The sequence below is a fragment of the Paenibacillus sp. FSL H8-0259 genome, assembly GCF_037963255.1.
In the GTDB taxonomy this organism is placed as follows: domain Bacteria; phylum Bacillota; class Bacilli; order Paenibacillales; family Paenibacillaceae; genus Paenibacillus_AQ; species Paenibacillus_AQ phytohabitans.
The window spans coordinates 3229607-3286537 of the sequence record NZ_CP150147.1 but is presented as its reverse complement, the minus strand read 5'-3'; the positions used below and the strand labels follow the sequence as shown (position 1 = coordinate 3286537).

Below are 56931 nucleotides of genomic sequence, written 5' to 3'. Positions count from 1 at the left end.
CGCGGCTGATCAGATAACGCTCCTCCTTGGAGTAGCCCATCCATAATGCAATATAATATGATAGTAAGCCAACCTGTAAAGAATGATGGTATGTATCAATGTCATCCCGGTCCAGCAGAAGCAGCAGGGAGACTACGTCCTTTTGCCCCTCCAATGTTTCCAGAAGCGGTTTCAATGTATCATCGACCATGGACTGTGAGAAGCTCCCCTGGGTCAACGCTTCCAGAAAAATAGATTCATAATTCAGGATAGCGTGATCGAAATCATCATGCAATCCGTGACTTTGCTCTTCTTCACTGCCCGTTTGCTGCATACTGCGCGGCTCAATATCCACATAATGAATTTTGTGCCGGATGAGGATACTAATCTCCTCCCGTTCAACATGCGTCCCCTTGGGGAGAACATGCAGACCTACACCGTTGAAAGTGTCTGTCATAAGACAATCGCCGTGTTTGAGATCCGTGACATGTACTTTCAAGTTTCAGCACTCCTTTAGTTTATAGGAATATTCCGTTATGCTCCACTTGATCATAGTCAATAGACCCCAAAGTAACAATCCGGTGAAAGTCACAATCTGCCCTTAATATAGTTCAAATGAATCCCTGTCTTAAGCCGCCTTTCCATTAAATATTCACATCCACTTCACAAATCTCTTATATTTCAGCTTGATTCCGTTGGCTTCCGTCCAGTTCATCAGTCTTTTCATGTCCTCCTCCCGGTCTTCGATGAACCTGAAGCACAGATTAACCGGGACAATCCTTTTACCTTCGGGCAATATTCCTACTAACGGACCATCTATGTATATTGCCTTAATCTCCTTGCCGGAGTAACTCCGGTTGCGAACTATAAGTGCATCTGTCTCCCATTGGAGACTACTGGCCTTCCGCAAAGCGTTGAATAGAATGAACAGAAAAGCCAGGAGGCTGGCACTCAACCAGAACACCCGGATATAGTAGATATACGGATGCCTATCTGCGTTGGTTATGGGAGTCAGAGCCACGAGCAGCCCCGGGAGAAGGATGCCTATCAATGTCCGAAGGGACATGGGGGCCTTGATTCTGCTGCCGGCGGAGTATTCAGGCATTGTGTTCTCCTTCCATTGAACAAATTTATAGTATAATTCCGTTATGCTTACAAAACGATGCTTATGCTTCCGTAGTCAGTTTTGACGAAGTGATCACAGGGAGCTTATGCTTACAAAACTTTTAGGAGGATCAATTATGTACGAGCATCTGGTAGCTTTCCAATTCAATGAGCATTTCGAACCGGGCAGTGAAGAAGGCCTGATTGCAGCCTTGCTGGGGCTGAAGGATCAGATTCCGGGAATTGTGGAGATTACGGCAGGAGTGAACATGACGGAGGAAACAGAGAATATCCACGGCTATACGCTGGGGCTTCGCGTGACCTTTACAGATCAGGAAGCCCTGCGTCAATACGGGCCGCATCCGGCGCACCGTGCTTTTGTGGCAAGGCTGGAGGGGATTCTGGAGAATGTCGTCGTGGTAGATTACCCGGTTCGCCCGTAGCTTATATCAGAAAAGATTATTCACATCAAACAGCACTTTACCAATCAGTTTGTCTTTGGCTACAAACGGAGTACTCCATAAATGCGCGTCATAGCTGACATTCCGGTTATCGCCAAGGAAGAAATAGTGGTCTGCAGGAACGGTGACTGGTCCGAAGGTGTAGGTCATCGCTTCCTGGAGATACGGCTCGTCAACCGCCTCATTATTACGGTACAGGGTACCGTCCTTAATCTCAATTTCATCTCCCGGCAGCCCAATCAGCCGTTTCACATATCTTTTATGCTCATCTCCGGCTACCGGGGGATAGAACACAACAATGTCGCCATGCTTCAGCGAGGAGTTCCAGAGCATTTTGTCCACAACCAGGCGGTCGTTAATCTCAATGGTCGGAATCATGGAGCCGGTCGGTACTCTCATCGCTTCGGCCACGTAAGTCCGGATAAATAAGGATAGAATAATGCCGATTGCAATACTGGGCACCCATTGTCTCAAGAATTTCTTCATAATATGCCACCTCGAATTAGTATAATTAGGCTTCAAAACGTCCGATAATCCGTGACATTTCCAGCTCTGCATCCACAGCAGAATGTTTAGGCAGATGAATCACAAGCAAACCGCCGAAGATCTGCTCCCATCTCCCCTCGTGCTCCGTAACCCGTTCAGTGAAGCTGCGGATCTCCTGCGAAGCAGCCGCTTCTTTGCTAAGCAGCCAGGCATACCTGACGAACCCGGATTTCTGCACCGTTTCTACATAATAGGCAATGCCCTCTTGTTCTCTCACTCTGATAATGTCTCCAAGAGCAATCCCCGGGTTAAAAATCGGCGTTTCTTCAATCCGGTATTTGTCCGGGGCAACCGGAGTCACATCCAGAACCTCAATCTCACGGCCACGCTCATCAAAGCAAATATGTAATCCTACTGTTCCCGGCAATGCATACACCCCAGTTCTGCTTCTGCAAAGATAAGAAATACAGCTAACAATACTCCTCCAAAAGCGTTATCCACCACTGCTTGTTCACCAGATACTTATAACCGGGCGGCAGCAGAAGATAACCATGGACCGGCTTCACGGGTTCCGTAATACCATAGACCAGATCAATCCTCAGTGTGAAGGTACTGATGTTTCTGCCTGTCTGCACCTCAAACTCGTTAATATAATTGTAGATGTCCGGTGCAGCCTCCCAGAAGCGCATAGCAGTCTGCCCCCCCACCTCCATCTCCCACCATTCTATAAAAGCCGGCCACAGTCCGGCACAGGTCTGCCGCAGTGCCGGATCGGCCACAGTCTCAAACCCCGGAGGCTGATGCAGCAGCGGATGTCTCCCCGCCAGGATGCAATCCGTTTTATAACGCACCAGCTCCAGCCACCACTGTTCATAAGCCAACTTCAGCGAATCGGAGTCCGGAAGACCCGGGTCAGAGCCGGAAGCAGGCCACACATGCTGCCCTCCAGGTCCGCGCAATGCCCCGACTGAACAGCCTACATATGATGCGAAGTTCAACCCGTAATCTCCGCCAATGCTGATATGCCATTGATTAGCTCCATTCAGCTCATGCATGACCATTCTCCTCTGTTCAAGTTCAAAATGTGATCTTCCAGACAATTCCCGGCGTCAGCGCCATAGCTAAACTGTAAGGGAAATTCCGGCAGAACGCAATCCTCATCCTTGGGCTGCGGCTCCCAGCTATTTCAGGTTGTCATTCATTTCATCGCGCGCAATGACCTTGCAATGATGCCCTCCAGTACCTTCCAGGGAAGCAGCATTTTGCCCAGCATGAGGACCCGTGAGCCTTTGCCGACAGGATAGCGCAGTTTGGGTGCACGCTTCTCTGTAATCCGCCCGATCAGCTCAGCAACCTCCTGCGGATCCGGCGCTGTCTCAGCGGTCCGCCGGGAGTAGCGCAGCACCTCCTCCAGCCTGGCCTGGTAAGGAGAGCCTTCGCTGCTATGGATTCCGGCAATGCCTTTTCCCCAGATCGGCGTGCGGAATGAGCCGGGTTCCACCAGTACTACGCGGACGCCAAAAGAAAGCATCTCCTGCCGCAGGCTCTCGCTGAAGCCTTCCACTGCAAACTTGGAGGCGGCATACGGTGCATATCCGGGAAAACCGGTCAGCCCGCTGACACTGCTTACGTTGATAATCAGCCCCGCGCGCTGCATGCGCATGATGGGAAGTACCGCCTTGGTTACTGCTATCAGGCCGAAGAAGTTCGTCTCCATCTGCCGCCGCCACGCCTCCATGCTTACTTCCTCCACATAGCCGCCTACAGCATATCCGGCATTGTTCACCAGCACATCCATTCTTCCGAACAGCTCAGTAACCGCGTGGATTGCTGAAGCAACGGAAGATTCATCCGTCACATCCAGCGTCATCAGATGAATACGCTCCAGAACACCTGCCTGTTCAGCCTGCTGAACAAGCTCATCTTTGCGGCTGAGATCCCGCATGGTTGCGATTACCTTATAGCCTCTGCGCGCCAGTGTAAGTGCAGTCAGCAGCCCGAAACCGCTGGAAGTGCCGGTAATGAGTGCGATTGGATCATGACCATGGGGCAAATTGGAAATAGGTTCCATAAGCAACTCCTTTAGTTAGGTGATTATTAGCGGCCTAGCTGCAATGCCAGATAGTTGTTCTTAATATAGTTATATCCCGAGTATACAGTCATGCCCAAAGCGCCATACATCAGTGTCTGGCCGACCGGAAACGAAGTGAACAGGCTGAACGGAGCATCATTCAACAGGATTGCCGAGATGGCCGCAACCTGCAGCACCATTTTCCACTTGCCATATCTGTCAGCTGATAGAGCCAGTCTTTGCGCTGAAGCAGCGATCCGGATGCCCATCATTACAATTTCCCTGGCCAAGATTATAAAAGCAATCCAAGAAGCGATCAAATGCAGGCTTACCATCAGGATTAACGCAGCGGCAATGAGCAGTTTGTCTGCCAGAGGATCAAGCAATTTCCCGAAATTTGTGATCTGATTATATTTTCTCGCGATATATCCATCCAGCTTGTCTGTGGCAGAAGCCACAATAAAGACCAATGCCGCATAGAAAACCCCATGTATTTCAAGATGCTGCAGGATCACCGATTTGCTGATTAACGCATCAGGATAAATGGGAAAAAGTGCAATGAACACGGGAATCAGTAATATCCGGAATAAGGTGATACGGTTAGCCAGATTCATCTTTTGCCTCCTAATCATTCATTGTTACAGACTACAGCTTCAGCTTCTGAATCAGCGGCATGCCGATCCGCCGGAGCAGCAGCTCCAGAAATGACCAGCCGCAGCGGTTCAGCCAGGAAGTGCCGCGGTCGTATACAGCAGAAAATTCTATAGCGGCCACCGCTCCCCGGTTACGCTTGAACTGGCCTACACCAGAGCTCTCATGCAGCAGTAGACCGCGGCTTCCGGCAAGCCCGATCAGAACGGCAGACAGCATACGGTAGAGTCCGACAGACTGGGGCAGAGCCGTGTCATAGCCGAAGAGCGGCGCTGTCATTGCACCATCCCGCTCATAGAAGCCAAGTACCGCATCCAGCCTTCCTTCCTGTTCATGCCGCAGCCCATAGATCTGCAGCGTCCCCCGCTCCAGTGCCAAGGCAATGAAAGCTTCTGTAAACTGCGGGTTATACGCCGAATACTTGTCAATGTACAGCAGCCTGTACAGCTCCACAATCCGGGAAATATCCTCTGGTGTAATTTCAGCCGGGGATACTTCGGTATACCCGTGTTTGGCCAGCAGACTCCGGTCGCGTTTAACGAGCCATTTGGCTTTGGAGCCGGCGCTGTTCTGGTGCAGCAGGTAAATCTGCCGGCTTGGCACCAGCTTGCAGCCGTACCCGCGCAGACTGCCGATGAGGTCTCCTGAAGTCTCCATGCTGAGCGAGCGGTACATAATTGTATAACCCGGATATGCCTGCCGGAGATATTCCAGCACATCCGTCAGCTGACTGGCGCTGAGCGCAGGATAGAGATTGGTGGACAGCAGCCAGTTATTAACCTGGATTACCCGGTTGAAGCGGCCTTGTCTCAGCAGCCAGCCCATTCCCCCCAGCATGATGGATAATGTGCCTTCAAGCATCCGGTTGTTCAGCAGAGCAAGCTCCTCGCGCGCATAACTGACATAATGTGTATAGGGGGAACACACATATGAATTATCATAATTGCCATCGTTGACCGTAACCGGAACCGGGATCCCGTCCACTGTCAGCACCTTAACGATGGTATGGACGTTGGAGATATAATATTCCGTATCCCGTTCCAGCAGCGGAGTAATATACTCGCGGGCATAACGCCCATATTCTGTATCCGGCCACTCCAGCTGATCCACCGAATGGCGGTCATATTGAATTACTCTGCTGTTCACAGCTTCCAGCCCCTCTCCACCCGGCGCAGCTTCTGCCTGCCGGGAGTGAAGCTGTACGCTCTGAATTTCAGCTGCGGAGGAATACAGGACAGCCGAGCGAACAGACGTGACAGCTCGCCGGCAATCAGCGGCTCCGTATCTTCCGTGCTGCCCGGCCGTGTGCGGTACGAGATCTCCAGCTCAAGCAAGCTATGCTGGATAACGCGGTAATGCTCAATATCTGCAGAGGCTGCCAGTACTGCCCGGGTGATGAAATCCGGAAACACCGTGACCATTTGGCCGTCTGAAACATGCGGCAGATACAGGATATCATCACAACGGCCTTCAATCCGCTCGATCGCTGTAAACAGTGAACCGCAGGGACAAGGCTCAGCCGCTTCGGTCAGAATATCATTCAGCCGGTAGCGGACTATAGGCTGGACGGATCTGGAGAAATCGGTCACGACCGGTATGAACCGCCGGGATGCCTCATCAAGTACTTCCTTTTCAATATGTACGATGTCCTCATTGAGATGCAGTGTCCCATGACTGCAGGTAGCGCCAAGAAAGCCCTCGGTGCATTGATAAGCCTGATGCACCTTCTGTCCGAAAGTACGCTCAATATGCTCCCGGTCCAGCGGGTCCAGCACTTCCGCGACAGCGATGATTCTGCGCGGCTGCAGATTCAGGCTGCCTGACTGCCGTGCTTCGGCTAACAGTCTCAGCATGGAAGGCGGTGCGATCCAGATATCCGGGCGGTACTGCTCCATCCGGGCCATGAGCTGCGGAAGCGGCTCCAGCAGATCGAAGTACTGGAACTGCAGCCGGCCCTGCTCCACGGATTCATACAAATTGCTGTTTGCCCGCAGGAAAAAGGCAATCCGCGCACGTCTCCACAGTCCCCCGGGCAAAAGCTTGGCCAGCACGGTGCCGGTCCAGGCTGCCTGTTCGTCTTCTCCGACGAGGAAGATCCCCCGGCTGCCCGAGGTTCCTGAGGACAAACCAACAGTGACGCCTTGAAGGGTAGGCTTGAAATCCCTGCTGTTCTCCGCTTCATAGGCTTCAGCAAACGCCTGTTCCTTCGTGATACCCGCTGTATTCAGGTCATCGAAATTCCCCATCATCAGTGACTTCTCAATCACAGGAAACTTCCGCCATTCAGCCGCCGGAATGCCTCCCCACAGCTCCCTGTAGAACCGTGAGCTCTCCCTTACCTTGTCCACATGGCGCCGGATGCGCAGCTCCTGCCACTGCTCCAGCTCTGCTCGGTTCTTCCAGCGCCGGCCCCATTTGGTGAGAATATAATGTGTAATGACTAGCCTCATCCGCTTCATTTCACACTTCCCGTTCCCCAGAGCGCAAGCGCCTCGCGGCAATGGCTCGGTACGATCCGGATATCCGGAAACCGCTCATGGATCTGGCGCAGCCGTTCAAAATTCTGTTTGTACTCCGCACGGCTGGACATGATCAGGCCGGCTGACGGATGCGGCTTGCGGTTCTCCCGGAACGCCCGGCTGGACCAGACCGTATCCGCGCAGAGCAGATAATCATGTTCCCCGGTGGAGACGAACAAGCCAATCATGCCGGCGGCATGGCCTGACATCTCCACCGCCAGCAGGCTTCCGTCTCCAAGCAGATCATACGCCTCCGTGAACGGAAGCCCTTCCGGCAGCTGGCGCATAGCCGAATACTCATCTACGGGCAACGAACGGACGTTGAAGTCATCCGGCAGCAGTCCCGGCAGAAATCCTGCCTTCGTTGCCCGGACCGGACCCAGTCTGCTTACGGCATCGTAGGATTTACGCAAATAGATAAACTTCGCCTGCGGGAAATCCTGCACCCCGCCGATATGATCGGCATGGAAATGAGACAGCACAACATAACGAACATCCTCCGGAGCAATCCCGCCTTCCTGGAGCCGCCGCGCAGCACTCTCTTCATCTGTATACACTACTGGCGTGATCCGGCGGTAGAGCGAAGCCGGCATACGCGCTGTTTCCTGAAAGAACCGGGCACTATAGCCCGTATCGAACAGGATTGGGCCATGCTGCGGATGCCGGATCAAGGCATAGCCTGCCGGAAAACGGGCGGGCTTAAGCGAACCTCCCCGCAGTGTCAGCAGTTCAGGATGCAGGCAATATCCCGCAGACAATATAGATAATCCAACCGGTATCTCTGTAATCATTGCTGTTCCCTCCACCATTCTGCGAAGTTACGAAGACCTTCGTCTAAGGTCACGCGCGGGTGATAGCCAAGCTGCTCCCGGGCCTCCGAAATATCCAGTGTCTGGGAGATTCCCAGCGCGGCTGCCGAATAACGGGTGAGCAGCGGTTCTCCCAGGAAAGGCAGCAGCCTGTGGACACCCTCCATCATCCCTGCTGCGGCATAAGCGGCAGCATACGGCAGCCGCCTGGTATGCAGAGGAATATCAAGCAGGGAGAACAAGCTGGTCATCAGGTCCCTGAACATGACCGGCTCACCGTTGGTAATGTTATAGGCCCGCCCGGAGGCAGAGTGCGGGGCTTCACAGCAGAGCAGCATGGCATCGATTACGTTCTCCACACAGGTAAGATCAATTCTTGCCGTTCCGTCGTTCATCAGCGGAACACCCTTGGTCTCATTAGCCGCAAGCAGCCGCGGGAAGAGGGCATTGTCCATCGGGCCGAAGATCGCTCTCGGCCGGAGCATAAATGCTGTAAGCCCGTGCCCTGCTGCCTGCTCCACTACCCGCTCGGCCATAAGCTTCGTCGCGGCATAAGCATTGGCCGGCTTCCCGGGCAGCGGGTCACTCTCCCGGATTCCGAAGCGGTGACGCTGGCTGGAATACACGCTTGGTGTAGAGATATGAATCAGCCGCCCTACACCCTGCCGCTTGCATCCCTCGGCAATATGGCCTGTCGCTTCCACATTGCATGCATAGAAGTCCCGGTATTTCCCCCAAGGCGAAGACAACGCCGCACAGTGGAATACGAAATCCATCCCCTGACAGGCACGGTCTGCCGTTTCAGCATTCCGCAGGTCCCCGGGAAGGAATACCGCTCCTTCCTTCTCAAGCCGTCTCCCAAGCTCAGGATTCCGTCCCTGCCCGTAGACCTCCCAGCCCAGCTTAACCAGTCTGCGTACGGTATGCTGCCCCAGAAAGCCGGTCGCCCCTGTCACCAGTGCTTTTGTCATCCTTCACCATTCCATTCTATATCTTCTGTCAGCGCTTCTGTAATTGAAATCCGGTGCCGCCAGGCAGTCTTCTGTGCGGCATAGACCACACGGAACTGCTCGCGGAAAGGACGCTGGTCATCCTTCCGGCAGATTACATCTTCTGCCCCGCGCAATGCCCGTCGCCAATTGCTCCAGCCCCCGCGCCCCGGCTTCAGTCCGCAGCCGAGCATGGGCAGAGTCAGCATAGCTCTTCGGCCTGAGCGCGGAATCAATACCTCTCCGGTCTGCACAAGCATACCGGGGTTCAGCAGAGCCTCCGTTAGCCCTTCCTCCGGGGTGAACAGATGAATCCCGCTGGTCGCACGCGGATTGCATTCAATCGGATACAGAATTCCATCCTCCGACTCTATAAAATCAAACCCGATCTGGCCGCTGAAGCCAATAACTCCGGCAAACCGCTGCACCCATTCCTGTGCCGCTGGGTGGTCAAGATGCTCGAAATATACACTCGCACCGCTCCGGCCCGTCCGGTACCTGCTGTCATACGCTGCATGCGCTACTACCGAGCCTTCATGCACGATACTGTAAGTACAGACTGCCTTGCCCTTGATATACTGCTGTGCCACCCAGGGTGCAGCAGCGGAAATACCGGACGGAGGGGGGATTTGTCGCTGCTTCTGGCTCCGGGACCCTGCGTCATCACCGTTACCAGGCAGGATCACTTTAGAGGCAAACCGGGAAAAGGCCGGTTTATAGACCTGCTGTTTACCTTCCGCCGCAGCAATCTCTTGGGTCCGGTGCCACTCGGCAGCGCTGCTAATTAGGGTAGTCTCCGGGACGGCAAATCCAAGAGAGCGGACCCAGTCAATGAACTCCCCCTTGTGATGCAGCCGCGCCAGGATCTCACGGCAGGGAGCAAGCACCCGGCAGTCGGTTATATGCTCAAGTCCAGCAGCGATATAGAATATCTCTTCGCAGGTGGGAATCAGACAGTTAATATTCAGTTCCTCCGTTAATCCGGCGAGCCGCTGAATATAAGCCTGTGGCTGATGCCGGGGAGAAGGCACAAGGAAGCTGGCCTCGACAGCGGAGGACACCCGGCACAGATGATACTCTGAGCTTTCCGCAACGAAGACCCGGTGGCCTGCTGCCTTGAACAGCCTTGCCAGCTCCAGCGCTACCGGGGCGCGTCCGCCGGTAATCAGAATATTCTGATCAATAATCAATAATCATGCCTCCCAAAGACAACCCTGCCGCTGTACCAATCAGCATAATCCGGTCTCCGCGGGTAATCCGGCCCTGCCCTATCGCTTCATGCAGTCCCATCGGTATGGATGCCGCAATGGTATTGCCATGTCCTGCTGTATTGTCGAGGAACCGGTCCTCGGCAATTCCCAGCTTCTTGCGCAGCAGCCGCATAGCCATGGCACTGCCCTGATGAGGAATGACCAGACGGAAGTCACTCATCTGATTACCCGTAGCTGTAAGCATTTCACTGATGAAATCCGGAAGCAGCTTCGAAGCCTTGCGGAAGATGGCCTGCCCGTCCATATGGAATAAATAAGGCACCGCATTCTCCGCAGTGAATTTCTGGGCATGCAGCCTTGTGCCGCCCCCGGCGATTTCCGAATAACGCGCGCCGCTGCTGTAGGTTTTGAGTGAAGTATGAAGAATCCCTGAGGCATCACCGGCTTCTGTAGGACCAATAACGACTGCCGCCGCCCCGTCACCAAACAGTGCCGAGCTCTCCTTATCCTCCCAGTTGAGCCCTGCCGATGCTATTTCTGTAGCAACCAGCAGTACATTCCTGTATCTTCCCGCTTCAACCATATATGACATAACATCAAGACCTACCAGAAAACTCAGGCAGGTCGCATCGATATCAAAAGCCGGAACGCCGGAATCTGCCTGTCCCATCGCCTGCTGAATAAATACTGCCGTACTCGGAAGCGGCTGCTCCTTGGTCCCGCTTGTACAGACCAGACAATCGATGTCCTCAAAGCTTAAGCCTGCATCGGCCAATGCTGCTTCCGCAGCTTTTGCCCCCATCATAGAAGCAGTTTCACCTTCACCGGCATAGTGACGGACGCCTACTCCGGTAATTTTATTAACCCAGCCCGCAGGTGTGCCAAGGACAAGATCAAGCTCCGCGTCACTAATCTGGCGTTCCGGCAGATATTTGCCTGTACCTTTTATTTTTACATGTCTAAGTTGCATCCTGCATCCCCTATCCTATGAGTACCTAGATGTCGAACTTTATATATTATTGTAAACTATAGATATATTCTACTAGATTTCCTGGCCAAGTCATATAAAAAGAAGCATATCACAAATAAGAACTAACGTTCTTCATTTTCCTTGACTATCCATTCCTTCAGGGTTATAGTAAATAAACAATAACACACGCTAAGCGGGAGAAGCACCTCGCAGGATCGGCAGTTCATGCCTTTCTTGGAGGTGCTTCTTTGTGTCCTATGGTGTTGTATTGGCAAATTAATGATGACAGGAGCGGAATGGAATGTTGAAATTGAACCGTTTTACCAGCGAGTTTGTAAAGAGAATCACGGTTATGCTGATCCTGCTGACACTTTGGCCTGGTGTTGCCCCTCAGGTTTCTGCTGCTTCAGACTGGGATTCAGCACTTGAAGAGATTCACAATCTTTATTCGGCTTATACGGAACTGCAAGTAGTGTTAAAGTCGGAAATTCAGCGGAATCAGGAGCTGCGCAAGCAGAATAATACGGCGCTCACAGCGGTTAATGCCAAGCTGCAATCCACAGATGCCGCCCAGCTTGCCAAGCTGCGTGCTGCAGCCGAAGCCATGCAGAAGAAGCATGCCTCAGTGCTGGAGCAATACACTTCACTTGGTAAACAGGCGGCAGCTGCGCGCAAGGCCAATAACCTGAAGAGCGCCACGCTCCTTGAGATCAAGCGCAATAAGCTTAAGCCGGCCGCAATTGCAGCGCGGGCTGAGGTAAAGGTCACAACCTCTGCACTAGCAGAAGCCAAGTCGCTTGCTGCTGCAAGAAATAAGCCTGCTAAGGATGCCCTTGCACCCATTGCAAATCTCAAGAAACAGATCACCGCCCAGAACAAGTTGTACTCAGCCATGCAAGCCGAAAGAAGCGAAGCTGACAAACGCTACAAAGCCGCCGTCAAGGCGGGAGATGCCACCAATGCCGCGGCTGCGATGAAGCTGTCTTACAGCAAAATGGGTGAGATCCGGACAATGACCGGACGTATGTACAGCTGGGAACAGCAGATCAGTACAGCACTCCGTTCCGCAGAATTGAAGCTGCCGAAGTAACTTGTCCCGCAGAATCAGAGCAGCTTCACCAGCCAGCAAATGATGTAGGCTCCCGGAACAAGCAGTGCTTGACCCAGCAGTGATCCCAGAAAGCGTGAGCCCATCAGCAGAACATAGATTTTGCCCAGCTGATCACGGTATTCCACATTTTCAGTCGCCTTATGGGTAATGATTCCGAGCTGCGGGTCGATGAACACTGTCAGCAGGATCGTCGCTAACCCGTTTATCAGACCCGAAGCCTGGGATGCAGTTGTGCTTAAGTCAGGCATTAGTTTGGCTGCATACATGGAGGATAACACCCCAACGGTATAGAAGGCCGTAACGAATATATTCATTACAATGAACCGTTTGGGAATACCCAGATAACGGAAGCTGCGCAGCCTTACCTTCGGCCTGCGGATATATTTCCGCGTATTCTTGAGCTGGCCGACGGTTACGCTGGTCAGGAGCTTCGGAATGGAGCCTTCAATCTCAAGCTTGGAGATGATTCTTCCGAACAGCCCTACGAAGGTAGGAAACAAGGCGATGGCTATTAATGTGCCCAGTGAAGAAGCCAGCATAATAATCCGCAGATAGTTGAGCAGCGGAAAGCTGTCATCTATTTTGCCATAGTCTACGAATTTGGCGGTTAAGGGAGCCTGTACCATATTAGCCGTTCTGGAGACCAGCACAATGATACCGGTCAGGGATAAGGCGATGGCAATCTTATTCAGCTTCACTCCGGCAAACCGTACCGAATACGATAACGTCTCAGCAGTGTGAATGATCAAGGTCAGCAGGCATACCACGATTAAACTGTTCGTCATTTGCAGTTACTCATCTCCAAATCAGGCAGCGTTCGGCTGATTACCGGCAGTCTCATTCCAAATTATTACATACCGGCATCGCCTCACTTAATATATATTCTTCCTCCTGTATATTCCAGAATCAATTTTGTAAGATTTGGTCAATTACATAGCAGAACAGAATTCCGGCCGTATACCGGACCAGATCAATCCAGAGGAAGCCCTGGCCCAGAATCAGTCCGCCTGCTGTTGTCGAGCGTACATGTATAATCCATTCTGCCTGATAGAGCTGGCTGAACTCAATCCCGAAGCTGAAGCACAGGCTGAGTATAAGCGACACCTTTAGCGGATACCGGGTCAACAGCACCCGGAAGGCAAGATATATCATCCCTGCCCAGATCGCATCCCCAAAATGTCCGCTGACAAAGCGCGGCAGCTGGTCAGCGTATGCTCTGGTCCCAAGGCCCAGCATAACAGCGAGCATTACTGCGCCGCAGTAGATCAGTTTGGATCTTATTACCGGATTATGCAATGGAATTACTCCTTTGTATTGAAACTGCTGAATCCTATGGGAACAATATCTTCATTTTGCTTAAATGGCAGTGCTCTACTCAAAAATAACTTTCCGTGTATCAGAGGCATCGCTCACAAACAGCTTCGGGGGATACGGGATGGCTAACTCAGGCAGTTCATCTTCCTTGAAGAATTCCAGTTCTTCCGCCTCCCCGTCCACACTTCTCAGATGTCCTTTGACGATGACGCATTCAAACACAATCACCGTGTACTCCACCTGATCACCATTGGAATATTCATACCTGAATTTCTCTCCGCCGAATACTCCGAGGATCTGTTCAGGGGTGACCATCAGGCCGGTCTCTTCGAACACCTCTCTGCGGAGCGCTCTGGATGGTGTTTCTCCAGGCTCGACCGCCCCTGCGGGCAGCCCCCACAGCGTCTCATCTTTCTTGCGGATCAGCAGAATTCTGCCTTGTTCATCCCGCACTACCGCCGCTACTGACGGCATCAGCAGCAGTCCATTGCCGGCCTTCCCGCGCAGCTCCCGGTAATATTCTGACATTGGCATGAAATTCCCTCCTAAGATTGATTTAGCATTTTATTATAACCCTTCATTCCGGCCTAAAGCTCATCCTTGCGAAAAGAAACCGGATTAACCTTGAAGTCTTCCGGCTGATTCTCACAATCAGACAATTCTACCTTGTAGAATTCTTCGACCTCCGTAAGCTGGATCTCCCGGCAGACATATTCGATTTTCCCGTTGTATCCGGCCCAGTCCCGGGTGCTGTCCACCGTCCAGTGCAGCTCTCTGCCGTCATCATAGAAATCATGAATATACGGTCCGCTGTCGGTGCCCCACTCAAGCATGGTAAGATTGTCTCCTTTGCCTTCCTTAAATCTATGTATCATTTCTCTAATTCTGTCCAAATCCAGCTGATCAAAATGCGTAATCAAGTTACGCTGATCCCTGGCCAGAGGGACTGGCTTATTGATTTCCCGTATCCAAAACCCTGCGAGTAAAACTATAATCAGCGCTTCCAGTACGATAATAGCCAGATAGTATTTCTTGAATCTCTTCATATTCCCTCCCGCTCCGGGGTATATTGGGCAACCCGTATACCTCTATATTTGACACGGTTGTAAGATATTCCTTGTCTGTACGTAATCCGAACATACCCGTAACGCAGTCCACTTCCTATATTTTTGGATATAAATATTTCTTAAGTAGAAAGCCTAATGTATAATTGTTATAACAGTTGAATAGTATGATAAGGAGGAATAGAAATGAATAGGGTGATTGAAATGGAACGGAAAGTTACTAAATTCGGTAATAGTCTGGGAATAACCATGACCGAAGCTTTAAAACAAATCGGCCTGGATTTGGGTGATACTGTTCAAATTGATGTACACCCCTCCAGCGGTGAGATTATTATCAGAAAATCAACTAAAGTCACATTGCCTGCCGGAATTAGTGAGGATTTCATGGATTGCCTATCGGATGTTATAAATGAATATGATGAAACTTTAAAAGGACTAAAGGATAGATGAAAGAAATCCGTTATTTGACCATACAGGAAGTTATAGCTATTAATGTTGCAATGATACAGAGATATAGTACTGGAGAGCAGATAGGAGTAAAGAATCCCGGCTTGTTGGAATCTGCAGTTTTTCGTTCTCAATCATCCGCATTCGGTGACGATGCTTATCCTACTATTTTTGAGAAAGCAGCCGCCCTGTTCGAATCGCTTGGTCAAAACCATCCGTTTCATAATGCGAATAAACGCACGGCGTTTACTGCTCTTGTCATTTTTTTACGCTACAATGGCTTGAGCTTCAAGATGGAGCAGAAATTATCTGAAGACTTTACAGTTGATATGGTGAACCATCAATATAGTTTTGATGACCTGGTGTTAATGATTCAAAGGCATTGTGTAAATTAACGCTTAAGCAATCGCAACCCGCTCAATTAACTGAAGGCGGCCTCATAAATGCAGAAAGCAGCGATTCTCCTGTTATAGGAGAATCGCTGCTCTATGTTATTGCTCGTATACGCCAGCTTCAGTTTTTTACTGCTGTGGGACATTCATCCCTCACCAAGCTCCAGCTGCTCCGTAGGATCCAGCTCCCTCAGCCCGCGCCGACGGGTACGGAAAGTCCACAGCAGATCTGCCGAGAATAGCAGCATAGCCAGCGGAATCACCGGTGTCCATACCTGCTCAACATGCAGATACAGGAAATGAACCAGCGGCTGCAAACCATAGATACAGGCAATAGACAACCCCCACCAGTACAGCGAGAATTTCAGGCAGATATGTCCCTGCAGCTGATAGGGCATTCCCGAATAATCCCACCACTGCTTACGAAAAATACCCTTGAGCAGCCAGCCGCTGACAAACTCAACTGCCGACGGAACAATCAGGGCAAGCATCAGGAATACAGGAAGCGGTAGCCCAATACCCTGTCCCGTCAGCAGCAGCAGCGGCGCACAGCCGTACATGGGTTTGAACGGCCCCTTCAAGAAGCCTTCTTTGCGGAAGGTGCCTGCGCTGTAGAGGTTATAACTGCCTTCAAGCACCCAGCCGAGGAAAGAATATACGGTGAAATAGAACAAATACGGACTTACAGCTGCCAGTGCATTATAACTATCTTGCAAGAGTACCGTTGTCATCGTGTTCGCTCCCGCCTCCAGCCCCAGTATTTCACTAATGGAAGCTAGTATGCCTCCGGGAAACGGAGGTTATGACGGTAATTTCTGGCGGTCCTCACAAGAAGAACAAAATCACCCTAACGGGTGAATCAGCCCGAGCTATGCAGCCTTACAGCTAATGTAGATTTTAAGCCATCTCACATTGCTCTATTCTGAATGCTTTGTTTGGGGCAGCCTCCGGTAAAATCAGGGGCACTTTTGCCCCTCATTCCCGCCTGCTGCCCACTTTTGGCGGATTCAGAGGGATTTATCCCTTTAATTTCCTCCTACCGCCCGCTTTCGCCGGAATCAGAGGGATTTATCCCTTTAATTTCCTCCTGCCTCCCACTTTCGCCAGAATCAGAGGGATTTATCCCTTTGATTTTCCAAGCTCCGACTTCCGGGGATTCTGTGGAATTCCAGATACAAGAACACATTCGTCCTTCAGACGGACCTGCTACAATTTCCAGAGAAGCTTATCCACAACTGACGAATATCGTAATTTCCTATACAAAGAAAAAGCTGCAGGGTTCCGGTTAGGAACTGCAGTCTTTTATAGGAGTTAATGATTTAGGGCCGAATAACGACCACACTAGCCTTCAGGGTTCATTCCTTGTGCTGCTGTTCTCTCTGCATCTGCATTAAGGGCGGACCTTCCTCACGCTGGCTTCTCAGCGTTTCCAGCTTCATGTCGCTTCGCACACCGAAGCTCGATCCGTACTTCTTCTCGAGGTTGCCTGTCAGGGCATCACCGCGCTTTTGCCGATACCGGCCGTTCTCGTTCCGACTACGCATACTAGGTTTCCTCCCTGCAATTTGAATTGCCTGAGACCTGTAAACCTGCGATGATCTGGAGAATCAAGACGTGATGAGGTTGTACTTCTCTATAGTATACAGTATTTACTAAACCAAGCTCAATATGCCCATGTACATAAGCGTAAACAATCAAAAACCCGATACCCTCCTCGTAAGGAGAGCGTCCTACCAATGTGAAAAAAGACTGTCCCTTAGGAACAGTCTGCTGCATCCATGCGCAATGTATTTGACGCTCTAATTCTTCGGAAGCGGGTCGGGATGAGCGGATTCTGCCGGTTTGGCAACCCAGTCATCGGCTTCCGGTTCAATGTCCACACCATTTTCCATCTTTTTGCGTTCCGCGAGTGAATCACCGTCTTTATTCTCTTTGTTGCGGATGTCTGCTTCATTCTCGATATGATCTGGCATCTGAACTCCTCCTTATGCAAGCTGTGCAGGTTTTGAACTACTTAGTTATAGTTACCCGTTGACCTGTTTTGCAAACATTTTGGCTGGAGGTTATTTCACACGGCGCTCCCACTGATCCTGCCAGACTGATTGCAGGGACTCATACTGCTGAATCGCTGAGTTCCTGTCTTCTGCCGGATAGCTGAGAATGATGCTGTCATCACCAGGATCATCTTCCCCGTAAATTGCATAGTAGAAGCTGTTACTTGCATAACCGGGAGACTTCTCCCCCTTCTGCAAGGCAAGACTCCATGTCTCACTGCCGGAATCTGCATAAACCTGGCCCAAGGGTTTGATTTCACCCCGCGCTCCCTCCAGCGCACAGATCATGAACCCCAGCTCCGGATTCAACTCACAGTATTCGTACTGAACCCCGTTAACAGCAAGCTTACCGGTGTAGGAGCGGGTTTTTTCGGCATAAGCACCCTTCAGGGTCACAGTCACTGTCTTCGCATAATCCGCATCCTGCAGCTTATAGGCGGTCACCTGCATTTCCCGGTCCAGCCGGATCACCTTGGGTGCACTCAGGAAGCCGTAAGCAATAATTCCTGCCAGAATAAGTACAGCAATACAGCCGTAGAGCAATTGTCTCAAACCGGCACACATCCCCTGTAAAAAGCTTCGCAAAGACCATTATTTAACAATAAATAAGCTCTTTGCGGCGGGCAAGATATTTTATCACTCAGCATACTCTTCATCCATACAGTTTCACTATTCGTAATACACGCGAAAAACAATATCCTGCTCGTAATTCCCGAACCCGCGTCCGAACAAGGTTAAACCGCCCCGCCTTCGGGTGGTGTCTTCTGCAGTTAACCTGAAGCTCCACTGGTCCTGCTGCCAGCCTACTTCATCAATGGTGACTGCAGAAATCTGCTGGCCGTCTATGTAAGTTCCCCCTGCATTAATCCTCAGCACCTTCAGCAACCCATACTGGTTCACATCGGAATTCCACCAGGCCGGAGTCAGCCTTCCGCGCTGCACACCGAAATCACCGGGACTGGTCCATTTGCCAAGCGGAATTCCGTTCATCGTAAACGCAATGTCTGAAGGCCATTTCTCATTGACGTGCGGCGCTTCCGAGCCGACCTCCATCGAAATCTCAATCTCCTGTACCGTCTGGTCCATGAACAGATAGTTCGGCACCTTATATTCGGCGTAGCCTTTGGCGAACCAGAGAATTCCGGCATCGACCCGCTCCGGGTCCAGGAAATAACGCGGATCATCATAATATCCGATTAGCTTCTCGGTGGTGGCAATGCCGCAGGTCGGTGAAGCCTGAAGATCGGTATAATGCCCCACCGGCACGGAGACCTCAACCACCTTCCGGGCAATGCCTTTGGCTCCAGACAATTTAATCTGCAGAAAATTAGCGGAAAGCGAGCAGTATTTATACGTGCCGCCGTCAATCCGCTTCATTTGGGAGCTGACGATGCCTGCCTTCTGGAGCTTGGCTACGTGGGAGCTGACAATGGCGCTGCTTAGATACAGCCGGGCAGCGATTTCCTTGATATGCATCTCCCGCGCGCTGAGCAGATCAATAATCCGCAGCCGCACTTCACTGGCCAATGCTTCATACACCTTCAGCGATTCGGAATCCGTTGTTAAATACATCCTCTAACCTCCGCACTCTTTGAATTAGCATTTTTATTAATCCTAAATATTTTCATTGCTTAGTAGACGCTGTAATTCGTATGATGGAATCATAATTCAGGATACTAGATTAATATTTTCATTAATCGTAATATGACTTCACTACAAAAGGAGCTTAACACAATGAGCATTCAATCCAAGATGATTGTCGACAAGGACTTCAAGCTGGCCGAGGTAGACCCGAGACTGTACGGATCGTTCATCGAGCATCTGGGCCGGGCCGTTTATGGCGGGATTTATGAGCCGGGACATCCTACCGCAGACGCTAACGGTTTTCGGGGTGATGCCCTGCAGGCCATCCGGGCTCTCCGCGTGCCGATCATCCGTTATCCCGGAGGTAACTTTGTCTCGGGTTATAACTGGGAAGACGGCGTAGGTCCCAAGGAGAGTCGTAAGCGCTCTCTTGAATTAGCCTGGTGGACTACAGAGACGAACCAGATGGGTACCAATGAATTTGCCGATTGGGCCAAGCAGGCCGGTTCAGAGGTCATGATGGCGGTCAATCTGGGCACCCGCGGGATCGATGCCGCAAGGAACCTCGTGGAATACTGCAACCACCCTTCCGGTTCCTACTGGAGCGATTTGCGGATCTCCCACGGGTATCAGGCTCCCCACAATTTCCGCACCTGGTGCCTGGGCAACGAAATGGACGGCCCGTGGCAGATCGGAGCCAAAACAGCCGTCGAATACGGCAGACTCGCGAATGAAACCGCCAAAGCCATGCGCTGGGTTGACCCTACCCTGGAGCTTGTCGCCTGCGGCAGCTCGGGCAGCTCCATGAATACTTTTGCCGAATGGGAAGCAACCGTGCTGGATCTCACTTACGATAACGTAGATTTCCTCTCCCTGCATACCTATTACAACAATAATGATGGAGACACGGCCAATTTCCTGGCACGCTCACTCGATATGGACCAGTTCATCGACAGCGTAGCAGCAGTATGTGATTATATCAAGGCTAAGAAGAAAAGCAAGAAAAAGATTTATCTGTCTCTGGACGAATGGAATGTGTGGAAAACGCAGGGGACCAGCCGCGCGCAGCAGCATTGGGAAATTGCCCCGCCGGAGTTCGAGGATGTCTATAACCTTGAGGATGCACTTGTGGTAGGCTGCTGCCTGATCAGCCTGCTGAAGCATGCGGACCGGGTGAAGATGGCCTGCATTGCCCAGCTGATCAATGTCATTGCCCCTATTATGACTGAGAACGGGGGGCCCCTCTGGCTGCAGACCACGTATTATCCTTACATGCACGCATCAATCTATGGCCGGGGAACGGTGCTGCACCCGCTGATTACCAGTCCGAAATATGATTCCCGGGATTTCACCGACGTCCCTTATCTGGAAGCGGTCAGTGTATTTAACGAAGAGGTGAACGAGGTTACCGTCTTTGCTGTCAACCGTCATCTGGGCGAAGGTATGGAGCTGACCGTCGATCTGCGCAGCTTCGGTGCCGTTGAGGTGATTCAGCATACCATCCTTGAGCATGAGGATCTCCAAGCGGCGAACACCCGCTCGAACCCGGCGAATGTGCTCCCGCATAACCGCGGAACGGCGGCCGCTGACGGCGGCCGGGTAAGCGCCCTGCTTCCGGCAGCTTCATGGAATGTTATCCGGCTGCGTGTCAACGGGTAATACCCTGCATTAATGGTACATGATCCAGGCAACGAACGGTCCGGCAATGGAGCCGACAATGGCGCATACCGTCATGGCCACAGAGCTCATGGACACCGACTGCTCACCGTACTCCAGGGCTTTGGCTGTGCCAAGGGCGTGGGAAGCTGTTCCCAGGCCGATGCCGATGCCGGACTCGCCGCGGATTCTGAACAGCTTAATAATATACGGCCCGCCGATGGCCCCTGTGAATCCGGCGATCATTACGAATACGGAGGTAAGCGAGGAATCCCCGCCGAGATTGCTGGAGATCTGGATGGCTACAGCGGTTGTGATTGACTTGGGCAGGATGGAGAGCACATACAGCTTGGAGAAGCCGAGTCCGGCTGCCAGCAGCAGACCGCTGAACATTCCGACGAGCAGTCCGGTCACCGTTCCGCCAAGGACGGCCGGGAGGTTCTTCCACAGTACGTGACGCTGTTTGTACAGCGGATAGGCCAGGGATACAACCGCCGGTCCAAGCAGGCGGTTAATCCAGTCGCCGCCGATCATATAAGTCTCATAAGAGATATGGAAGCCCATGAGCAGCACGACTACAGTGAACGTTGCGGTCAGTGCTGGCAGCAGGACAGGAAGACGGTAGCGTTTGTATAACATGGACATGAAGAGATAGATGAGAACATTCATCAGGACAAACCCAACGGCCAGCAGAATTCTCATGCTTCCTTCCCCTTCCCTTGCAGGCTGTGCGCACGATACGTCCGGCGTTTCAGCCTTTTGGCGCTGCGGCTGGCAATCCACTGGCTGGAATGTGCCGTGACGACCATGGTCAGTACACTGCTGACCACCAGAATGCCAATCAGGAGAAGCCCTCTTCCGCTGAAGATATCCAGATGGTTCATAATGCCTGCGGTTGCCGGGATGAAGAACATGGGCAGATAAGCCAGAATAAAGGATGAGCCGTTCTCGATCAGCTTCACCGGAACAATCTTGAGCAGCAGCAGGACGAATAGCAGCAGCAGCCCTACGATACTGCCCGGAACCGGCAGATGCAGCAGTTTTTGCAAGTAATCTCCGGCCAGGAAGAACATATACAGCAAGCAGACTTCAGCGATAACGCGGATGATTTTCATATTGCAGGAATCCCTTCAATCTTGAAATGGCGGTCACAAGCAGCCTGTTGTTAGTAACAAGCTGACTTATTAAGAGTATCAGAATTTTCAGCAAGTTTTCAAACTTTTTTCGAAGCTTCTATGTATTTTCATAACTCGTCAAAAAAAACAGATGCCGCCCTTATAAGGATGGCATCTGTTTTTAATTGGCTCACACTTCGCCCAAATTGCTGACGCGGCTGCGTTTAGACCCACTGAACCACCTGACCGGCCGTTTGACGGGTTTTGCCGCGCGGCTCATTAACCCGGTAACCAAAGGCCGCCATGCAGGCAATTCCGAAATGTGCCGGGTCCATTATCCCTTCCTCTGTAAGCACCTGCTCGATCTTTGCCTTGTCGAAGCCTTCAATCGGACAGGAGTCGATGCCAATCTGCGCCGCAGCAGTCATCATATTCCCCAGAGCCAGATAGGTCTGCCGTGCACCCCATTCAAATATCGCCCGCTCATTGCCTTCCAGTCCGAAATCGGATTTCAGGAACACATCATAGACCTTCCGCTTACCCTCGGCAACCTCCGGCGGCAGACTCTGCACATCCCGCATTATGCCCTGAATATACTCCGAATCCGCAGCCATATCACGCGGCAGTCTTGCGAGAATCAGCATGAAATGGCTTGCTGTCGGCAGCTGCTTCTGTGCACCCCAGGCATAAGGAAGCAGCTTCTCACGGATGTCCATACTCTGGACAATAACGAATTTCCAGGGCTCGAAGCCGAAGGAGCTCGGTGACAGGCGGCCTGTTTCCAGGATGAACCCGAAATCCTCATCGCTGATCTTTCTGCTGCTGTCGAATACCTTGGTAGCGTGTCTGTATGCATAGGCGGCCAGAATTTCCTGCTTGGTTGTTGCGGTTTCTTTTACTGTAGTATCCATTTCACATACTCCCTTTCAGTGTATCCTTCAGGTTGGAATTGACGTTATCCTGCTCACATGCTTATAGTAGTGGATAGATAACCATTCGTGAAGTACGCACATTTTTGTTATGTAGTATACAAAATGATACTTAAGGAGCGTGTTCGGTTATGCGTGACCGTAAAGGCGGTTTCGGAGCTTGTCCGGACGGCCAGGGCGCCGCTTGTCCTGTTGAATTCACCCTCGACGTCATCGGAGGCAAGTGGAAGGGTGTGCTTTTATACCATATGATGGATTCAACGAAACGCTTCAACGAGTTCCGCCGGATCTGTCCCGGCATCACGCAGCGTATGCTGACACTTCAGCTCCGTGAGCTGGAGGAGGATGGCGTGGTTCACCGCGAGGTGTATCATCAGGTTCCGCCGAAGGTTGAATATTCGCTGACCGAATTTGGCCGGACGCTGATTCCGATCATTAAGCTGATGAGGGATTGGGGCACAGAATACCAGGCGAAACAGCAATCCGCAGACCGCTGCCCTCCTGGAAATGGACATTTAGAGGAAGAAGCATAATGAATCCGGTGCAGCAACCCGCTGCACTTTTTTTGTACCGTTACCTCACGGTTGTTCAAAAAAATTCTCGGCTTTCTGCTTATGCTCCTCCTTCACCTGTCCGGCAATCGCCCGGATGCCTGCGGCAATGACCGCTGCATCATCCGTGAAACCGAGTCCGATCAGCGCATCGGGAATCGCGTCAATTGGAGAGATGAAATAGGCCAGCGCACCGAATGCTATGCCTTTGGCCCATAACGGGGTTTTGGCATCAATGGCGCAGTAATACATGGCAACCGCATCTTTGGTGAACGGGATTTTGCCCGCCGCTTTCCTCGTTTTGCTCCAGAAGCTCTTCTTCACCAGCTGCTCATTCTTCTGGCTGTATTCGAAATTCTCCACGACCAGTTCCGCGGGAAGCTTGTCTCCATCCTTATTCATCTGCCATTCCCTCCCTTTCCTTAGGCTGCCTTCGCATTCTGACAGCTTAGCACCTTCATTATAACCTTTACACCAATCACCCGCCGCTAATCAGCCTTCCGGTAACTAATCTTTTAACCCAGATGCTCCCGGAAAAAGAGCACCGTCTGCCTGCGCTGGTATTCGCTGACCTCATGCCCGGAGAACGGATAATCCATCATCTGCTTGGGTGACCCGATACGGTTATAGGCAGCATAGATGGTCTCCGGCATGCACACAGTATCCTTCCAGCCTGCGGACATCAGAACTGGTACGGTGAACCGGTGCGCCAGATTAACAATATCGAAATAAGCCAGGTTCTGCAGCACCCGCTCCAGATGCTCCGGATAGCGCTTCAGGTAATCGGCAATCTCTGTGAGAGAGCTGGTTGAATTCAGCACTCCGAAGTCCAGGCGGCAGAGATTCGGAATGTCTGCAGCCACTGCAGCAACCCGGCGGCTCAGTGCCCCGGCCAACAGCGCAATCCCGCCTCCCTGGCTTCCCCCGGTAATGGCAATACGCTCGGGATCAACACCCGGCAGCTGCGCTGCGGTCTCAATGGCACGAACCGTATCTATCGCTACAGCCACATAATAGGAACGTTCCTTCTCCAGCAGCCCCTGGGTGATCCAGCCTCTGACTATACCTTCTTCCTGCGGCAGCAGATTGCCGGTCTCTCCCAGTTGTCCACGCACATCCACCGCGAGTACAGCATAGCCAAGCATTAGAAAGTGAGCATACCGTTCCGGATACCCCCGGTCGCCGGTGTAACCGGGAAACGTAACAATACACGGCAGATCTCCCCGCTCACTTGTGTCAGCAGCAGGCCGGATGTACCAGGCATGGATGGTCGTTTCCCCATAACCTGTATAGCTTACTTTGCTAACCTCCATGCCCGGATATGGAGTTTCTTCAGGGATTATTGTAACATCCAGCGGCAGTTCCTCATCTTCGGCGAGCAGATCATTCCAGAATTCGTCAATCGTTTCCGGGTCCAGCGTAGGCTCTGGACGGCAATTCTCAAGCTCCTGTTTGCGTTGCTCAATAGCATTCATTCATCGGTTCCTCCTGTTTCTCATAAACTTCTTTATCATTGCAAGACACTGTAAGCGCATTTAATATTATAAATATAAATCCATAGAATTCCAAAGGAGATGTTATTCATTCGTTACGGAACCTTGGCACATACAGCGGGCTGCCTGCCGCTCAAAGAATTGACCGCCACTCTACAGACCTACGATATTGACTTCGTACAGCTCGCCCTGGCCAAAGCCATTCAGGATATCGATCTGTCTCCCGGCAAGCTGAGCCCCGGCCTGGCCTCCTATATCGGTGAGCAGTTCGACAAAGCCGGCATCCGCATTGGCGTACTTGGCTGCTATATCAACCCCATTCATCCCGATCCTGCCATCCGGCGGGTAGAGATTGACCGTTTCAAGGAGCATTTGCGTTATGCCCGCCAGTTCGGTGCACCTATGGTCGCTACAGAGACCGGCGCATTGACGACTTTTCAGGAATTCGATCCTTACCGGTATGAAGAAATCGGCTGGGACGCCCTCAAGGCAACGGTCGAGGAGCTGGCAGAGGAAGCCGAGAAATGGGGTGTATTCCTGGCGCTTGAAGGAGTCTGCACCCATACGCTGTCCTCTCCGGCCAAAATGCGCCGTATCCTCGACGAGGTTCCTTCCAGCTCCATCGGTGTGGTACTGGACCCTTGCAACCTGATTGGCGAAGAGGTGCATCTGCAGGATGAGATCGTAGACAGTGCATTCAGCCTGTTCGGCGACCGGATCATTCTGGCCCATCTCAAGGATATCTATAAGGACGGAACCCGGATCCGCCATGGCGCTTCAGGGCAAGGGCTGTTCCACACCACAGAGTTCCTGAACAAGCTGGAGGCACACAAGCCGATGATCGACGTTTCGCTGGAAGAAGTAACTGGCATAGATATTAAGGACACTGTTACCCTGCTGCGCAATCTGCGCCACTAATCATAAGCTGCCAGTTCAGGAGACGTGCTTCATCCTCCTGCAGTGACTTTGGCAGCGCTACAATCCGGCCGGTATGTCAGGGGTGATCCCTCTGCTGTACCGGCCAGTATTTTTTATATACTCCAGCTGTAGCCCTCCATTCCTGAGCCTCACTCCATAACCCCCATTTGCTGCAAATACGCCGTATATCCGGTACTTTTCGCTAACTGCTGAATAAAATAGTATACATACCGCAGGTTCGCAAGCGATTCTCGAGCCAGAAAGGAAGGGATCATACATGAGATTCACTTTCCCCATTCTTACCTTATGCCATGGCGGGGCACAACGCATGCTCGTGGAGCTCACGAATGGTCTTACTGCCAGAGGGCATCAGGTGGTGATCCTCATGCCGCTTGGAGGCGATGTTTCTTATGAAGTCCATTCCACTCTGCTGATTACCGATTATACGCTGCTCCGTGAATCCGATTTCCCGGTCAGCGATATTATCGTTTCGAATTTTTATACAACGGTTCCGGTATCACAGGCTGCAAGCCAGAATGGCAAGGGCATCCATATCCGCCTGTCCCTGTGTTACGAACCGCTGTTTCTGCCGCAGAATGAGGTATCCTTTCCCTCCTATCATACCACCGATAAGCTGATTGTTCTGTCCCAGTGGCAGCAGGAGTTAATTGAGCTTGGTCACGGCATTAGCGGAAGCATTGTGCCTGTAGGGATCAGCTCCTCTTTTCAAAATATGCATATCCGCCACAAGCTTCAGGAGCCGCTGAACATTACCGCCATCCTGCGCAAAGTGGAGAACGGCTTCTCCTGGCACCGTGAACAGGATTATCTGGTGAAGCAGCTTGATATCGTGAAGCATAATGTTCCGGGGGTAAATATCAATTTCATCAGTCCGCCGGATGAGTTCTACAGTTCGGATTCACTGCAAAAAATGAAGGCCAGCGGCAAATACCGCTTTTTCACGCCCCTGAATGATGATGAACTCTGCTATCACTATAACGGGGCCGATATTTTTGTCAGCTCCAGTATTTTCGATACCGGATCTTTGCCGGGCCTTGAGGCCATGCGCTGCGGTGCTGCGCTTGTGTCCGTATACTCGGGAGGGAATCTGGAATATGCCCGCCACGAAGAGAACTGCCTGCTGTCCTACCGGTACGAGAACCGGATTGCGGAGGATGTCATCCGGCTGATTCAGGACCCTGCGCTCCGTGTCCGCCTTGCCTCCCGGGGGGAAGCCGATTCCCGGGCCTGGACCTGGGAGAACAGTGTCAGGATTATGGAGCAGACCGCGCTTGGCTTCCTGACTGGAAATCCAATAAACACTCCGCCCAAATCAGCGCTTCTGCAAAGACTAGGCGGCTTCAGATTGCGCAGGAAGTAATCCTGCTCCGGACACGGAAATACAGAAACAGGCCCAACTTGGAAGCACATGAGTTGGACCTCTTCTGTATGTCTGCATCCGCTTAAAGTATGCTTCAATTTCCGAAGATAACATCCTGTTTGTCTAGCCGCGTGTCATTCCACACCGCCGCCAGTGTATCCGGGAAGATCGTTGCCGCAGTAATGTAGTCACCAATCAGCACTGAAGGTATCGGTGAGCTTCCATTCGGATTGGTGGATACATCGGACACTCTACGGTTCGCGAAGGACAAGCCGCTGTTGATGGATTCAGCCACAAACACATCCAGCAGGAAGCCGTTCAGCCGGTTCGTATAATAGATTACACGCACCGTTCCATTGGACGGCGAAACGGTGATCGCAGGCGAGAAGTTCTGCGACCCCGGCGGTGCGCCGGTGATGCTGACCGGCTGCGACCATAGCAGGCCGTCCGGTGAGCGGGAGAAGAATATATCCGCATAGCCCAGCCGGAAATCATTCCACACCGCATATACGAAACCTGCGAAGGGTCCCGGCGAAATATCGGCTCCAAGGGCCAGATTCGTCTGTACCCGGAAGGCATAATTCGGGACAGGCAGCGGACTAGGTACCGGGACTGTATTCGCCAGGAAGGTAGCTCCCCGGGTTACAGGAGGGCTAAACGTAACGCCTCCATCCTGGGAGACCCGGATATAGGCATATTTCGGGCCTGGCCCGAGCTGGATATAGCCCACATATACCTGGCCCGCAAGCCCGACAATCAGAGCTGCCCGTTCCAGGTCGCCCCTTGGATCGGATATGCGCTGCGGCGGCTCCCAGCTCATGCCCTGATCCAGCGAACGCTGGAAGAAGATGGCGGCATTGGTCGCCAAATAATACAGCGGCGTATAGCCCACATAAGCATGACCCCGGTACGGGCTGGAGGGAGAACGGTCGACCGCAAGAAAGGGTTCGTCGTTATGAACGTATAAACCATACCCCCGCTGGACGATCACCGGCGGATTGAAGGTCAGCCCATTGTCAAAGGTGGTATACGTTGCGATTGTCCCGTCATTGAACTCATTAAAGAAGTGGACAGCGACGATAAACGTATTCGGAAACGTATAATCAATTGTCGGTGCCTCCGCGCTCATAAATCCCGGAGCCTGCGGCAGAATTGTCGCTGACCAGGTCGCTCCGCCGTCTATGGAACGGTAGAAGCCGGTCAAAGCTGTACCGGTACTGGAATCTACCGCTACCGCACACATAATATTAGGGTCCAGTTCATTAACCGCGATTGAAGGCTCAATATGATTGCCTGGCAGTCCTGCGGTAATATTGACATTCGCCAATAAATATCACCTCACTTCAAGTAGGAATAATGGACAGCCGGTCAATGTATGTAAGCTCAGGCTGAAGGATTTGCTCGATGATATTTCCGGCAGCATCTAGTGCAAATACATTCACGATTGTGTTGACTGCACTATAAAAGTTGATCTGTGCTTCGTAATAGTTAGCAGCATTCACCGAATACGTCTGCACAACCAGCTGCTGGGGATCCACTTGAAACAAAGCCTCACCCACTGGTACCCGCGTGAAGCTGCTGCCGATGAAATGAAAGATCTGCAGATTAATATTAATGGCTACGATAATGGAATCATTCAGGCAGGAAATTTGAATCCGGTCGATATGTGACGTTCCGGCGGGCGGATTGTATACCGCTCCCGTTGTATAGGGCATAATTCCCGTACTCCTTCCCGGCTTCTGTCAAGCAGAGCATTCATGATTAGCCTTTCTCTTCTCCTCTCTTAACAACAGGCTGCATATCTCTCCATTTCTATGTATATGTAGACCGTTATTTGTCCAATGAGCAAATATATGTAAGAAGGTTGTGATTGGCTAATGAGGAGGACTGAGAAACCCCTATTTGAGCAGATCAGGCGGTTTCACTGCCCAATCGGACCGAGAATCCTTTATAGGTCCCGTTACGCCGCATTTCGGGCTCCAATGAACAATATAAGCGATTCTCAGTCCGCTTCGACGGCAGGGGTGAGTGATCAGCTAATAAAGCCGGGGAACTCCATCCCCGGCTTTATGCTAAGAAACCGACAGCCCCGAGAACACAAGCGGGCCTATAATGGTCGGCGGATTCACGCTGCTAATCGAGGAAGCAATGAGAGCATATCCATAATAACCGGCGGCAATCCCACTGTCGGTGAAGGCTAGATGGATGGCTTCATAATTACTCCCGGTCCAGGAGCTGGACCTTGCAGTGAATATCTGTACTGCATTACGAACAATGGTAATGATCAGATCCGAAGTGCTGGGACTGCTGTTCTGCAGGCCGATCGTTGCCTCCAGCAGTACTAAACCGTTAGCGCCGACAGATACCCCGAATTGTCCCAGGACAGTACTGTTTGGCAGGCTCATTACGGGAAGGGTGGCGGATTGACTGAAGCTCGACGGGACACTTTTGCCGAAATCAATAATGTTCATTATTGCTCACACCAGGGAAAGGCCCGAGAAATCCACGGGACCAATCAGATTAACAGCATTTTGAACAGAGGAGTTCACAAGTGAGACCGTTAAGGTGTAAGCGAAATACCCTGCCGGAAGACTGGCATCCACATAAGAAAGACTGACCAGATCATATTGCCCGGTGCTAAGCGCCGTGGTCCGGAGTGTGAATACGGGCGCCCCTGCACGCAAAATAGTAAATAACAGGTTGGGACTGCCTAACACGGTTTGCACACCTATAGAAGCATTAAGCAGTACGCTCCCGCCTTGAGCAGTCGCAAGCCCGAACTGGGTGAGCGTATTGCTGGCCGGAGCAGCGAGAACCGGTATAGCAATCGTTTGGCTGAAGCTGGTAAGTGAACTTTTGCTGAAATCAATAATTTGGGTCATCCCCTAACCTCCCAGTTACAAATTCAATCTCGTATATAATATGGTGAATTTAACTTACTGATTGGACTAACACCATTCCGGCACATCATCGGCCCGCATGAAACCATGACATCTATGCATAGTCACTGCTCCATGTATGGTTTACACTAAAGCTATATACACTAGGGTTATCGGAGGTGGGACAATGAATTCGCACGAAGAGCAGAAGGAAGCCACGGGGCTTGAATTTAAATACATGGTCAGCGGAGATTCGATCTCCAAGGGTGTTGTCTATGATGAAGCAAGAAGCAGGTATGTCATTCTGGAGGATAACTACGTGTCCCTGCTGCAGGGCAAGCTTAAGGGAGCTATGCGTAATACCGCCAGATTCGGCAATACGCTGATGAAGGGCTTCGGCAATCTGAAACGCGATGTGCTGAAAGACAAACCGGATGTGGTACTGATTGAATACGGAGGCAATGACTGCGACTATCACTGGGAAGAAATTGCAAGCAATCCCGAAGCAGAGCATAACCCCAAAACTGATTTCCCGGCGTTCGAGCGGATGCTGCTGGATATGATTGATTACCTCAAGAATCAGGGGATTACGCCTATTCTGATGAGTCTGCCCCCGCTGAATGCGGACAACTATTTCAAATGGGTCAGCGGCAATAATCCGGACACCGAACTGAACATTCTGAAATTCCTCGGCAGCGTTACCAAGATTTACTGGTGGCAGGAGCGGTACAACTCCGCAATTATCAAGGTCGCCGAGAGCACCAAGACCAAGATCATTGATGTCCGGGGCGCATTCCTGCAGCAGCCGGATTACACCAAGTTTATCTGCCGGGACGGAATCCACCCCAACCGGGAGGGCCACCGGATTATTTATGATAAGGTCATGGATTTCATCCGCACAAGCGAACCGCAGCTTCTGCTGGACAATTCGGCGTTGCCGGGACACTGATTTCCGGACAAGCGGAATATAGGTCTAGCAAAAAACCGAAATATCAGTGCAGCCCCTGCGGGCTCCATACATAAGGGTGTCCCAATCCGCCATTGTCACGCAACGGCGGATTGGGACACCCCTTTTTTATCGTCACAGGCTATGAACGCCTCCGGTACACTCCCGGTGCAACGCCGTACCGCTCCCGGAATACCCGGTGGAAGTAGGTATAGCTGCCGAAGCCGGTCTCCTCAGCAATACGCTCCAGTGTATAGTTGCTGTTGTCCATCAGCCGAAGCGCCATCGCCAGACGGACCTGCACCGCATACTGCATCACCGAATACCCGAATTGTTCCTTGAACAGGTGAACCGCCCGGGTGACGCTGATTCCTGCGTGGCGGGCCACATCCTCCAGCCGGATGGAGGATGTCGCATGCTCTTCCACATAATTCTTGATCTTCAGTCCCTGCAGGAGTGAAGAGGAGGAGGAGGCCGGCGCTTCGGCGATAGCCCGGTCCAGCAGCAGGCACAGGGCCTTGAACAGCGCCTCAAGAATCTCCGGGCTGCCTCCGTCGATCCGCCGCTTTTCCAGAATTAATTGCTGCCAGATGCTATGCAGCTTGCTGTCTTCGGCAATCCTGGACTTCTTAGCCCTCACCTGCTTGTTCCACCACTCATCCACCCATTCACCTGTACACATGACATAGTAGTCTGCGCTGAAGCCCAGCGGACTTTCTTTCTCGCCAATCCGCAGATCGTAGAGCTCGCCGGGACGGAACAGCAGCAGATCACCCGGCATCACCGTGACCATCACCCCGTCAATCAGCGCTTCACATTCCCCTTCTGCCTGGAGCCTGATGATATAGGTATCCAGCCCTTCCCGGAACAAATGCCAGAACGGCTGGATATGCCGGGAAAATGAGCTGAGATGAATGTCTACCCCGGTTGTACCCATCCTGGATCACCCTTCCTTGCTCTTGCCTCATGACCAGATCGTTGAGGTTCTTAACCATATTGTTTCTTCAAAGTGCAGCGGAATACCTTCTATAATGAGACTATTCCTACAAACTTTCAGGAGGTAACATAAGTCCTATGAGCAGCCCTACAGTCCGCGTAATCCAGACAGCCAAAGAAACCGGTGACCGGTTAACAGAATTACAGCCTCTGTCCTTCCGGCCCGATTCCGAAGAGAAGGAAATGGAATTGATTAACGTTTATGAGGATTTGGAATATCAGGAAATTGAAGGCTTCGGCGGTGCGCTGACGGAAGCCTCTGCAGTCACGCTGGCCAAGCTTAGTCCGGAGAAGCAGCAGGAAATAATCGATGCCTACTTCCATCCGGAGCACGGAATCGGCTACACCCTGTGCAGATCACATATCCAGAGCTGTGACTTCTCAACAGGCAACTATGCTTATGTAGATGGCGTTGACCCGGAGCTGGCTACTTTCAATATCTCCAGAGATCAGGAGTCGATACTTCCGTTAATCAAACGCGCGGCTGATGCTGTGGGCGGGAGCTTCCGGCTGTTCTCCTCCCCATGGAGCCCTCCGGCCTTCATGAAGACGAACGGCGAGATGAATAACGGCGGCAAGCTGAAGCCGGAATACCGGGAAGCCTGGGCTAATCTGTTCGTGAAATACATTCAGGCTTACGCTGAAGCCGGCATCGATATCTGGGCGGTCAGTGTGCAGAATGAAGCCAAAGCCAAGCAGATCTGGGATTCCTGCATTTATACTGCTGAAGAAGAGAAGGACTTCGTACGCGATTATCTCGGTCCTGCCCTGGAAGCAGCCGGCTTAGGCCATGTCAAAATCATGATCTGGGATCATAATAAAGAACGGGTCTATGACCGGGCGAAGACCGCTTTTACAGATCAGGAAGCAGCAAAGTATATCTGGGGCATCTGCTTCCACTGGTATTCCGGTGATCATTTCGAAGCCTTGAGCGCTGTACATGAGCGTTTTCCTGACAAAAAGCTGTTCTTCAGCGAAGGCTGCCAGGAGGGCGGCGTACACCTCGGCTCCTGGAACACCGGTGAACGTTACGGCCATGATATCATCGGCAACCTGAACAACTGGATGTCCAGCTGGACGGACTGGAATATCGTCCTTGATGAGCAGGGCGGCCCGAATCATGTAGGCAACTTTTGCGATGCACCGATTATCGGCGATACCCTGAAGGATGAAGTAATCTATGAGAGCTCGTTCTATTACATCGGGCATTTCAGCAAGTATATCCGTCCGGGCGCCGTCCGTGTAGGCACCTCCAGATATACCGACAAATTCGAAACTACGGCGTTCCGCAATACAGACGGCACTTATGCCGTAGTCGTACTTAACCGCACGGACAGCGGGCTTCCATACACCCTGCATTTCCGGGATCAGCTGGCGGAGGGTTCAATTCCGGCCCATGCGATTCAAACCCTGCTGTTCCAATAAAAAACACATAAAGGCGCTCCCAAGCTACGGCTTGAGGAGCGCCTTTATTCATTTGGCCGGTCTGCATTTATTCGCCGCTTCTGTACCGCTGTCAAGTAACCCTGCTATTCCTTCTTCTCCCCGGCGGTCTCCTGCGGCTGAAGCGAAACATATTTGTCCCCCAGGAGCTTCTGGAAGTAGGTCCGGTTATACAGCATACTGGGATGACTGGGAAGGTGACGCAGTGCCGTTTCATTGAACATATTAGCCCGTTCATGCTGGCCCAGCCGGTCGTAGCAGAGCGCAAGCTGCAGATTCGGAATCCAGGTGGCGAAGGCTTCATTCTTCACGCCCATAGACTCTGTCTGCCGCGGCAGCATAACAGCGAGCTCATACCAGTAGATAGCCGGGTGAAGCTTGCCCTGCTCCACATGCCAGGCACCGAGCCGGCAGCAGAACTCGGCACGCGGAGAATCGTACTGGAGCGTCCGGGTAATCGCAGTGAACGCCGCTTCCTTGTCACCCAGCCGCTCCCGGCATTCGGCCAGCCGCAGGCAGGCCTGAATATTATCTTCAATCCAGCCTTGGCCTCCGTTCAGAAACTGCTCGTAATATTGGCTGGCCTCCTCATGGATTCCATGATCGCGCAGCTCATTGGCATAATAATATTGATCGCGCGGAGAGAAGACTTCCCCCTCAGCCACCCGCTTGCGATAGATCCGCAAGTTGCGGTCCGTATACGCTTTGTCTTTCTCATGGGTAATACAGACGTCACTGCTGTAAGAAGGGCCGTATACCTCGAGGTATTCATGCACCGGGCCGATCCATTTGAACCCGCAGGACCGGCGGACCAGCCGGTTGCGCCGCAGGGACGTAACGACCTTCCCCTCCCCGTCAAAAGCAAGATTATACTGCATGTTCACACTGTCCACATTCTCCGGCAGGGCGTGCTTCAGCTCCCTGAGCCGCGCATGATCCTCATCCTTCAGATAATCATCCGCATCCAACCAGAAGATGTATTCCTTGGTCGCCTTACTGAAGGCGAAATTGCGGGCAGCAGAGAAATCTTCGATCCAGGTAAAATCATATATCACCGCTCCGAAGGTTTCCGCAATCTCCTTGGTTCTGTCCGTCGAGCCTGTATCCACAATGATAATCTCATCCGCAATCGCTCCAATGGAAGTAAGGCAGCGGGGCAGGCTCTTCTCTTCATTGCGGACAATCATGCATAAGCTGATTTCTATCATGGCAGCCTCCTAATCGTTATCCTCTTATATAAATATGCAGCCCCCTCCAATTGGAACTCCCGTTCCTACCCAATCTGCCGCCCTTAATGCCCTCTATATAATTTTATTCAGCACAAAAGAAACTTTCCGGAGGATGCAGAGGTCAATACAGTAGAGAGAAAAGGGAGGGACCGTATGTACGGTGCAACGAAGGATTCCAATACTATGAACGCCGCCGCGTTAAAGACACTTATGGAAGACTATGGCGAGGATGTATGGAACTATGCCTACTACCTGGCCCGCAGCAGAAGCGCTGCTGATGATATCTCCCAGGAGACCTTCATCCGGGCTTATAAATACAGGGATACTTTTCGCGGTGAAGCTTCAGTCAGAACCTGGCTACTGCGGATTACCCGCAACCGCTGGCTGTCCTACCGCAGCAGCAGCTTCATCCGGCGGGTAACCTTACAAGCTCACGCTGGCAGATCCGGCTCAAGCCCATCCGCTGAAGAGGTGTTTTTGCAGCAATCCTTGAGCAGTGAGGTGTTTAAGGTAGTCCTGCAGCTGCCTCGTAACGCCAGGGAGGTTCTTATGCTCTATGCCCACTACGGACTCAGCATGGAGGAATTGGCCGGAATGCTGGGGATATCCTTATCTGCAGCCAAATCCAGACTGCACCGCGCAAGGCAGCAAGCCAATGAATACTGGAAAAAGGAAAAGGAGTTGAACAGATCATGAGCAAATTACCGGAGGAATGGGAACAGCAGTTGAAGGAGAAGCCTTTTGAGGGCATGAATTTCACTCCGCAAATGCAGAAGAAGATAGAGCAGCGTCTGGGAGGGTATCAGCCCAAGCGCAAGCGTTATAAGATTCTTGCTTACGCAGCGGTACTGCTGCCGGTCATGGCCATGCTGCTATGGTTCGGTTACAGCGGCCTGGAACCCGGCAAGCTTGCCGGCCGGATAACTCCCCTGGTATCGGAAGCTCCCCCGCCCCGGGAAACCGGAGCTGCGGATTTCTCCCCCGCTCCCACCGGCAATAGCCAAAGCGTTCCAAGCAATGATTATGCGGTTGGCATCCGCAGCATTTATAATGCTGAAGTCCCTTTCCCTTCTGTTGAAGACAAAAGGGCTGAAGTATCGATCCCGCTGACTGCCATCCTTTCAGTTCCCGTTCTGGACGACGGTAACAGTCCTGCACATGTCACTCCGCCCCCGTTGCCCAGAATGACCTTCCCGCTGCCGGCCGGCATGGAAGACAAGCTGCAGGCGGCCCTCATCTTCCAGGGCGATACCGGCAGTGCTTATATCCTGCTGGCCCCTGCCGGCTGGAAAGCTTCGGCCGTTACCGGAGCCAACGGCTCCCTTGGGGCGACATTTGAGGACCCGGAAAATCCGGGGCAAACTTTGCAATATACCGATAATGCCTGGGGCTGTCAGGGCTGTGCAGTCGGCAGCATCGGGACCTATTTCCCCGGAAAGGCAGAATGGGCGGATGAGTATGGATTGACCATTATTCCTCCTGCGTTCACCGAACAGTATATGGCGGGAACCAGAGGAGCGGATGCACGCACTGTACGGTATTCTCTGCCCGCGGAAGCCAGGGGGTATGAAACAGCCGGAACGGCCTACTATGATGAAGGCGAATGGGGGTATCTGTTCCGCAAGCTGGAGATGACCACCTCTTCAGCCTTTGACGGGCAGGATGTGATTGACAGCATCCAGGGATTTTTTGCAGCCAACCATGGCCCGCTCCTCCTTCCTGCAGTGCAGAATCCGGAATCTGCCGCAGGCAGTGCAGAGTATACTACGCAGTCTCTCTACCTGGCGCTGGAACAGCGGGGCATGCAGCTCAGTCTCGTCCCGGATACCACTGAGCTCATGTTCAACAAGCAGCTGGCCGGTGTCTGGCCTGAAGAATTGCTGATCGATAAGACCGATACACCGGCCCGGCCGGACCGGTTGTCCGTCTATACCTATGCTGACAGCCTGGAATGTGCCGAAGGTCTGGCTGCGTTGAAGCTGGAAATTAACCGTACGACAAATGATGGAGGAGCTCGGATATACCCTCATGTCTTCAGGGGAGGGAAATTCCTTGTGGTGTATTGGATGGGCGGGGACAGTGCGGAGCCCTACGTTTATGACAAGGCCATCAAGCTGGCGCTGCGCAGCCTCGAAGGCAGATCCGCCTCTGAAACGGACTGAGATTCCGTTTATTTGCTCCCGCATCACTTATCCCGGCTGCACACATAGGTTATTCTCAATTCTTATCTTTGAAAATAGTACTGTCATGCGGACAGCTAGAGTGTTTTTTGTTATAATGTCGTAGAGCAAGTGGAAACGGCGTTGCCGTCCTTTTAAAGGACGGTACCGTTTCAGCGAGAAATAGAAGGATAAGTTATCGTGTGAAACATATAAACGCTTATATTTTTAAAAAGTTGCACCCAAAACAGGCTCCATACCATCCATATACAAAAAGGGGACGTTACCTTTGTCAAAAATCATCAAAACCTTAACCATTGCCGGCAGTGACTCCAGCGGAGGCGCGGGCATTCAGGCTGACCTCAAAACCTTTGAGGAATACGGCACCTATGGCTTCAGCGCACTGACTACAATCGTTACCATGGACCCCGACCGGGGCTGGCACCATAATGTATATCCGATCGATGCCGCAATCGTCGCAGAGCAGCTCAAAACGATCTTCGCCGGCGGTCCCGTAGACGCGATGAAGACGGGTATGCTGGGCAGCGTGGAGATCGTGCAGGTTACCGAACAGGCGATCAAGGACAATCTGCAGACTAACGTGGTTATTGACCCGGTGATGGTCTGCAAAGGCGAAGATGAGGTACTGAATCCGGAGAGCGCCAATGCGATCCGCGATCTGCTGCTGCCTCTGGCTACTGTAGCGACACCGAACCTGTTCGAAGCAGGTGTCCTCTCCGGACTGGGCAGGCTGACTACTCTTGAAGAGATGAAAGAAGCGGCCCGCCTGATCCATCAGCTCGGCACCAAGAATGTTGTCGTCAAAGGCGGCAAGGCACTGGGCGGCGACATGGCGATCGATATCTTCTTCGACGGCAGCGAATATCTCGTTCTGGAGACGGCCAAGATCGAACCCGCCCACAATCACGGAGCCGGCTGCACCTTCGCTGCCGCTATTACCGGCGGCCTGGCTAACGGTTTGTCGGTGAAGGAAGCCGTAGTGAAAGCGAAGGACTTCGTGTCCGCAGCCATCCGCAACGGTTATGCCTTTAACCAGTATGTCGGCCCTGTATTCCACGGCGGCTACCGTCTGGAGAACTAGGAACAGCCAGTCTGCCGGATAACGGCGCAGCAGCAAAAAACCTCTCTTCGGGAATGGGTGTGAACAACCATTCGAAGAGAGTTTTTTTGTTATTTTCAGAGATGCTGATCTCTGTATTCTATTTACTTCGCGGCTTGTTCCTCCGCAATATGCTTCACAAACTCAATCGTCTTATCCTTATTGTCTTCGCCAAGCACACCGATAATGATCGATTTCACATTGTAGTCAATGGGCAGCGCAGAGATAAACGGAGAGTCCATAATATTCACACCATACAGCTCGCGCTTGCCGGTATCTTCATTCGTTCCCCATCTCATACGTGTATCGTCAGCAGCCAGCTTGCCGTCCGCCGTAATGGGTTCGAGATTCTGGAATCCGGCCTGTCCGCCGATCCACTCGATGGTCGCATCATCCATAATGACGATATCCGGCCGGTTGGCCGCCAGCTCGACCACAGCCTTCTGCATATGGTTCATATCCAGCGTATCAGCACCTTCTCCGGTCTTGGGCAGATACACAATGGTCGCCTCTACCCGCTTCCACTGCGGATAAGCGTCAATGACCGCTTGCTCCAATGCCGCTGTATCCCCGCTGCTGTCCTTGGCCCCGAAATTACCCACGAACATAATGGTCGCATCCACCGGCGGCAGCGAAGCAAGATACTGTCTGTGCTGATAGTTATCGTACAGTGCCTTCCCGCCAAAAATGAGCACAAGCACTGCGACGATGGACAGGATAACATGCGTTTTGTAGAGCCGCATAAAGCGTTCCCATTTGCTTGCAGTCCCGGAGAACCGCCCGTATTTGGCTAGACGCTGGTCTTCAGCTTCCTGAATCTCCTGCTCGTCCCAAGTATCCAGAATAAGCTTGTACGCCTGGAAATCCGCTTCATAGTCCGCTATTTCTTCATCCGTAGAAAGGGTCCGTCTGCGCTTCAGGAGCAAATCGAACCGTTTGTTCAATTCCTCTCTGGTTACGGTTTCAGTTAATCCTAGCCGCGCGTACGCTTGCTTCAAGTTATCGTTCACATTCAGTTCTCCTTTGATATGTATGATGCCATAATTCTATTTTAACAGACTTCGCCCTGTATTCTCCACTCTGGCTATAGATGCTCAGAACAGGCCCGGCGTCTCCATCAGCAGGAACTCCGTTTCGCTGTCCCCATAACGGTTGATGAAGCTCTGCCCGGGCAGGAAACCCGCCTTCTTATACAAGGCAATAGCCCGGAGATTAAAGGCCGCAACCGACAACCGGAACCGCTTCGCGTCATAGGTCCCCTGTGCAAACTTCATACCCGCCTGCAGAAAAACAAGCCCTTTTCCAGCGCCGGTCAGGTCCGGCCTTAATCCCAGTCCGATATCAAGCGCTGTACCATCCAGATAATATCCCAGCTCTACCCCTCTTCCCACCTGGGCATTCCTCCCGTAACAGAAGAATCCGGCCAATTCCCCTTCCGCAGTGCGTACGCCGAAGTAGGAGCCGTCCATCAGCTCTTCGATATCCTCCGTTCCAGCAGAATCATCCAGCATATTGTACAGAGAATATGGCGGTTCGTATTTCCAGTTCAGAATCTCTCTGGCTGCCGGCTCATCCATTAACCGGATCTGATAACCGCTGTATGGTTCGCTGATCATAGTTTAACACCTCCTGTTTCCTGTTTCCTGAATTCTGTGGGCGCAAGCCCGGCATGCTTCTTGAATTGCCTGGAGAAATAGAACAGATCGCCGAAGCCGAGCTGGTCGGCAATCTCGCTGACCGAACCGGAGGTGGCTGCCAGCAGGTCTTTCGCTTTTTCAATCTTTTGCCGGGTGATGTATTGGATGGGGGGCACGCCGATCTGCTGCTTGAACAGGCGTATGAAATAGTTAGGGTGCATATGCGCAATTTCGGCAAGGTCATGAATGGTAATATTGTGTTCGATATTCGCGGCGATGTAATCCAGAACGGCTGTCAGCTTCCGGGCGGAGCCCAGATTCTTATAAGAGATTTCATCCAGCCTGAGGTTCATGATGTAATAGGAGATCAGCTCCAGCAGCTTGCTCTTGGCCAGCAGCGGGGCATATACAGCGTCCGATTGGGCACTCCCGGTAATCCCTTTGAACGCCGCCTCGACAGCAGCAGGATTCTCCGGAATGCATACATGGCTCATCTCCAGGATACGGAACAGATTAATCTCTCCGACCTTGGCGCTGAAATGACACCAGTATTTGAGAAAAGGGCGTTCGCTGATGCATGAGTAGGACTGCTTCACACCCTCAGGCATCAGGATCAGCTCCCCCGGCTGCGGATAATATTCCTTATCCCCGATCTTCAGCCAACCTTCACCGCCGCAGATGTAATAGAACTTGCTGTAGTCCGGAGTGTAGTCCAGATCCCTCCACTGTGTAGTGCACTGGTTATAGTCCGCCATGAGCAGGTCGACCTTCAGATTGGATAAGTAGCTGGTGAGCAATGCGTGATGATCCATCGTTCAGACCGCCTTAAAGGTTATTTTTGTACATCAGAAAGTTAATCCCGTACATTCTTAATCCCCCTGCGGCCCGGTACAATGAAAGCGTTATATTAATCGCGGGAGGATGAGAAACTGACTATGAACATGACTGATTATTTGCACCTTATCGACGAGACCATTAAGAACGGCCCCTATAAGGATGATTGGGATTCGCTAAGTACGTATGAGGTGCCGCAGTGGTACCGCCAGGCCAAATTCGGCATTTTCATTCACTGGGGGCTGTATTCTGTTCCGGCCTTCAGTAATGAGTGGTATTCCCGCAATATGTATATCCAAGGCACGAAGGAATATGAGCATCATCTGGCTGTCTACGGGAACCACAAGGATTTCGGTTATAAGGATTTTATTCCCTTGTTCACGGCGCAGCAGTTCAACCCGGACGAGTGGGCTGCCTTATTCCAAGCCTCCGGCGCCAAGTATGTCATTCCCGTTGCAGAGCATCATGACGGCTTCCAGATGTATAAAAGCGCTGTCTCCCATTATAACACGTACGAGATGGGGCCCGGGCGGGATATTCTCGGCGAGCTGAAGGCCGCCTTCGGGAAGCATGATCTGGAGCTGGGCGTCTCCTCCCACCGTGCAGAGCACTGGTTCTTCATGTCCCACGGCAAAGAGTTCGACTCCGATATCCATGAGCCGCTGGAACGCGGCGATTTCTACTGGCCGTCCATGCCGGAACCTGATCATCACGATCTCTACGGCTCTCCCCCGTCTGAAGAGTATCTGGAAGACTGGCTGATCCGCTGCTGCGAGATGGTCGACCAGTATCAGCCTAAGGTCTTCTATTTCGACTGGTGGATTGAGAATGCTGTATTCAAGCCGTATCTGAAAAAATTCGCCGCCTATTACTACAACCGGGCTGCTCAGCGGGGAACTACGGCTGCCATTAATTACAAACATGATGCCTTCATGTTCGGCACAGCCATTCCCGACGTAGAACGGGGGCAATTCGCTGAGCTGAAGCCGTTCTTCTGGCAGACGGATACAGCAGCCGCACGAAACTCCTGGTGTTATACGGAGAATAATGACTTCAAATCTGCCGGAGAGATCATCCGCGATCTGGTGGATATCGTCAGCAAAAACGGCAATCTCCTGCTGAATGTGGGGCCGCGGGCTGACGGCAGCTTTGCCGATGAAGATAAGGAGATACTGGCTGCTATAGGCGGCTGGCTGGGCACAAATGGTGAAGCCATCTATGAGAGCTCCTTCTGGCGCACATTCGGTGAAGGGCCGACACGCATTGAAGAGGGACAGTTCACCGACGGCAGCGCCAAGGTGTTCACCTCTGAGGACATCCGCTTCACCGTGAAGGGGAGCTGCCTGTATGCAACCGTCCTGGTATTCCCTGAGGATGGCGCTGTGCGCATTACATCACTTAGGGAGAAATCCCCCTATTTCGAGGGTATCATCCAGAAAATTTCCGTGCTCGGTTTCGATGAACAGCCTGCCTGGGAGCGGAATGCAGAAGCGTTAACGATCCGCACCACAGCGGTGGCCAGCGCCCTGCCGGTTGTGTTCAAGCTAGAGCTTGCCTGATCTTTACCTATTACTCTTCACAACGGAAGGAATAACCAGCATGAGCGGATGGACTGAAGCCATGAAGCAGATTATTGAGGAAAAATTGAAGTGGGATATTGCGGATACAACCATTGAATACCAGCAGGATGGCTTGACGAATCAGAATTATATTATTACGAACGGTATCCGTAAGCTGGCGCTGCGCATTAGCGGCGGGAATGCGGACAGGCTTGGCATTAAGCGGGAAGCAGAGCTTGCCGCTATGCAGGCGGCGGCAGACTTAGGGATAGGTGCAGAGGTAGTGTATTTCTCCACGGAGACGGGTCATATGGTCACAGAGTTTATTGATGGCGTGAAATGGAACGACGCAGATGCCGGCACCGATGTGAATATGAAGCGGATCGCCGATACTTTGAGGAAAGTGCATGCCCTGCCGCCGGTTCCCTATGCATTCTCGCCTTATCAGGATATTACAGACCGGATACAATTTGCCGCCCGGCACCAGCTCGGGCTTCCCGGAGATCTGGACGAGTTCCTGGAGAAGCTTGCGGCCATTCAGCAGGCCAGGGCGTCAAACGGACAGCAGCAGCTTGGGCTGTGCCATAATGATCTTTTTACAAACAACTTCCTGGATGACGGAACGGTGCGGCTGATTGACTGGGAATATGCGGGAATGGGCGATATCATGTTTGATCTGGCATGTGTATGCTCGGCGTATTCCCTGCCACAGAAGGAAACCTTCCTTGCCTGCTACTTCGGGCATTATGATGCAGATCTCCTGCATAGCCTTGAACAGATGTCTTACGTGGTCACCTTCTGGAATGCGATGTGGGCGGTACTGCAGACACATGAGTCTAAGCCGGTTGTTGAATCCGCAGCGTCTGCTGAGCCGGCTGCAGATTACCGCCAAATCGCGAATTGGATGTTCGCCCGGCTGAGGGAGAGTCTATGATACAGATTCGAATTCGAATCCGAATCCGAATCCGGAGCCTGGCGGCCCCTAATCCAGACCATGCAGGCGCCTCCACTCTTCGGGCTGCATACCGGTCATCCGTTTGAACACAGCACAGAAGTAACTGACATTCTCGAACCCTGCCCGCTGGGCGATTTCATAGACTCTCTGCCCTCTGCTGCTGAACATGAGCTGTTTGCTCCGGTTCACCCGCTGTTTGTTAATGTAGGCGACCGGCCGCTCGCGGACGGTGCGCTGGAACAGCCGGCACAGATACTGCGGCGACACTTCAGCCACCTCGGCCAGCTCCTTAAGCAGCAGCGGACGGTGCAGGTGGAGCTCTATATATTGCAGCACCGGCTTCATCCGCTCCAGCTCATTATCCTCATTCGAGGCGGGAAGCAGGCTGCGTTTCAGATCCAGAAGCAGCGAGTACAATAACTTCGAACGTTCCAGATTATCCTGAAGCTCATTGCCGTATGAAAGGGTAAGCATCTCCTCCAGCGGTTTCAGGATGGGCTGCTCTCTTAAGCTCCCCATTCCTGACTCGCGTATACCGGCATAGAGCAGCATCTGGGCCGCTTCCCGCCCGTTAAAGGAGATCCAGGCCAGCTCCCATTCCCGGCTCAGCGGTGCATACGAATGGGGAACATCCGGATAGAGAAACATGATATCACCGGGACCTGCAGTATAACGTTTATCCCCGATAGTCAATTCGCCTTTTCCGCCAAGTACCTGGTGCAGCTGGTAATCCGGAAAGCCCGTAGGCCGGAGAGTCTCTTCCTGATGCTCCCAATACCCGATGGTTGTGGCATAGAGCGGCAGCGGAAGCGTTTCTTCCATTTCGCTGAAGATCATTGTACTTCTCACAGGCGTCCCCCTTTCTGTAAAAGCCCAGCGGGTTCTAACCGCCGGTATTCCTGTCCCGCCTCTCCATCATAACGGCCCGCAGTTTCAAATTCCAGTCTATTCTTGTTTCATATTTTGATATATTTGATGAATATCATTATATATACCCCAGACATTCTCCATTCTATAATATGAATATAACAATATAAGGAGATGTTAACTTGCGCCATAAGCTCTCATACCAGCAGCCTGCAAACGGATATCCGGAATGGAATAATAATCCTGAGCTATTTCAATTGAACCGGATAGACGCGCATGCCTCCATGATGTCTTTCCCGGCAGTGGCTGAAGCCCTGCAGGGAACTAAAGAAGCCTCCTCCCGTTATCAATCCTTGAACGGAACCTGGAAATTCACATTCGCCGAAACTGCGGAAGCACGGATCAAGGATTTCTATACTGCCGGTTATGACTCCGGAGACTGGGCGGATATTACCGTACCCTCCCACTGGCAGTTCCAGGGATATGATTATCCGCAATATACCAATGTCCGTTATCCATGGGCCGTGTCCGAGCCGGAGCTGAAGCCGCCTTTTGCCCCGACCGTGTACAATCCGGTAGGCTCTTATATCCGCACCTTCACCGTACCCGAGACTTGGGATGGGCAGCCGGTGTACCTCAGCTTCCAGGGGGTTGAATCCGCTTTCTATGTCTGGGTGAACGGCGAGCTGGCCGGATACTGTGAGGATACCTTCACGCCATCCGAGTTCGATATTACCGCTTATCTGGTACCCGGTGTCAACAAGCTGGCTGTAGAAGTCTACCGATGGTGCGATGCCAGCTGGCTGGAGGATCAGGACTTCTGGCGGCTGAGCGGAATATTCCGCGATGTTTATCTGTGTACTGCACCGCCTGTGCGGGTTGCTGATTTCTACGTCCGCACAGATCTGGATGAGAAGTTTACCGATGCGCAGCTGAATGTAAATCTGACGATTGAGAATTATTTTGACAAGGTGATTGAGTCCCATTCGGTACAGGTCCAGCTCTATGACGGTAAGGAACAGCCCATATGGGCTAAACCTGTCTCCGCCTCTGTCGCTTTCGGTCAGGACGGAGTTCAGCAGCTAGAGCTGTCCGCAGCAGTGACGAACCCGAAGAAGTGGAGCGCCGAGAAGCCTTATCTGTACACACTGGTTATTGCTGTATCGGATGATCAGGGACAAGTGCTGGAAGCGGTCAGCTGCAAGGTAGGCTTCCGTACCTTCGAGATCCAGGATGGTCTGATGAAGATCAACGGCAAACGGATCGTGCTCAAGGGTACCAACCGTCATGAATTCTCCTGTGACACCGGCCGGGCGCTCTCCAGAGAAGATATGATCACCGACATCAAGCTCATGAAATCGCATAATATCAATGCTGTGCGGACTTCCCATTATCCGAATCAGTCCGTATGGTATGAGCTGTGTGACGAATACGGTCTCTATGTCATCGACGAGACGAATCTGGAGACCCATGGCTCCTGGCAATACGGGCAGCAGGAGCTGCATGAGCACAATGTCCCTGCCAGCCGGCCGGAATGGCGCGCCAATGTCATTGACCGCTGCAATTCCATGATGCAAAGAGACAAGAATCATCCGTCGGTCATCATCTGGTCGCTTGGCAACGAGTCCTTCGGCGGCGATAACTTCCTGGCCATGCACGACTATCTGCGGGAAGCCGACCCGACCCGTCCGGTGCATTACGAAGGGATTTTCCATTACAGAGCATCGGAAGCCGCAAGTGATATCGAATCCACCATGTACATCAAACCGGATGATGTTGAGAGATATGCGCTGAACCATCCCAAGAAGCCATACATTCTCTGTGAATACAGCCATGCTATGGGCAACTCCTGCGGCGGTTTGCATCTGTACACCGAGCTGTTTGACAAGTATGACATCATTCAGGGCGCTTTTATCTGGGACTGGGTAGATCAGGCGATCCGCACTACTACAGCTGACGGCACAAGCTATCTGGCCTACGGCGGTGATTTCGGGGAAAATCCGCATGACGGCAACTTCAGCGGCAACGGCCTGCTGTTTGCTGACCGTACGGTTACTCCCAAGCTGCTGGAGGTCAAAAAATGCTATCAGAGCATTGTCCTCACCGCGCTGGACCTGAACACCGGACGTCTGCAGGTTCGCAATAACTTCCTGTTTACGGATCTGGAAGACTATCAGCTGCAATGGAAGCTGGCGCTGGATGGAGAAGCCGTCCAGGAGGGAACGCTGCCTCTGTCCGCAGCACCCGGTGAAACCGCTGAAATTGCCGTTCCGTACGATCACAGCCTGCTTGAAACCGGCAAAGAAGCTGTACTTACGGTCTCGTTCTTCCTGCAGGCCGAAACAGCCTGGGCAGGTGCAGGCCACGAAGTCGCCTGGGAACAGTTCATTCTGTCCCCATATATTCCGGCCGCCACTCCTGTTAATCCAGGGAGTAAGCTGCAGGTCAATGAGCAAGACGGGCTGGTGACATTTGCAGGCAGCAGCTTCGGAATATCGTTCGACACGGCATCCGGCGCCCTGGTTTCTTACCAGTCTTCCGGCAAAGAGCATCTGCTTGCACCGGCAAGACCTAACTTCTGGAGAGCGGTAACCGACAATGACCTCGGCAACAAGCATCCCGAGCGATGCGCAGTCTGGAAGGAAGTCTCTTACAGCCGTCAGCTCACCGGGTTCAGCTGCCGTGTAGAGGGCAGTCTCGGTTTCGTGACTGCTGAGTATCTGCTGGATACCCAGCCGAAATCCCTGCTGCGTGTTCAATTCGAGATCCGCACAGACGGCTCGGTAGAGATTGTTCAGGTGCTTCAGCCGGGCAGCAGCAAGCTGCCGGAGATTCCGGAATTCGGCATGGCCTTCGAGCTGGACAGCAGCCTCGACACCATCTCCTGGTACGGCCGCGGCCCGCATGAGAACTACTGGGACCGGCAGTCCGGAGCTCCGCTGGGACGTTACAGCGGCTCGGTCAGCGGGCAATACACACCGTATCTCCGTCCGCAGGAATGCGGCAACAAGACGGATGTAAGATATGCCTCTGTCACTGCAGGCAGTGATGGACACGGCTTGCATGTAGAAGGCGCGTTGCCTATCGAAGTCAACGCCCTGCCTTGGAGTGCAGCTGAGCTGGAAGCCAGCGATCATGGCTACAAGCTACCTGTATCCAACAAAACGGTGCTGCGCGTGAACTACAAGCAGATGGGCGTCGGCGGTGACGACAGCTGGGGCGCCCCGACCCATGAGCAGTTCACCCTGCCTGCTAACCGTGCGTATTCGTTCCGCTTCACGCTTTCACTCGTTTAAGTTGCCTCACAAACTGAACAGCGAGGCATAGAAGGATAAGTTAGCATGTGAAACATGTTATATTTTCAATAAAGAGGTGTCCCGGCAGCCGGTTCTGCGGCTTGGGACACCTCTTTTCGCTTGCTCATCATCTGCCCATCAACTGCTGAACTAAGCCTCACCGCACGAAATTGAGCTTCAATCCTCCTCATGCGCCCTGGCGAATAAAATTCTCTGCCGGATGCTTGTGAGGTAATAACCATTTTTTAAAAATCATGCCCAAAATACAACATTTCCCTTATAATTCCGGGCATAATCCACTTTTGTTGTATGAAATACAACATTTTTCTCTTCTCCAAGCGGATTAGCAGCCCAATTGTTGTATTTCATACAACAATCTATCCCCACACCCAGGTTTCTGCGAAACCAAGTTGCAATACGTACAACATTTAAGCTTTTACAGTGTAAATTTAAGCACCCGTATTCAGCATTCACTGGTCTATGAAGTTGAACTATCCGGGCAGTAAATGGCTGCGTCCCCTTCAGTTTCTCAGCAAATATTTATCTTGAATAATCCCTTCACTCCGGTGAAAATAAAGTCATATAGCAGCATTACAGAGATTAAACTAGTGTTAACCCTGAATACATTCATCATTTATATTTCCAGGTGAGGAGATATTATATGTCCGACACAGCCGCAACCATCCGGGATGAAATCTTAGGCTCCATTTCAGAGATTTTCGGGGTACACGTTACTAAGGCTACGCAGATTGATCAGGGTTTCCTGAATCTGAAATGGAAGCTTGAAAGTGATCACGGACGTTTATTCGTGAAGCAATACAGCAAGATACGTTACCCGGAGCACCTCACCCACGGACTTGAAATTTCATTGACTCATCAGGATCAGCTGCATTTGCAGGGCATCCCGGTTCCGAAGTTATTTTCACATCAGGGGAAATATGTCTTACGAACGCCTTCGCAGGAACGGTATGTGCTGATGAACCTGTGTGACGGAAGCAGTGTTGAGCCGGGCTCGGCAAGTGAGCCCCAAATGTATGCGCTGGGGAGCGTAGTCGGCCGGATGCATAAGCTGCTGAACACGGACCTGACTCCATTGCCCCTGCACTGGAATATACGGACCCAAGAAGCTATGGTGAAGCACTGGGACAAAAGATACCTTCAGGCCACCACCCTTCATAATGGCGAAACGGTTGCAGCGCTTGAGATTCAGCGGAGAATTATTGATGGAATGGATACCGGTATCTTTGCAGACTGCGAGCGGGGCTGGGGGCACTGGGATTTGTTCGTCGATAATATTCTGTTCAGCGCCGATGAAGTGGCCGCTATCCTTGACTTCGACAGACTGCATTTCGTGTACCCGGAGTTCGATATATCACGCCCCATCCTGTCCTGTACCTTGTCAGGCAGCCAGCTCCGACTGGACCGGGTCCATGCCTTTGTGACCGGCTACCGCGAGCATATCCCATTATCCGTGGACAAATTGATCCGTTCCATTAAATTAACATGGTGGAGGGAAGCCGAATGGATTGCGGTTCCCCAAAAGGATGAATTCACACCGCTCATCCGGTTCCGCCACGAAAATAATTGGGTCGCCGCCAACTGGGACCAACTGGAGGATATTTTCGCCGGAATTTGAGCTGATTCAGTGCTGATACAGCCGGATGCTTGACACCGTCATCACCGCCGGCAGGCTAGCTTCGTCCACCGCCACATTGTCATACCAGCCGCCCACTGCAAGATTAAGCAGCAGATAAAAAGGCTGATCAAAGGGCATCACCCCCGGCTCCAGACTCCGCTTAGCGAAGCACTGCCCGTCGACCAGCCAGCGCATGGAACCGGCTTCCCATTCCAGCGCATACTCCCGGAACTCATTAATCGTTCCGTTCTCCAGCTCATAGGTGAACTCTTCGACGACTTTATGCGCAAGATCAGGTCCATAATGCAGCGTTCCCGCAATCTGCCGGGGCAGGCGTCCCTTCGCCTCCAGCATATCGATCTCCCCGGAGGCGGGCCAGGGCCCGTAAGCCTGATCCTGCGGAAGCAGCCAGATGGCGGGCCAGATTCCCTGCCCCACCGGCAGCTTGGCCCGCACGACCAGCCTGCCGTAGCAGAAAGAGAACTGGTCCCGGGTATCCAGGCGGGCTGAAGTATACGCGAAGCTGCGTCCATCCTGCTCCAAAGTTTCGCGGCGCGCACACAGCTGCAGGCCTTCTTCTCCAATAGACAGATTCCCCGGATTCCCCGTATAAAACTGCTGCTCCCCGTTCCCCCAGCCCGGATACACCGGCTTCCCGTCATTGTCTAATAAGTCGTTGCCCAGGCGGATATTCCAGCTCTGCAAATCCGCATTTCCGCTTAGGAAATCCTGCTCCCATATAAGCTTGTTCATCCTTCGCACACTCCCTTCAGTTAATCACAGCATACTTAATTTCCAGGCCCGGTGGGTGGAATCCAAAAAATTGGGATAGGGTCAATAATCATGGCCTTTTTTCCTCTGCCCTTTTCTCATACGATGAAAGAGGAAGGGGGCACAGCACATGTTCCAATACAGAACGGAACAAATGAAAGCGCTTGTCAGGCAGTGGCAGCTGCAAAGCATGGTAATACCGGGCATTATCTGGATGTTCATCTTTTGTTATATCCCTATGTTTTGGCTGATCATTGCCTTCATGGACTTCAGCATCGCGAAGCCCATGCTGGAGTCGCCGTTTGTCGGGCTGAAGCATTTTCAGGATTTTATGACGGATGACCGGTTTTGGCGCTCGATCCGCAATACCCTCGGGATGAGTACAATTAAGCTCGTACTAGGTTTTCCAATCCCCATTCTATTCGCCCTGCTGCTTAATGAAATCCGGGGTCTGCGGTTTAAGCGCACGGTGCAGACAATCTCGTACCTGCCCCATTTCATCGCCTGGACGATCTTTGGCGGAATCGCACTCAACTGGCTGGGGGAGGGCGGTGTCATTAACCAGCTGATGATGGCGATCGGGTTCCAGGACCGGGAAATCCTGTTTAACAGCGACCCTAAGTACTTCTGGTGGATTACCTTTTTCACCGATACGCTCAAGGAAACCGGCTGGAGCGCCATTATCTACATAGCAGCCATAGCGGGCATTGATCCGGGGCTATATGAAGCAGCCGAGCTGGACGGCGCGAACCGCTGGCAGCGGATGTGGCATATCACGGTACAGAGCATCCGCCCCACGATCGCTATTCTGTTCATTCTTGCGGTCAGCGGAATACTCGGCAGTAATTTCGAGCAGATCTTCATGCTGAAGAACAACATGAACATGAAGATGGCGGAGAGTCTCGACCTCTACATTTACAACATGGGGCTGGTCTCCGGGCGTCACTCCTTCTCCACCGCCGTCCTTTTTGCCCGCTCAATCGTAGCGCTGGGGCTGCTGCTGTTGGCCAATCAGACCTCCAAGAAGCTGACCGGCGACAGTATTTTTTAGAAGAAACGGAATTATGAGCGGCGAAGCCGACTCCACCTGGAAAGGAGACAACAGATTCATGGCAAGACGCGGAAGATTCCGGCGGATTGGCGCTTTTGAGGTCGGCAATACCCTGCTGATGCTGGCGGTCTGCTTTCTGACGCTGTACCCGATGTGGTTTGTACTCGTCAACTCGCTGAATTCACCGGCGCAGGCCTCGCTGGGTACCGTCAACTGGTTTCCCAAAGAGCTCTCGCTGGCCAGCTACAGTGTAGCCTTTAATGATAGAACGCTGATGAACGGCTTCTACATCACAACCATGCGTACGGTGATAGGGACTGTGGTGCATGTGCTGTTCACCGCTATCGTAGCTTACGGAATGAGCAAGTCCAATCTGATGGGCCGCAAGCTGTATCTCAAAATCTCTTTGATTACGATGCTGTTCTCAGGCGGGCTGATTCCCTCCTTCATTCTCATGACGAAGCTGGGCCTGTATGATAGTTTCTGGGTATTCATTATCCCTTCCATGTATACTTTTTTTAATATGGTTATATTTATGAGCTTCTTCCGCACCATTCCAGACAGCCTGGAGGAATCAGCCAAGGTGGACGGGGCTTCGGATTATGGCGTCCTGTTCCGGATTGTCCTGCCCAACAGCATGGCTGTTATTGCCACCATCTCCCTCTTCTCTGCAGTCTATCACTGGAACGACTATTATCAGGGAGTCATCTATATCCATTCCCAGGAGCTCCTGCCGCTGCAGACCATGCTGTACAAAATCATTGCCGAGAACTCCATGTCCTTCATGCAGCAGCAGGCGATGGCGCAATTCGGTGCAAGATTACCCGGCAACTCGATCAAATTCGCCTCCATGATGGTGGCTACGCTGCCTATCCTCATCTTCTACCCTTTCATCCAGCGCTATCTGGTCAAAGGTGTGATGATAGGTGCTATTAAAGGCTAGCCGTAATGAACCATTCTACACACATACAGAAAGGATGATTATGCCTTGAAAAGCAAATCTGTCAAACCATTCTTAGCCATGATTCTGGCCGTAATCCTGACGTTAACCTTGGCCGCTTGCAGCAACAATTCCGCCAATAAGGAAAGCGCACCCACAACTGCGCCGCAGGCTGATACTACAACGGCGCCTCAGGCAGAAGCCACTCAGAATCCTGATGAACCCGCCTGGAAGCTCGATACCAGCCCTATCGATTTAACCTGGTTTGTTGGAGCGAACTGGTATGCACACACCTGGGGCGAGAGCCTGGCTTCCAAATATGTGACGGAGAAAACGGGTGTCAATGTCAAGCTGGAGGTCCCTTCCGGTGAAGCTAACGAGCAAATTACTCTAATGATGACCTCGGGCAAGCTGCCGGATCTCATTTCTATGGGTTCCTGGGAAACCGCTGTCAAAAAGCTGTGGGAAGGCGATCATGTCTATGCCCTCAATGAATTGGCCGATCAGTACGACCCTTACTTCTACAAGGTAGCAGGTGACGGTACGCTGAAGTGGTACCGCCAGGAGAACGGCAACACGTATGGGGTTCCGAATGACTCCTACAGCCCCAACCTGATGCATGAGACCGGCATGACGGCCGCCAATCAGACCTTCCTGGTCCGCAAAGATCTGTACGAGGAAATGGGCAGTCCGGACCTCAGTACCCCGGAGGGCTTCCTTGGTGCGCTGCAGCTGCTGAAGGATAAGTATTCCGAGTATAAGGGTCAGCCTATGAGCCCCTTTTTCGCCCAGGGAAATGTCCCTTACGGGATGACGGAATATCTGCAGAATCTGCTGGCCGTTCCGCATGAGAAAGACGGCAGCGTATATGACCGTGTGACCGACCCGGATTATATCGCCTGGCTCAAAACCTTCCGTACCGCTTACGAGCGCGGACTGATTAACGTGGATTTCCTGGTGGATTCCGATACCCAGGTGGAAGAGAAAACGAACAACGCCCGCTACTTCATGATGATCCGCGAATGGACCGGCATGACCGCTGTCAATCCGATGCTGGCTGCGGGTGCTAATCCGGACTCCAACTACATCGCAGTTGACGGGCCGCAGAACAGCAAAGGCGGCAGCGCCAAGCTGTTCCCCGGCAACATGGACGGCTGGATGGTAACCATGATCAGCAAATCCACAGAGAATCCGGAGCGTGCGATCCGCTTCCTGACCTACCTCGCCAGTGAAGAGGGCCAGCGAGACCTGTTCCTCGGCAAGGAAGGCGAAACCTGGGATACGGTGGACGGCAAACCGCAGCTGAAGACTGAATTCGTTGACATGCTGGGCAGCAATATTGAGAAGCTGGAGAAGGAATACGGCATACTGGATACCTACTGGATGATGCGCAACCCTGTTATCGTCAACCAGTGGAGACCGGAGAAAGCGCCTGTGATCAAGCAGATGGAAGACTTCGCGAACGCACAGGCCGATATCGACAGCGGTATCTATAAAGGACTGGACCCGCTTGGCGATTCGGATGTAGCGGTGGCCTGGGCGCGCATCTCTCAGAACTGGGAAGAAGTACTCCCTGAGCTGATTACGGCCAAGGACGAAGCTGCTTTTGACAAAATCTTCGACAGCTTCCTGTCCCGCCGCGACAGCTACGGCTTCGAGCAGGTGAAGGAATACCGCCAGACGGAGCTGGATGCACGCAAAGCCAAAATGGCGGAATAATGTCTTGAACTATGCCGGCGGCCGGAATGGCGGCCGGTATTCCCTGCTTAGAGGGGTTTCTCCCCTTAAGCCGCAGCGCCTTATTACCTACCAGCCGGTTTGTAATATATGGTATATTACAGGGATGGGAGGTTAACCAGATGAAGTATTTGCTGACTACGATGAGGAAGCTTTACCGGAATTCCCGCATCTCAACCAAGCTGTTTCTGGCCTTCAGCCTCATGATTGCCATACCTGCGATCGTGGTCTCCTTTTTATTCATCCGTACGCAGGAAAGCCAGCTCTACAAGGAAGCTATGGCGGAGGGCAGCAATCATGTCGCACGCCTGAATGAACGGCTGCGCAGCCGGATGGATATTCTTGAGAACGCTTCCTCCACCGCTCTGACCCAGAAGGCATTTGTGGATTTCATTCATACCAATATGCGCGGGGACGGCCTGCGGCTCGTGAAATTCAAGCAAAACCAGTATGAGCAGATGCATAATATCATTCAAAGCCATGAGCTGATAAGTGAGCTAAGCTTCTATGTCGATAACCCGGATGTATACGAAATCTGGCCTGAAATCTATCATTACAGCAAGTTTTGGCCGCAGGATTACTGGATGACGCTCCGGGATGAAGGCGGGGCCGCCTTCCGCTTATCCGCCTTTAAGGATGGCGAGGATACATTATCCTACTACAGGCTGGTGCGGCCTCAGGGCCAGCAGCAGAAGCTCCCCACCATTATGGAAATCCGCGCCAGGCACAGTGTTTTTTTCAGCGATCTGCTTGAAGACACGGGTGGTGATTTCTTCAGTGTTGTAATGGACGGAACAAGTGCTTTCCGGAATGTATACAATCCGGGGCATGAATTCCCGCAGAATGCCGGGGAGAAGCTGGACGGAATCCTTAGCCGGGTTCATGAACAGCTGGATGTGCTGCAGCAGAATAACCCGGTTAAGATTCATTCCGGGGATCAAACCTACTACGCGATGTACCGCTACATCGCTCCTCTGAACGCCTATGTGGTCGATATCGCCTCCCGTCAGGCGCTGATGCAGGGCCCGCGGAACTGGTACCTGATTGTGATCGCCGTCACCTCCTGTGTGCTGCTGCTTATGCTGCTGCTCGTTTCACAGATGACCCGGCGTATATTCCGGCGGCTGGAGAAGGTGCTCGTCTCCATGCGCAAGGTACGCAGGGGGCAACTGGATGCGAAGATTGAAACAGGACTCCGGCATAACGAAACCGGTGACGAAATCGACTACGTGGCCGTCAGCTACAATAATATGCTGGACGAAATCCGGCATCTGATGACACAGGTGGTGGATAAACAACTTATCGCCAAGAACGCGCAGCTCCACTCCCTGCACTCACAGATTAATTCCCATTTCCTGTACAACGCCCTGGAGTCGATCCGGATGCATGCGGAGGTCCAGCAGCAGCCAGCTATTGCTGGTGCACTGGTCTCTTTAGGCTCACTGCTGCGTTATAGCATGCAGTGGCGCAGCGATACGGTTGCCCTCAGTGAAGAGCTTGCCAACATCCACAGCTATATCCGGTTCATCAACTTCATGGAAGGCGGAAGCATTGAATTGTCGGCCGCTCTTCCCCCGGAGGTGCAGCACTATACGATTCCCAAAATGTGCATGCAGCCTATCGTCGAGAATGCCGTGCATCACGCAGCCCCTGCAGGCGGCAGTGTACATATCCAAATTACTGTTAGGGTAGAGAATGACAGCCTGCTGCTGATCGAGGTCCGCGATGACGGCGCAGGCATTGATCCGCAGATGCTGGAGAAGCTGCAGTCTGTGCTGCGGGGCGACTCGGATACGCCGATTATTACCAGCAAGAACGGGCTGGGTCTGGAGAATGTGCATAAGCGCCTGCAGCTGCATTACGGCAAGGGCTGCGGACTTTGGATTGACAGCGTGCAGAGCGCCTATACCTGCGTAACCATACGGCTCCCTTGGGAAAATGTGAATCTTGGAGGATGGTAGCATGATCAATATTCTGGTTGTGGATGATCAAAAGCAGATCCGTGACGGCCTGCAGGCCATGCTGCGCCAATTCCCTCTGCAGCTTGACCATATATACAGCGCTGTAAGCGGGATTGAGGCACTGGAGCTATTGCGTCAGCACAGCATCCAGCTGGTGATTACCGATATCCGGATGCCTGATATGGATGGCTTGGAGCTGATGGCTCAGACCAAAGAGGAACGTATTAAGGTTGATTATCTGATTATTAGCGGCTACAGCGATTTCGCCTATGCCCAGAAGGCCATTGAGCTTGGGGCTAAGGGTTATCTGCTCAAACCTGTGAAACGGGAGGATTTGCAGTCCTCGGTGGAGCATGTCTGGCAGGAAATTCAGACGCGAATGTCGCTCTCGCGTAATCTTGAGCAATTGTCCCGCCGCGCCATGGAGACCGACCGTAAGGAGCTGCGCATGTATATGCAAGGCGCGGCGGGTGATGAAACGTGGATTGACGCGACTGAGCAGCAGAGCGCAGAGCTATGGAGCAGCTACCGGCTCTGCCTGCTGCGCGAGGAGCTGTGGATTAACCAGCCGGGTGCCAGCAGCAGCCATAGCATAGAATCTATTGCTTACCGCGTATATGGCAGACACGGCTGTATCTGTCTTCAGCACCGCCCCCACCTGATCCTGGCGGTTGATGCAGCCGTAGATCCGGGAATCTTCCCTGCCGCACTCCAAACCGAGCAGATGGAGGCCATTACTGCAATGACCAGCCCGCAGCATGGATTAAGGGAGCTTCCGGGCAGCTATACGCTGGTATTGGAGCTGTACCGCCACAGCTTCCTGTTTCCGGATAAGCGCTGTCTCCTGCCTGCGCATATAGAGCGGCTGGCGCAGCAGTGGGAGCTCCCCTATGAGGAGCTGTATGCCCTGTTCCAGTTAACCGGCACCAAGAACAGCGGCAGAATCACCCAAGGGATCTCCAGCCTATTCCACAAGGATGTGCTGCAGCGGTATCACATTCGATATACACAGCAGCTATGCCGGGCCGTAGTCCAGATGATGGAGGAATATGAGCGTGTAATCCGCCCGTACATGGGAGAAGAAGCGCTGGACTTAGACTCTCTGCGCAACCTGTTCGACTATCCGGGCATCCGCGATTATATTCAGGCGCTGCAGCAGCAGCTGCTCCGGCTGAACCAATTTTATTATGAATACAAGTGCAGCTACCGCAACTCTCAGGACTTGAACGAAGCCATCCGTTTCATCCACGAGAATTACCACAAGCCGCTGGATCTCGCGATGGTGTCCAACCATGTGTCGCTGAATTACGCTTATTTCTCCAACCAGTTCAAGAAGAATATCGGCAAAGGCTTCGCCGAATACCTGCGTGATGTGCGTCTGGATAAAGCCCGGCGTCTGCTTGCAGAAACTGACCATAAGATCGTCGAGATTACCTCAATGGTCGGATATGAAAGCTACAAAAGCTTCACACGGGCCTTCCGGGATGTGATGCATATGCAGCCCACGGAATACCGGCAGCTGATCCGCCGCAGGCATGGCAAGGAGGGCGATTACCGGGACAGCGGGCTGCAAATCGAGCAAGACTTCACTAAATAAGTCCACCAATACAGTGTCAGATTTAGACCATCGACAACCACGCTGGCAAAATACTTGCA

The 56931-nt window shown here is 52.3% G+C and carries 60 protein-coding genes (1 of these 60 running past the window's edge); 22 read left to right on the top strand and 38 right to left on the bottom strand.

Features of this window, described 5'->3' with window-relative positions; all coding sequences use genetic code 11:
• Positions 1-478, bottom strand: the beginning of a protein-coding gene (locus NSU01_RS13665; RefSeq protein WP_042136140.1) for an HD domain-containing phosphohydrolase. 557 nt of this gene lie to the left of the window's left edge; 478 of the gene's 1035 nt are visible here — the first part of the coding sequence; it begins with the start codon at positions 476-478; its stop codon lies beyond the left edge, outside the window.
• A 153-nt stretch (positions 479-631) separates the two neighbouring features.
• Positions 632-1084 carry a hypothetical protein gene (locus NSU01_RS13660; RefSeq protein ID WP_076246619.1) on the bottom strand — a complete coding sequence of 151 codons (453 nt, stop codon included), beginning with the start codon at positions 1082-1084 and terminating at the stop codon, positions 632-634.
• 136 nt (positions 1085-1220) lie between these two features.
• Between NSU01_RS13660 and NSU01_RS13655 the strand changes: the two genes are divergently transcribed.
• Complete coding sequence (locus tag NSU01_RS13655; RefSeq protein ID WP_042136136.1) at positions 1221-1526, top strand: Dabb family protein; 306 nt, start codon at positions 1221-1223, stop codon at positions 1524-1526.
• Positions 1527-1532: 6 nt separating this feature from the next.
• Here NSU01_RS13655 and lepB read toward each other — a convergent pair whose 3' ends face one another.
• From lepB to NSU01_RS13600, 11 genes are all read right to left on the bottom strand, one after another.
• Positions 1533-2030 carry a signal peptidase I gene (gene lepB / locus NSU01_RS13650; protein WP_042136135.1) on the bottom strand — a complete coding sequence of 166 codons (498 nt, stop codon included), beginning with the start codon at positions 2028-2030 and terminating at the stop codon, positions 1533-1535.
• A gap of 25 nt (positions 2031-2055) precedes the next feature.
• Complete coding sequence (locus NSU01_RS13645) at positions 2056-2457, bottom strand: DUF4265 domain-containing protein (RefSeq protein WP_179093582.1); 402 nt, start codon at positions 2455-2457, stop codon at positions 2056-2058.
• Between the two features lie 43 nt (positions 2458-2500).
• Positions 2501-3085, bottom strand: coding sequence for a hypothetical protein (locus NSU01_RS13640; RefSeq protein WP_042136131.1), 585 nt, complete (start codon positions 3083-3085; stop codon positions 2501-2503).
• 143 nt (positions 3086-3228) lie between these two features.
• A complete protein-coding gene (locus tag NSU01_RS13635) occupies positions 3229-4101 on the bottom strand; it encodes an SDR family oxidoreductase (protein ID WP_042136129.1) in 873 nt (290 codons plus the stop codon).
• Between the two features lie 26 nt (positions 4102-4127).
• Positions 4128-4715 (bottom strand): CDP-diacylglycerol--glycerol-3-phosphate 3-phosphatidyltransferase, encoded by a 588-nt coding sequence (pgsA, locus tag NSU01_RS13630; protein WP_076246621.1) that lies wholly within the window; start codon positions 4713-4715, stop codon positions 4128-4130.
• Positions 4716-4746: 31 nt separating this feature from the next.
• On the bottom strand, positions 4747-5898 hold the full coding sequence (locus NSU01_RS13625) for a GNAT family N-acetyltransferase (protein ID WP_076246623.1): 1152 nt from the start codon (positions 5896-5898) through the stop codon (positions 4747-4749).
• Positions 5895-7211, bottom strand: a complete 1317-nt coding sequence (locus NSU01_RS13620) for a F390 synthetase-related protein (protein WP_042136124.1) — start codon at positions 7209-7211, stop codon at positions 5895-5897. The genes NSU01_RS13625 and NSU01_RS13620 overlap by 4 nt, the downstream gene beginning before the upstream one ends.
• Complete coding sequence (locus tag NSU01_RS13615; protein WP_076246625.1) at positions 7208-8062, bottom strand: MBL fold metallo-hydrolase; 855 nt, start codon at positions 8060-8062, stop codon at positions 7208-7210. The genes NSU01_RS13620 and NSU01_RS13615 overlap by 4 nt, the downstream gene beginning before the upstream one ends.
• Positions 8059-9051, bottom strand: a complete 993-nt coding sequence (locus NSU01_RS13610; RefSeq protein ID WP_042136120.1) for an NAD(P)-dependent oxidoreductase — start codon at positions 9049-9051, stop codon at positions 8059-8061. The genes NSU01_RS13615 and NSU01_RS13610 overlap by 4 nt, the downstream gene beginning before the upstream one ends.
• Positions 9048-10259 carry an ATP-grasp domain-containing protein gene (locus NSU01_RS13605; protein ID WP_076246627.1) on the bottom strand — a complete coding sequence of 404 codons (1212 nt, stop codon included), beginning with the start codon at positions 10257-10259 and terminating at the stop codon, positions 9048-9050. The genes NSU01_RS13610 and NSU01_RS13605 overlap by 4 nt, the downstream gene beginning before the upstream one ends.
• The gene (locus NSU01_RS13600; protein WP_076246629.1) at positions 10249-11250 is read right to left on the bottom strand and encodes a beta-ketoacyl-ACP synthase III; all 1002 of its coding nucleotides are present in this window, start codon (positions 11248-11250) and stop codon (positions 10249-10251) included. Before NSU01_RS13600 ends, NSU01_RS13605 begins: the two co-directional genes overlap by 11 nt.
• A gap of 301 nt (positions 11251-11551) precedes the next feature.
• On the opposite strand from NSU01_RS13600, the gene NSU01_RS13595 reads away from it, so the two are divergent.
• Positions 11552-12340 carry a hypothetical protein gene (locus NSU01_RS13595; protein WP_076246630.1) on the top strand — a complete coding sequence of 263 codons (789 nt, stop codon included), beginning with the start codon at positions 11552-11554 and terminating at the stop codon, positions 12338-12340.
• A 14-nt stretch (positions 12341-12354) separates the two neighbouring features.
• Here NSU01_RS13595 and NSU01_RS13590 read toward each other — a convergent pair whose 3' ends face one another.
• The 4 genes from NSU01_RS13590 to NSU01_RS13575 form a co-directional block, all read right to left on the bottom strand.
• Positions 12355-13146: a lipid II flippase Amj family protein gene (locus tag NSU01_RS13590; RefSeq protein ID WP_039297192.1), complete on the bottom strand. Its 792-nt coding sequence runs from the start codon at positions 13144-13146 to the stop codon at positions 12355-12357.
• Between the two features lie 121 nt (positions 13147-13267).
• The gene (locus NSU01_RS13585; protein ID WP_231575349.1) at positions 13268-13657 is read right to left on the bottom strand and encodes a DUF2809 domain-containing protein; all 390 of its coding nucleotides are present in this window, start codon (positions 13655-13657) and stop codon (positions 13268-13270) included.
• Between the two features lie 75 nt (positions 13658-13732).
• A complete protein-coding gene (locus NSU01_RS13580; protein ID WP_076246633.1) occupies positions 13733-14209 on the bottom strand; it encodes an NUDIX domain-containing protein in 477 nt (158 codons plus the stop codon).
• Between the two features lie 53 nt (positions 14210-14262).
• On the bottom strand, positions 14263-14721 hold the full coding sequence (locus NSU01_RS13575) for a DUF4362 domain-containing protein (RefSeq protein WP_076246635.1): 459 nt from the start codon (positions 14719-14721) through the stop codon (positions 14263-14265).
• 204 nt (positions 14722-14925) lie between these two features.
• On the opposite strand from NSU01_RS13575, the gene NSU01_RS13570 reads away from it, so the two are divergent.
• On the top strand, positions 14926-15189 hold the full coding sequence (locus NSU01_RS13570; RefSeq protein WP_076246637.1) for an AbrB family transcriptional regulator: 264 nt from the start codon (positions 14926-14928) through the stop codon (positions 15187-15189).
• Complete coding sequence (locus NSU01_RS13565; RefSeq protein ID WP_076246639.1) at positions 15186-15581, top strand: type II toxin-antitoxin system death-on-curing family toxin; 396 nt, start codon at positions 15186-15188, stop codon at positions 15579-15581. Before NSU01_RS13570 ends, NSU01_RS13565 begins: the two co-directional genes overlap by 4 nt.
• Positions 15582-15724: 143 nt before the next feature.
• Here the strand turns inward: NSU01_RS13565 and NSU01_RS13560 are convergent, their stop codons facing one another.
• The 5 genes from NSU01_RS13560 to NSU01_RS13540 all read right to left on the bottom strand — a co-directional run bounded on the left by NSU01_RS13560 (position 15725) and on the right by NSU01_RS13540 (position 19204).
• Positions 15725-16309, bottom strand: coding sequence for a putative ABC transporter permease (locus NSU01_RS13560; protein ID WP_076246641.1), 585 nt, complete (start codon positions 16307-16309; stop codon positions 15725-15727).
• A gap of 624 nt (positions 16310-16933) precedes the next feature.
• On the bottom strand, positions 16934-17122 hold the full coding sequence (locus NSU01_RS13555; RefSeq protein WP_039297241.1) for a hypothetical protein: 189 nt from the start codon (positions 17120-17122) through the stop codon (positions 16934-16936).
• Between the two features lie 255 nt (positions 17123-17377).
• Positions 17378-17551 (bottom strand): hypothetical protein, encoded by a 174-nt coding sequence (locus tag NSU01_RS13550; RefSeq protein WP_179093583.1) that lies wholly within the window; start codon positions 17549-17551, stop codon positions 17378-17380.
• A gap of 90 nt (positions 17552-17641) precedes the next feature.
• The gene (locus tag NSU01_RS13545) at positions 17642-18184 is read right to left on the bottom strand and encodes a hypothetical protein (protein WP_076246643.1); all 543 of its coding nucleotides are present in this window, start codon (positions 18182-18184) and stop codon (positions 17642-17644) included.
• Positions 18185-18301: 117 nt separating this feature from the next.
• Positions 18302-19204: an ArsR family transcriptional regulator gene (locus NSU01_RS13540; protein WP_042136103.1), complete on the bottom strand. Its 903-nt coding sequence runs from the start codon at positions 19202-19204 to the stop codon at positions 18302-18304.
• 162 nt (positions 19205-19366) lie between these two features.
• Between NSU01_RS13540 and NSU01_RS13535 the strand changes: the two genes are divergently transcribed.
• Positions 19367-20875 (top strand): alpha-N-arabinofuranosidase, encoded by a 1509-nt coding sequence (locus NSU01_RS13535; RefSeq protein ID WP_042136102.1) that lies wholly within the window; start codon positions 19367-19369, stop codon positions 20873-20875.
• A 9-nt stretch (positions 20876-20884) separates the two neighbouring features.
• On the opposite strand, the gene NSU01_RS13530 is transcribed toward NSU01_RS13535, so the two are convergent.
• From NSU01_RS13530 to NSU01_RS13520, 3 genes are all read right to left on the bottom strand, one after another.
• Positions 20885-21574: an LrgB family protein gene (locus NSU01_RS13530; RefSeq protein WP_039297246.1), complete on the bottom strand. Its 690-nt coding sequence runs from the start codon at positions 21572-21574 to the stop codon at positions 20885-20887.
• Complete coding sequence (locus NSU01_RS13525; protein WP_076246645.1) at positions 21571-21987, bottom strand: CidA/LrgA family protein; 417 nt, start codon at positions 21985-21987, stop codon at positions 21571-21573. Before NSU01_RS13525 ends, NSU01_RS13530 begins: the two co-directional genes overlap by 4 nt.
• 224 nt (positions 21988-22211) lie before the next feature.
• Positions 22212-22898 carry an NAD(P)H-dependent oxidoreductase gene (locus tag NSU01_RS13520; protein WP_042136098.1) on the bottom strand — a complete coding sequence of 229 codons (687 nt, stop codon included), beginning with the start codon at positions 22896-22898 and terminating at the stop codon, positions 22212-22214.
• Between the two features lie 149 nt (positions 22899-23047).
• Between NSU01_RS13520 and NSU01_RS13515 the strand changes: the two genes are divergently transcribed.
• A complete protein-coding gene (locus NSU01_RS13515; RefSeq protein ID WP_076246647.1) occupies positions 23048-23449 on the top strand; it encodes a winged helix-turn-helix transcriptional regulator in 402 nt (133 codons plus the stop codon).
• A gap of 45 nt (positions 23450-23494) precedes the next feature.
• Here NSU01_RS13515 and NSU01_RS13510 read toward each other — a convergent pair whose 3' ends face one another.
• Both NSU01_RS13510 and NSU01_RS13505 read right to left on the bottom strand, forming a co-directional pair.
• The gene (locus NSU01_RS13510) at positions 23495-23869 is read right to left on the bottom strand and encodes a YkvA family protein (RefSeq protein WP_042136095.1); all 375 of its coding nucleotides are present in this window, start codon (positions 23867-23869) and stop codon (positions 23495-23497) included.
• Positions 23870-23982: 113 nt separating this feature from the next.
• Positions 23983-24942, bottom strand: coding sequence for an acetylxylan esterase (locus NSU01_RS13505; protein ID WP_076246649.1), 960 nt, complete (start codon positions 24940-24942; stop codon positions 23983-23985).
• A gap of 99 nt (positions 24943-25041) precedes the next feature.
• Between NSU01_RS13505 and NSU01_RS13500 the strand changes: the two genes are divergently transcribed.
• Positions 25042-25878 carry a sugar phosphate isomerase/epimerase family protein gene (locus tag NSU01_RS13500; protein ID WP_042136091.1) on the top strand — a complete coding sequence of 279 codons (837 nt, stop codon included), beginning with the start codon at positions 25042-25044 and terminating at the stop codon, positions 25876-25878.
• A 277-nt stretch (positions 25879-26155) separates the two neighbouring features.
• Positions 26156-27259, top strand: coding sequence for a glycosyltransferase family 4 protein (locus NSU01_RS13495; protein ID WP_076246651.1), 1104 nt, complete (start codon positions 26156-26158; stop codon positions 27257-27259).
• Positions 27260-27353: 94 nt separating this feature from the next.
• Here NSU01_RS13495 and NSU01_RS13490 read toward each other — a convergent pair whose 3' ends face one another.
• The 4 genes from NSU01_RS13490 to NSU01_RS13475 all read right to left on the bottom strand — a co-directional run bounded on the left by NSU01_RS13490 (position 27354) and on the right by NSU01_RS13475 (position 30141).
• A complete protein-coding gene (locus NSU01_RS13490) occupies positions 27354-28586 on the bottom strand; it encodes a hypothetical protein (RefSeq protein WP_042136089.1) in 1233 nt (410 codons plus the stop codon).
• A gap of 16 nt (positions 28587-28602) precedes the next feature.
• Positions 28603-28974 carry a hypothetical protein gene (locus tag NSU01_RS13485; protein WP_042136087.1) on the bottom strand — a complete coding sequence of 124 codons (372 nt, stop codon included), beginning with the start codon at positions 28972-28974 and terminating at the stop codon, positions 28603-28605.
• A 357-nt stretch (positions 28975-29331) separates the two neighbouring features.
• A complete protein-coding gene (locus tag NSU01_RS13480; RefSeq protein WP_076246653.1) occupies positions 29332-29730 on the bottom strand; it encodes a hypothetical protein in 399 nt (132 codons plus the stop codon).
• A 6-nt stretch (positions 29731-29736) separates the two neighbouring features.
• A complete protein-coding gene (locus NSU01_RS13475) occupies positions 29737-30141 on the bottom strand; it encodes a hypothetical protein (RefSeq protein ID WP_076246655.1) in 405 nt (134 codons plus the stop codon).
• Positions 30142-30325: 184 nt separating this feature from the next.
• On the opposite strand from NSU01_RS13475, the gene NSU01_RS13470 reads away from it, so the two are divergent.
• On the top strand, positions 30326-31087 hold the full coding sequence (locus NSU01_RS13470) for an SGNH/GDSL hydrolase family protein (protein WP_076246657.1): 762 nt from the start codon (positions 30326-30328) through the stop codon (positions 31085-31087).
• Positions 31088-31226: 139 nt separating this feature from the next.
• Here NSU01_RS13470 and NSU01_RS13465 read toward each other — a convergent pair whose 3' ends face one another.
• Positions 31227-32021 carry an AraC family transcriptional regulator gene (locus NSU01_RS13465; RefSeq protein ID WP_042136081.1) on the bottom strand — a complete coding sequence of 265 codons (795 nt, stop codon included), beginning with the start codon at positions 32019-32021 and terminating at the stop codon, positions 31227-31229.
• A 137-nt stretch (positions 32022-32158) separates the two neighbouring features.
• Here NSU01_RS13465 and NSU01_RS13460 point away from each other — a divergent pair, with 137 nt between their 5' ends.
• A complete protein-coding gene (locus NSU01_RS13460; RefSeq protein WP_076246659.1) occupies positions 32159-33505 on the top strand; it encodes a glycoside hydrolase family 30 protein in 1347 nt (448 codons plus the stop codon).
• Between the two features lie 104 nt (positions 33506-33609).
• Here the strand turns inward: NSU01_RS13460 and NSU01_RS13455 are convergent, their stop codons facing one another.
• Positions 33610-34731 (bottom strand): glycosyltransferase, encoded by a 1122-nt coding sequence (locus NSU01_RS13455; protein WP_042136080.1) that lies wholly within the window; start codon positions 34729-34731, stop codon positions 33610-33612.
• A gap of 174 nt (positions 34732-34905) precedes the next feature.
• Here NSU01_RS13455 and NSU01_RS13450 point away from each other — a divergent pair, with 174 nt between their 5' ends.
• From NSU01_RS13450 to thiD, 3 genes are all read left to right on the top strand, one after another.
• Positions 34906-35448 (top strand): RNA polymerase sigma factor, encoded by a 543-nt coding sequence (locus NSU01_RS13450; protein ID WP_076246661.1) that lies wholly within the window; start codon positions 34906-34908, stop codon positions 35446-35448.
• Positions 35445-36914, top strand: coding sequence for a DUF4850 domain-containing protein (locus NSU01_RS13445; protein ID WP_076246663.1), 1470 nt, complete (start codon positions 35445-35447; stop codon positions 36912-36914). The genes NSU01_RS13450 and NSU01_RS13445 overlap by 4 nt, the downstream gene beginning before the upstream one ends.
• A gap of 286 nt (positions 36915-37200) precedes the next feature.
• The gene (thiD, locus tag NSU01_RS13440) at positions 37201-38013 is read left to right on the top strand and encodes a bifunctional hydroxymethylpyrimidine kinase/phosphomethylpyrimidine kinase (protein WP_076246665.1); all 813 of its coding nucleotides are present in this window, start codon (positions 37201-37203) and stop codon (positions 38011-38013) included.
• A gap of 122 nt (positions 38014-38135) precedes the next feature.
• Here thiD and NSU01_RS13435 read toward each other — a convergent pair whose 3' ends face one another.
• The 3 genes from NSU01_RS13435 to NSU01_RS13425 all read right to left on the bottom strand — a co-directional run bounded on the left by NSU01_RS13435 (position 38136) and on the right by NSU01_RS13425 (position 40480).
• Entirely contained in the window at positions 38136-39041 is a 906-nt protein-coding gene (locus tag NSU01_RS13435) for a hypothetical protein (protein ID WP_042136074.1), read from the bottom strand.
• An 84-nt stretch (positions 39042-39125) separates the two neighbouring features.
• Positions 39126-39647, bottom strand: a complete 522-nt coding sequence (locus NSU01_RS13430) for a GNAT family protein (RefSeq protein ID WP_083705666.1) — start codon at positions 39645-39647, stop codon at positions 39126-39128.
• Positions 39644-40480 carry an AraC family transcriptional regulator gene (locus NSU01_RS13425; protein WP_076246667.1) on the bottom strand — a complete coding sequence of 279 codons (837 nt, stop codon included), beginning with the start codon at positions 40478-40480 and terminating at the stop codon, positions 39644-39646. The genes NSU01_RS13430 and NSU01_RS13425 overlap by 4 nt, the downstream gene beginning before the upstream one ends.
• A 123-nt stretch (positions 40481-40603) precedes the next feature.
• Between NSU01_RS13425 and NSU01_RS13420 the strand changes: the two genes are divergently transcribed.
• Both NSU01_RS13420 and NSU01_RS13415 read left to right on the top strand, forming a co-directional pair.
• Positions 40604-42061: an alpha-L-fucosidase gene (locus NSU01_RS13420; protein ID WP_076246669.1), complete on the top strand. Its 1458-nt coding sequence runs from the start codon at positions 40604-40606 to the stop codon at positions 42059-42061.
• 40 nt (positions 42062-42101) lie between these two features.
• Positions 42102-42995 (top strand): choline/ethanolamine kinase family protein, encoded by an 894-nt coding sequence (locus NSU01_RS13415; protein WP_076246671.1) that lies wholly within the window; start codon positions 42102-42104, stop codon positions 42993-42995.
• 48 nt (positions 42996-43043) lie between these two features.
• On the opposite strand, the gene NSU01_RS13410 is transcribed toward NSU01_RS13415, so the two are convergent.
• Positions 43044-43865 (bottom strand): AraC family transcriptional regulator, encoded by an 822-nt coding sequence (locus NSU01_RS13410; protein WP_042136069.1) that lies wholly within the window; start codon positions 43863-43865, stop codon positions 43044-43046.
• A 200-nt stretch (positions 43866-44065) separates the two neighbouring features.
• On the opposite strand from NSU01_RS13410, the gene NSU01_RS13405 reads away from it, so the two are divergent.
• Both NSU01_RS13405 and NSU01_RS13400 read left to right on the top strand, forming a co-directional pair.
• On the top strand, positions 44066-47179 hold the full coding sequence (locus NSU01_RS13405; RefSeq protein ID WP_076246673.1) for a glycoside hydrolase family 2 TIM barrel-domain containing protein: 3114 nt from the start codon (positions 44066-44068) through the stop codon (positions 47177-47179).
• A gap of 661 nt (positions 47180-47840) precedes the next feature.
• The gene (locus NSU01_RS13400) at positions 47841-48815 is read left to right on the top strand and encodes a phosphotransferase (RefSeq protein WP_076246675.1); all 975 of its coding nucleotides are present in this window, start codon (positions 47841-47843) and stop codon (positions 48813-48815) included.
• Positions 48816-48821: 6 nt separating this feature from the next.
• On the opposite strand, the gene NSU01_RS13395 is transcribed toward NSU01_RS13400, so the two are convergent.
• The gene (locus tag NSU01_RS13395; protein ID WP_076246678.1) at positions 48822-49568 is read right to left on the bottom strand and encodes a glycoside hydrolase family 16 protein; all 747 of its coding nucleotides are present in this window, start codon (positions 49566-49568) and stop codon (positions 48822-48824) included.
• Between the two features lie 148 nt (positions 49569-49716).
• Here NSU01_RS13395 and NSU01_RS13390 point away from each other — a divergent pair, with 148 nt between their 5' ends.
• From NSU01_RS13390 to NSU01_RS13370, 5 genes are all read left to right on the top strand, one after another.
• Positions 49717-50637: an ABC transporter permease subunit gene (locus NSU01_RS13390; RefSeq protein ID WP_039297276.1), complete on the top strand. Its 921-nt coding sequence runs from the start codon at positions 49717-49719 to the stop codon at positions 50635-50637.
• Between the two features lie 58 nt (positions 50638-50695).
• Positions 50696-51580, top strand: a complete 885-nt coding sequence (locus tag NSU01_RS13385; protein WP_042242292.1) for a carbohydrate ABC transporter permease — start codon at positions 50696-50698, stop codon at positions 51578-51580.
• Positions 51581-51625: 45 nt separating this feature from the next.
• Entirely contained in the window at positions 51626-53296 is a 1671-nt protein-coding gene (locus NSU01_RS13380; protein ID WP_083705667.1) for an extracellular solute-binding protein, read from the top strand.
• 140 nt (positions 53297-53436) lie between these two features.
• Positions 53437-55275, top strand: coding sequence for a histidine kinase (locus tag NSU01_RS13375; protein ID WP_042136062.1), 1839 nt, complete (start codon positions 53437-53439; stop codon positions 55273-55275).
• Position 55276: 1 nt separating this feature from the next.
• Positions 55277-56872: a response regulator gene (locus NSU01_RS13370; RefSeq protein WP_076246681.1), complete on the top strand. Its 1596-nt coding sequence runs from the start codon at positions 55277-55279 to the stop codon at positions 56870-56872.
• Positions 56873-56931 lie beyond the last annotated feature (59 nt).

Bases quoted from the DNA above. Each gene is read 5' to 3' on its own strand.
- NSU01_RS13660 (WP_076246619.1), bottom strand. From the start codon at position 1,084: ATGCCTGAATACTCCGCCGGCAGCAGAATCAAGGCCCCCATGTCCCTT.
- NSU01_RS13485 (WP_042136087.1), bottom strand. From the start codon at position 28,974: ATGCCCTATACAACGGGAGCGGTATACAATCCGCCCGCCGGAACGTCA.
- NSU01_RS13450 (WP_076246661.1), top strand. From the start codon at position 34,906: ATGTACGGTGCAACGAAGGATTCCAATACTATGAACGCCGCCGCGTTA.
- NSU01_RS13495 (WP_076246651.1), top strand. From the start codon at position 26,156: ATGAGATTCACTTTCCCCATTCTTACCTTATGCCATGGCGGGGCACAA.
- NSU01_RS13500 (WP_042136091.1), top strand. From the start codon at position 25,042: ATGTTATTCATTCGTTACGGAACCTTGGCACATACAGCGGGCTGCCTG.
- NSU01_RS13480 (WP_076246653.1), bottom strand. From the start codon at position 29,730: ATGAACATTATTGATTTCGGCAAAAGTGTCCCGTCGAGCTTCAGTCAA.
- NSU01_RS13570 (WP_076246637.1), top strand. From the start codon at position 14,926: ATGAATAGGGTGATTGAAATGGAACGGAAAGTTACTAAATTCGGTAAT.
- NSU01_RS13515 (WP_076246647.1), top strand. From the start codon at position 23,048: ATGCGTGACCGTAAAGGCGGTTTCGGAGCTTGTCCGGACGGCCAGGGC.
- NSU01_RS13580 (WP_076246633.1), bottom strand. From the start codon at position 14,209: ATGCCAATGTCAGAATATTACCGGGAGCTGCGCGGGAAGGCCGGCAAT.
- NSU01_RS13530 (WP_039297246.1), bottom strand. From the start codon at position 21,574: ATGAGAATTCTGCTGGCCGTTGGGTTTGTCCTGATGAATGTTCTCATC.
- NSU01_RS13600 (WP_076246629.1), bottom strand. From the start codon at position 11,250: ATGCAACTTAGACATGTAAAAATAAAAGGTACAGGCAAATATCTGCCG.
- NSU01_RS13595 (WP_076246630.1), top strand. From the start codon at position 11,552: ATGTTGAAATTGAACCGTTTTACCAGCGAGTTTGTAAAGAGAATCACG.
- NSU01_RS13555 (WP_039297241.1), bottom strand. From the start codon at position 17,122: ATGCGTAGTCGGAACGAGAACGGCCGGTATCGGCAAAAGCGCGGTGAT.
- NSU01_RS13615 (WP_076246625.1), bottom strand. From the start codon at position 8,062: ATGATTACAGAGATACCGGTTGGATTATCTATATTGTCTGCGGGATAT.
- NSU01_RS13475 (WP_076246655.1), bottom strand. From the start codon at position 30,141: ATGACCCAAATTATTGATTTCAGCAAAAGTTCACTTACCAGCTTCAGC.
- NSU01_RS13415 (WP_076246671.1), top strand. From the start codon at position 42,102: ATGAGCGGATGGACTGAAGCCATGAAGCAGATTATTGAGGAAAAATTG.
- NSU01_RS13635 (WP_042136129.1), bottom strand. From the start codon at position 4,101: ATGGAACCTATTTCCAATTTGCCCCATGGTCATGATCCAATCGCACTC.
- NSU01_RS13370 (WP_076246681.1), top strand. From the start codon at position 55,277: ATGATCAATATTCTGGTTGTGGATGATCAAAAGCAGATCCGTGACGGC.
- NSU01_RS13430 (WP_083705666.1), bottom strand. From the start codon at position 39,647: ATGATCAGCGAACCATACAGCGGTTATCAGATCCGGTTAATGGATGAG.
- NSU01_RS13550 (WP_179093583.1), bottom strand. From the start codon at position 17,551: ATGCCAGATCATATCGAGAATGAAGCAGACATCCGCAACAAAGAGAAT.
- NSU01_RS13390 (WP_039297276.1), top strand. From the start codon at position 49,717: ATGTTCCAATACAGAACGGAACAAATGAAAGCGCTTGTCAGGCAGTGG.
- NSU01_RS13425 (WP_076246667.1), bottom strand. From the start codon at position 40,480: ATGGATCATCACGCATTGCTCACCAGCTACTTATCCAATCTGAAGGTC.
- NSU01_RS13655 (WP_042136136.1), top strand. From the start codon at position 1,221: ATGTACGAGCATCTGGTAGCTTTCCAATTCAATGAGCATTTCGAACCG.
- NSU01_RS13575 (WP_076246635.1), bottom strand. From the start codon at position 14,721: ATGAAGAGATTCAAGAAATACTATCTGGCTATTATCGTACTGGAAGCG.
- NSU01_RS13400 (WP_076246675.1), top strand. From the start codon at position 47,841: ATGTCCGACACAGCCGCAACCATCCGGGATGAAATCTTAGGCTCCATT.
- NSU01_RS13385 (WP_042242292.1), top strand. From the start codon at position 50,696: ATGGCAAGACGCGGAAGATTCCGGCGGATTGGCGCTTTTGAGGTCGGC.
- NSU01_RS13445 (WP_076246663.1), top strand. From the start codon at position 35,445: ATGAGCAAATTACCGGAGGAATGGGAACAGCAGTTGAAGGAGAAGCCT.
- NSU01_RS13590 (WP_039297192.1), bottom strand. From the start codon at position 13,146: ATGACGAACAGTTTAATCGTGGTATGCCTGCTGACCTTGATCATTCAC.
- NSU01_RS13470 (WP_076246657.1), top strand. From the start codon at position 30,326: ATGAATTCGCACGAAGAGCAGAAGGAAGCCACGGGGCTTGAATTTAAA.
- NSU01_RS13640 (WP_042136131.1), bottom strand. From the start codon at position 3,085: ATGCATGAGCTGAATGGAGCTAATCAATGGCATATCAGCATTGGCGGA.
- NSU01_RS13395 (WP_076246678.1), bottom strand. From the start codon at position 49,568: ATGAACAAGCTTATATGGGAGCAGGATTTCCTAAGCGGAAATGCGGAT.
- NSU01_RS13510 (WP_042136095.1), bottom strand. From the start codon at position 23,869: ATGAATAAGGATGGAGACAAGCTTCCCGCGGAACTGGTCGTGGAGAAT.
- NSU01_RS13520 (WP_042136098.1), bottom strand. From the start codon at position 22,898: ATGGATACTACAGTAAAAGAAACCGCAACAACCAAGCAGGAAATTCTG.
- NSU01_RS13540 (WP_042136103.1), bottom strand. From the start codon at position 19,204: ATGTATTTAACAACGGATTCCGAATCGCTGAAGGTGTATGAAGCATTG.
- NSU01_RS13620 (WP_042136124.1), bottom strand. From the start codon at position 7,211: ATGAAGCGGATGAGGCTAGTCATTACACATTATATTCTCACCAAATGG.
- NSU01_RS13420 (WP_076246669.1), top strand. From the start codon at position 40,604: ATGAACATGACTGATTATTTGCACCTTATCGACGAGACCATTAAGAAC.
- pgsA (WP_076246621.1), bottom strand. From the start codon at position 4,715: ATGAATCTGGCTAACCGTATCACCTTATTCCGGATATTACTGATTCCC.
- NSU01_RS13465 (WP_042136081.1), bottom strand. From the start codon at position 32,021: ATGGGTACAACCGGGGTAGACATTCATCTCAGCTCATTTTCCCGGCAT.
- NSU01_RS13565 (WP_076246639.1), top strand. From the start codon at position 15,186: ATGAAAGAAATCCGTTATTTGACCATACAGGAAGTTATAGCTATTAAT.
- NSU01_RS13375 (WP_042136062.1), top strand. From the start codon at position 53,437: ATGAAGTATTTGCTGACTACGATGAGGAAGCTTTACCGGAATTCCCGC.
- NSU01_RS13560 (WP_076246641.1), bottom strand. From the start codon at position 16,309: ATGACAACGGTACTCTTGCAAGATAGTTATAATGCACTGGCAGCTGTA.
- NSU01_RS13535 (WP_042136102.1), top strand. From the start codon at position 19,367: ATGAGCATTCAATCCAAGATGATTGTCGACAAGGACTTCAAGCTGGCC.
- NSU01_RS13525 (WP_076246645.1), bottom strand. From the start codon at position 21,987: ATGAAAATCATCCGCGTTATCGCTGAAGTCTGCTTGCTGTATATGTTC.
- NSU01_RS13610 (WP_042136120.1), bottom strand. From the start codon at position 9,051: ATGACAAAAGCACTGGTGACAGGGGCGACCGGCTTTCTGGGGCAGCAT.
- NSU01_RS13505 (WP_076246649.1), bottom strand. From the start codon at position 24,942: ATGAATGCTATTGAGCAACGCAAACAGGAGCTTGAGAATTGCCGTCCA.
- lepB (WP_042136135.1), bottom strand. From the start codon at position 2,030: ATGAAGAAATTCTTGAGACAATGGGTGCCCAGTATTGCAATCGGCATT.
- NSU01_RS13460 (WP_076246659.1), top strand. From the start codon at position 32,159: ATGAGCAGCCCTACAGTCCGCGTAATCCAGACAGCCAAAGAAACCGGT.
- NSU01_RS13455 (WP_042136080.1), bottom strand. From the start codon at position 34,731: ATGATAGAAATCAGCTTATGCATGATTGTCCGCAATGAAGAGAAGAGC.